The following is a 57671-nucleotide window of genomic DNA, read 5'->3' as shown; positions in this document are numbered from 1 at the left end:
TTGAAAATATTGAGCAGAGAACCATTGATATAAAATACATCAGCAAGGACAATATAGTGGACACCCGACAAATGAGGCTCTATATTCCGAAGGATGCGGAGCAGCCGATCCCCGTCATCTATATTCCTCACTATGAAATGACCGAGGCTGCTGTGGAATTGCGCAAGTATCTAGCTGAAGGGTGGATGGTTGCTTCACCGACGAAATTTGATAATAAATACAACGGTCAGCTGACCGATGATGATCTGGTTTTCAATAATGCCGCCTTATATACGCTTCGTCATATGGAAGAAGTCGATCATCAAAGAATCGCCCTCGTTGGGGGCAGCGCAGGTGGATACACGACACTGATGCTTAACGCTTTGCAAATGGGGATTAATGCTTCGATCGCGAATTCACCGATTGCTAATGTGTACTTTAATTTTTATCAGTATTTTCCCGAAGGAAACCAATGGAACAACAACAAGATGGGCTGGGTTATGCTTAAAGGATTGTTTAAAATGATCACTGCGGAGATAACGGCGAAAGAAATGCTGAAAACGATGATGGACTTACCGATTCCGTTTCTAGGTATGGTATCCGGCATGTTTGAGCCGATCTTAGATAATTTTCCGGATAAAGAAGACATCGCAAGATGGGAAGCATTCTCCCCGGTTGCACTGGCAAATCATTTTAGTAGTCCTCTGGTCATCAATCATGTTACGTCTGATGTTTTGGTTCCAGTCGATCAGATTTCAAGACGATTCACCTATGAAGAAGACGGAAGTTCAATGCCGGAGGGGTTTTCGACAAGACTGAATAGCAGCTATCCGGGAGTTCTCGGACATACTTTGGAAGAAGAACTGCCTTCAGACCTCACAAGAACAGTGCACATTATTATTACTGACCCGGATAAAGACAGCATACTTCCTTATGACAGTAAGAAACCGTTCAACCTGAACATTTACGACGATGGAACTGTAGAATCTTACGGGAGCCACCGAGCGACATCCGGAACAGGTGTAACCGATGATATTCCGTATCTCAGAGATATGCTCTCCCGTAGCTTGGCAGAAACAGAAATGCTGCTACCTGGAAAGCTTCTTCTGCTTTTGGATCGTTATCAGGGAGAGAGTATACAATTACCTGCTCATCAAGGAATTGATGATACTGTTTATGGCTCCCTTGTCATTTATCAGCAGGAAGTCGTAGAGGAATTAAATCAGTGGGCAGAAAACCATTCTATGAATGAATTGAATCATTTTATTCAGGGATCAATCACAGATATCGATGATACCATATTAAAGAACCAGTACACAGCCACATGGAAAGAGATAAAGGAAAAATTATCACGAATGTAAATTAGTTACTGCAGCATCTTGTTAAAAATTTAACAGGATGCTGCAAACTTGATTTATTTAGCTGGCTCTAAATGAAGGATGAGATGTGGATACACAGAAAAGGGCAGCAGAAACAATACATTAGCTATCCTGCCAATATGTGATTTTATTATTTGTAATCTGCGTTTATCGTTGTTTCTTTCCATTGTTCTATGCTGGCAAGCATGTTGTTAAATTTATAGGTTGCCGCATCATAGGCTTGTTGACCAAGCAACAAACGAAGTGGAGGTTCCGTTGTTTCCACGACTTTAATAACCGCTTCAGCAGCCTTTACAGGATCTCCAGCTTCTTGACCAGCACCAAGTTGAATACCTTGCAGCATATGGCCGACAATAGATTCTTTAAGCTCAGGTATGCTTGTCTCAGTCTTGGCAGAAGAACGGCCACCCCAATCTGTACGAAAACTGCTTGGCTCCATTAAAGTCACATAAATATTAAAAGGAGCCAGTTCTTGCGCAAGACTTTCGGAAATACCTTCAACGGCGTATTTTGTTGCGTGATAATACCCGAGAGTTGGGAAGGAAGTTAGACCGCCAATGGACGAGAAGTTTATAATGTGACCACTTTTTTGTGAGCGCATGTAGGGAAGTACAGTATTCGTAATATGCATGAGTCCCCAGAAGTTAATTTCGAACATCTTACGCGTTTCTTCTTCTACGCTTTCCTCAACAGAGCTAAAATATCCGATACCTGCATTGTTCACGAGCACATCAATACGTTTAAACTTCTCAATCGTATGGTCAACCGCATTTCGGATCTGTTCCGGATTAGTGACGTCGAGTGGGAGAGCGAGCACATGATCTTCATGCCCGGCTGGAAGAAAAGGAGGCACACGAAGACTTACTCAAAGATCCATAGAAAAGTTAATTCAAAAATATGCTAATCTTTATGGTAAACCGTCTTTAAATGTGCATGCTTTGAGACTTGCAACTAGATATCATAAGGCTAACAATGATGTTCCAAAACTGAAGGATCAACTAGGTCATTTATCAGTACAGACAACGATGATATATACACATTTATCAGATGACGATCTGAAGACAGCGGTTAATAAAATGGATTTAGATTTTTTTATGCATTAACTCTAAGTTCAATTGTAATTCAGTAGATGATTATTGAAGATAAAGTTATTGCATAAAGGATGGATGATATGATTTATGCCACAACTTTATCTTCATTTTTACTTATGCAATAATCTTAAGTTCACTAATGCAATAAAGTTAACTTCAACGGACAACTGTACATCGACACAAAGTTACCTACCAAAGAAACCCTTATTTTATAAGGATTTTTCTGTTTTTAGTAGGCAACTTTGTGTCATTATTTCGTGACACAAAGTTGCCTACTTGACTGGGAAATGACACTAAGTTACCTACTTGACTGGAGAAGTAAAAGTTTTATGCAATAGCATTACTGATACAGCTATGCTTATCTGTTCAGAAACAAACTTTAGAAGATGAATAACGCTTTTCCAACAAACGTTTACATGAAAAAATCCGTTCGATACTTTTTTAGAATTCGACAGAAAAGGTGTTTTTTCAACAAAGGAGTGTTTAATCAAAGATCGAATATATAGAACTATGTCAAACTCTACAAAATATTGGAGGAAATGCATATTATGTACTCACCAGTCCGAAAGATAGAGAATGAGATGGGGAGAAATAGATTTTATGTTTTTAGTAAGAGGCTTGGTAGGGAGGTCAGACTTTATAATTCCCTTCAATATGATCATTGGGTATTAACTGAAACTGACCTTTCTGTCTTGGATTACTGTGAGAGGCCACATAAAATCACAGTTTCTGTGGCTGGTAAAGTTGATTATCAGACAAGCTATTCAAGAGAATATAAATAAAGTATTGGAGGTCGAAAGTTATGGATAAAATCGCCATTATAGGAATAGGATGCCGTTTGCCAGGAGGAATAAGGGGGCCTGAGGAGTTCTGGGAAGCATTGACTGCGGGAAAAGATATGACTTCCGATTTACCCGAAGGCCGCTGGGATTTAGAAAAGTTTTATGATCCTGACAAATCAAAGCCAGGCAAGCATTACACCTGTCATGGTGGATTTTTAGATAAAATAGATGAGTTTGACCCTTTGTTTTTTGGTATTTCTCCAAGGGAAGCGGCCTTTCTTGATCCACAGCAAAGACTGATGCTGGAGACATCATGGGAAGCAATGGAAGATGGAGGCTTGGATCCGGCCAAGCTAGCAGGAACCAATACCGGTGTCTTTGTAGCGGGCTTCACCCTTGACTATCAAGCAATACAATTTAAAAACGAATCGGTTGAAAGTTTAGATACACATTCGGCAACGGGTATGATGATGACAATGTTGTCCAACAGGATTTCATATATATATGATTTCAGAGGTCCAAGTTTGTCTGTAGATACAGCGTGTTCGGGCTCTTTGGTTGCAACACACCTTGCATGCGGGAGTTTATTGAATAATGAATGTAATCTCGCAATAGCAGGCGGAGTAAGTGTTATAGCTACACCTGAGTATACCATAGCGGAAAGTAAGGGTGGTTTTTTATCTCCCGATGGACGGTGCAAAACTTTCGATTCCAGTGCAAACGGTTATGCAAGAGGGGAAGGAGCCGGCGTTGTGGTTTTAAAACGCCTGTCAGATGCTATCGAAGACGGAGATAGGATTTATGCCGTAATAAGTGGATCGGGTGTAAACCAGGACGGCCACACAGACGGGATTACTGTTCCAAACGGGCAGGCTCAGGAAAACTTAATGAAGGAGGTATACAAAAAGGCAGGAATATCACCTTCAGATATAACATATATTGAAGCTCACGGCACCGGCACTCCGGTTGGAGACCCTATTGAGGCTAATGCAATAGCACGAGTGGTTTCAACAGACAGGCCAAAAGATAAAAAGTGTATTGTCGGATCTGTTAAGACAAACATTGCCCACCTTGAGGCCGCTGCAGGAGTTGCCGCACTGATAAAAGCTTCACTAATCATAAAGCATAAGCAAATACCTCCACATCTGCACTTTAAGAATCCAAACCCTAAAATTCCCTTTGACGATTTATGTATACGAATTCCTCAGACCCTGGAGCCTTTGCCGCAACCCGCATTGGTTGGCATAAATTCATTCGGTTTTGGAGGAACAAATGCCCATATCCTCTTGGAGGAAGCTACAGATCTCCAAAAAGAGGGTACTCATGAAGTTAATGTAAATACCGGATGGCCATATATGATTCCCATATCTGCGCGCTCAGAAAAGGCGCTAAAAAACTATGCGCAAAAGTATGTTGATTTTATTAATGGAAGTGGAGAAAGTATTTCTTTATATGATATTGGAAGCATGATGAGCAAAAAGCGCACCCATCATGACTATAGACTAGCGGTTTCGGCATCTTCAAAGGAAGAACTTGCAGGAAACCTGGAAGCGTATATTAAAGGACAAGCACGCCAGGGGATGTCTGCGGGAAATGTTGAGGCAGGAAAGTACAATAAAGCTGTTTTTGTATATACAGGTATGGGGCCCATATGGTGGGCTATGGGCAGACAGCTCCTTGAAAAAGACCCTGTGTTTAGAAATATGATAGAAAAATGCGATAAACTTACACGTCAGTATGCTGGATGGTCTCTACTGGAGGAACTTCTCGCCGATGAGGAGAATTCACGTCTGGACCAGCCCCAGTTTGCTCAACCTGCCAATTTTGCTGTTCAGGTGGGTTTGACTGAAGTATGGAAATCCTTGGGTATTATACCCCATGCGGTGGTAGGACACAGTGTTGGAGAAGTGGCTTCTACATATGTTGCAGGAATTTACAGCCTTGAAGATGCCATGTTGGTAAGTATTCACAGAAGCCGTGCACAGCAAAAAGCAGTAAACAAGGGCACAATGCTGGCGGTAGGTTTACCAGAAAAAGAAGTTGTGGCCCTGCTGGATGAGAACATAAAAGGTGTTTCAATGGCAGCAGTCAATAGCCCAAATTCGGTAACTTTGTCAGGTGATCCTGATGCCCTTGAGCAGATCCAAAAACAGTTGCAGGATAAGGGGGTTTTTGCGCGGCTTTTAAAGGTCAATGTAGCGTATCACAGTTACCAAATGGAACCATATGAGCAGGAGCTATTGGAGGCATTAAAAGGAATAAAGTCCCAGCCTGCCGGGATACCGATATATTCCACGGTTACAGGGAAAATGCTGACGGGTACAGAGTGTGATGGACATTACTGGTATAAAAATGTAAGAGAGCCGGTACGTTTTGAAGCAGCAATGTATGAAATGATTTCGTTGAATTATAACTTATTTATTGAGGTGGGCCCTCACCCTGTTTTAGCAGCTTCTATTTCTGATTGTCTGTCAGCTAAAAACGTTGAAGGTAAGAAGTTGTTCTCTATAAAAAGAAATGAAAACGAACAGGTTTCAATACTGGAGAACTTAGGGAATCTATATGCACTGGGATACCCTATAGATTGGAACAAGATTTACCGGTACCAAGGTGAGTTTGTAAGTCTCCCTCTTTATCCATGGCAATGGGATAAATACTGGATGGAAACGCAGGAATCAAGTGAATTTAGGCAGGGAAAAAATAAGCACAAGTTTTTAGGACGCCGTTTGAAAACTTCCAGCCCTATATGGGAGATTGAACTTAATACTACCTATATGACGTATCTTTCTGATCATAAAATACAAGGTATAGAAGTTTTCCCCGGAGCAGGGTATGTAGAGCTGGGAATGGCTTGTGCCAGAAGCTATTTTGGAGAGGGTTTTTATACAGTTGAAGATATAAAGTTTGAAAATGCTTTATTTTTAAATCAAGGAGTATCACCTGTGGTGCAGGTGGTTTTGGATCCAAAAACCGCAAAATTCGAGATTTCAAGCAGGATACCGGGACAAGATAAGACTTGGACATGCAATGCATCCGGCACAATAAGAAAACGGCAAAACATAAAGATCACTGCTAAAGATGAGTTGATTCAAATACTTGGCAATTGTACCAAAGAATACGGAAAAGAAGTATGTTATAAAACCTTCTATCAAATGGGTTTCCATTATGGTCCTTATTTCCAAGGTATAGACAAGATATGGAAAGGTGATAACGAAGCTCTTGGCAGGATCGAGATCCCTAAAATACTGGAGATTGATAGCTCTATCTACGGTCTTCACCCGGCGGTATTGGACGCCTGTTTCCAGGTTACCATTGCGGCAGTTGCACCACTTAATGAAGATGAAAATAACGAAGGCCAATCATTCCTACCTGTAGGAATAGACAGGGTGCAGCTTTATGGAAGGCCGGAGCCTGTCATGCTTTGTCATACGCAGATGGTAGATAGGAAAGATAATAATTTGAACGCCAACATCCGTCTATATAGTGAGGACGGAAATCTAATCGCCGAAATACTGGGCATAAGAACTAAGGAACTTGGAAATAGTGGAGGGTCTGATGCTGGAAGAGTTAAGGATTATCTTTATGAGATAAACTGGGAGCTTCTAAAAAGTGAAGAAGTTGATACCCGCACAGCTGCTGCTAACTCTGGAGCATGGCTTATTTTTGTGGATCATAAAGCAGCAGGAAAAGAACTGGCAAATCTCCTTGAAAAAAGGGGAGAAGAATGCTTTATGGTATATCCTGGTGAGAATTTTGGTTGGCAGTATGAAGAGCGTGAGATATATATAAACCCTCGAAGCATTGAGGATCTTAGAGCGTTGTTTGATGAATTCTCAAAAATTAAAACGAAGCTAACAGGTATTGTATATATGTGGAGCCTCAATATCCTTGAGATCCAGGAAGTTAGCAATACAGCTATAGAAAAAGCTTGTTTTGAAAACCTGTTTGTATTAAAACACCTGGTACAAGCAACCACAAATCTGGGATTAAATTTTAAGCTGTGGGTTATTACAAGAGGAGCCCAAATGATCAACAGGGCTACTCCAAATTCTGCATTCTTACAGTCGTTGGTATGGGGCCTTGGCACCGTCATAGGTTACCATGAGTTGCCTTCAAATTGGGGAGGCCTTGTAGACCTTGACATAGAGGCCAATGCGGATGAAATGGAAATGCTGTTAAAAGAAGTCTTAGGTAATGGAGAGAACCAAATTGCTTTCCGTAATGGGAATAGACTTGCAGCAAGAATCGATAAACTGCGGATTGATATGCAGCATCAAGTACCCGTACATCTTCGCCCCGATGGAAGTTATGTTATTACAGGTGCTTTTGGTGGCATAGGTATGATTACAGCCCAGTGGATGGTTGCCAAGGGAGCAAGACATCTGGTACTGCTTGGACGCGGAGAATTTCCAAAACGTTCTGAATGGAACAATGTAGAGCCAGGCAGCAGCCTTGCAGAGAGGATTGAGTTTGTTCGTAAGCTGGAGTCCCAGGGGGCAACAGTATATATTGGATCAGTGGATGTAACTGATGAGGAAAAGCTTGCTGGATTTTTTAAAGATTTTGATAAGGAAGAAAGGCCTCCTATTCGAGGTGTTGTACATTCTGCTGGTATTACGGATGATCAATTTCTTGAGGTTAGTAAAGATGAGACTTTTTATAGGGTCCTTTCGCCTAAGGTAAATGGTGCATGGAACCTTCACCGTATGACAGAGGGGCGGCCTATTGACTTCTTTATTTTATTTTCTTCAGTTGCTTCTGTATTTGGTTCACCAGGCCAGGGAGCATATGCAACTGGGAATGCCTTTTTGGACTCACTTGCACATTACCGTTTATCGAGAGGACTTCCTGCACTGAGTATCAATTGGGGACCATGGTCAGAGGTTGGAATGGCTGCAAGGTTTATGGAACGTGATCCGGAGTATTATATACAAAAATCCATAGAATCTGTAACGGTAGAAAAGGGAATTAGGGCTATGGAGCACCTTGTTGGAGAAGCTGTTGCACAGTCTGTGGTTCTACCTATACTCTCGTGGCAAACGTTTGGGGAAAAATGGTTCTCACCCATGAGTTCTCCACATGTGCTTAAAACTCTTTTGCAAGATGAGTCAGGACAACAAGAGAATATAAATAAATCAAAGGTGGATGTTGATATCCTGGAGGATATTATTTCATCTCCAATACAGAGCAGGCAGAATATCGTTGAAATGCATATTAAAACAATAGTAGCGAAGGTTTTGCGTTATAATCCTGAGGATCTAAGTACCAAACAACCACTAACTGTTTTTGGGATGGATTCATTAATGGCCACCGAAATAAAAAACAGGATGGAGGTTGCCTTTAAAACACCTGTTTCCATAGTAGAACTTCTTAAGGGTTCCAGCATATACGATCTTTCCGAGCAAATGATATCAAAGCTATACGGATCGGGAAAGATTTCAGAACAGGATTCCCTAAATATGGGTAAGGCTGAGCTTGAAAGAATACCTAAAGTTTCTGAAAAAGAGTACTATGAAACCTCATCTGCACAAAAGATGATGTATATCATTAATAATCTTGAGGGTAACAACATTGGGTATAACATACCTGTGGGAATTTTATTTGAAGGTGGGATTGAAAGGGTTGCCCTTGGGGAAGCATTAAAAACATTGATACAAAGGCATGAAGCATTTAGGACATCCTTTGAGATGATTGATGGGGAGCTTGTGCAAAGGATACAAGATGAAGTTGATTTTACTATAGAATATTTTGAGTCTGAGGAAGACGGAGTAGAGAAAATAATCGATGAATTTGTAAGACCGTTCGATTTAAGCAAAGCACCCTTAATAAGAGTAGGTCTTATAGAAATCCATGCTAGCAGGCAAATACTTTTGCTTGATGTACATCATATAGTCTCGGATGGAACTTCAATAATCAGGACTTTTGATGAAATAGTTTCTATATTAAGTGGTGAAAGCCTTCCGGCAATGGAGGTGCAATATAAGGATTTTGCCCAGTGGCAGAATGGCTTGTTTAGCACTGAGGTTTACAAAAAGCAGGAAGAATACTGGCTTAATAGGTTCAAGGGTGAAATTCCTATCCTTGATATGCCTACAGATTATCCTAGGCCTGTCCTTCAAAGCTTTGAAGGAAATAGGTTGCTATTTGATTTAGACAGTCATTTGATGGATAAATTAAATGTACTTTCCTCCCAAACAGGAGCCACCGTGTATATGATACTTCTTGCGGCATTAAATACACTAATGTATAAATACTCAGGACAGGAAGACATAATTATTGGTACTCCTATAGCGGCAAGAACTCATTTTGATACTGAAAGAATACTGGGGATGTTTATAAATACCCTGGCATTAAGGAATTTCCCAGAGGGAAATAAGGCCTTTACTGAGTTCTTGGAAGAAGTAAAAGAAAGCTCCTTAGAAGCATATGAAAATCAGGAATACAGGTTTGATCAGTTTGTGACAAAACTTAACGTAAAGAGAGATTCAAGCAGAAATCCTTTATTTACTGTTATGTTTAATATTGTTCCTTCTGATGAGCATATTATGGAACATCGTGGTGAATTAAAGTATTCCAAATATCCGGTTGAAAGTAAAACATCAAAATTTGACTTAACATTCCAGTTGATACCAGATGGTCATAATATAATATTATGGATGGAATATGCTACACGTCTGTTTAAGAAGGAGACGGTAGAAAGGCTTGTTCAGCATTACTTTAATATCCTTGAAGAGATAACCTCAAACCCTGAAAAAAAACTATCAGAAATCAATATGTTATCCCAAGAAGAAAAGGAGCGAATAATATACGGCTTTAACGATACGAAGGTTGAATTTGAACATCACCTGACGGTACACCACCTGTTTGAGCAGCAGACGAAAGTACGTCCAGACAATATAGCAGTAGCGTATGAAGGCCGTAGATTTACATATGGCCAGATCAACCAAAGGGCAAACAGGATAGCAAGGTACATGCTAAAGGCTGGCACTGGTAGAGAAGAAGCCGTAGTTGTCATGCTGGAGAGGGGACCCTTATTTGTAGAATCGGTACTTGGTATATGGAAAGCAGGGGGGGCTTACATACCTGTAAATCCAAAATACCCTACACAAAGGGTGCTTGATATATTTAAGGAATCTAAAGCTGCCTATGTGTTGACCTTATCAGATTATGTGACCCAGCAGCTTAGTGAGAACTATAAAGGCCGAATTATATACCTTGACCAGTGTGAAAAAGAGATTGAGGCTGAAAGTGGCGAAAACCTAGATCTAGATATAGACATAAATAGTTTGGCCTATGTTATATATACATCTGGTTCAACTGGTGTACCAAAGGGAGCTATGATAGAGCATCTTGGCATGATAAACCACATCCATGCGGAAATAAAGGAACTTTGTATAACTAACAACAGCATAATATCCCAGAACTCGCCTCAATACTTTGATGTATCTGTATGGCAGTTCTTTGCAGCCCTAACCATAGGAGCTCAAATTATCATCTATCCAGATGAAATAGTAAAGGATGTTGCAAGGTTTACGAATCGGATCATAGAAGATGGCATAACGGTCCTTGAGGTGGTACCTTCATACCTTGCTTTAATGCTTGAGTATGTGGAAAATACAGGGAATAAACCAGAAAAACTTCATTACTTGCTGATAACGGGAGAAACCGTAAAATCCGGCATAGTAAGGAAATGGTTTGACCTATGTCCAAATACTAAAGTAGTTAATGCCTACGGACCTGCAGAGGCAGCGGACGATATTACTCTATATACTATGGAAGCTGCTCATGAAGGAGAGAACATTCCTGTAGGCAAGCCTATACAAAATATGAATCTATATATAACAGATAAAAACATGAACCTGTGCCCTATCGGAGTAAAAGGAGAGATCTGCGTCTCTGGAACAGGTGTAGGAAGGGGTTATTTAAATGACCCTGAAAAAACAGCCCATGTATTCCTTGAAGATCCTTTCAGAGAAGAAAAGGGGATAAGGCTGTACAAAACAGGAGACCTGGGAAGATGGCTGCCTGACGGGAATATCGAATTCCTGGGCAGAATAGACCATCAGGTTAAGATCCGCGGATACCGAATAGAGCTTGGAGAAATAGAAGCTCAGCTTCTAAAACATTCTTCAATAAAAGAAGTTGTGGCAGCAACAAGGGAAGACCCCCAAGGGAACAAGTACATCTGTGCATATATAGTTGGAGAAAGTGAATTGACAATACCGGAATTAAGGGAGTATCTCTCCAAAGATCTGCCAGACTACATGATCCCTTCATATTTTGTACAGTTGGAAAAACTGCCTTTATCAGCGAATGGCAAGGTAGATAGAAATGCCCTGCCTGCCCCTGATGGAAATATTAATACAGGGGTAGACTATGCTGCACCATTCGGTGAAATTGAGGAGAAGCTTGTACTGATATGGAGCCAAATCCTTGGAGTCCAGAAGATTGGAGTAAATGATAACTTCTTTGAATTAGGAGGAGACTCATTAAAGGCAACCAATCTTGTATCAAGGGTTCATAAAGAATTTGACATAGAATTTGCATTAAAAGAAGTGTTTATGGGTCCTACAATTTCGGCAATAGCAAAAAGTATTAAAAATAGACTTAACGATACAGTGGAAATCGAAGAAATTTTAAGCATGATTGAAAATCTATAAATAGGAATTAAAAGAGATGAAATAGAGAAGAGGGACGAAGTTATGGATAATTTGATGAAAAGAATAGAATCTCTTTCTCCAGAAAAAAGAAAGCTATTTGAGACGATGCTAAAAGAAAAAGGAAAAGATGTTTCAAAATATACGCCAAATGCCTTTTCTGGAATACCTTCTGCCAGAGAGCAGGAATTTTACCCTATGTCATCTGCCCAGAAAAGGCTGTATATACTAAACGAGCTTGAAGGAGCAGGTACTGCATATAACATGCCAGGCGTCGTACTGCTGGAAGGAAACATTGATGCAGTACGCTTCGAACAGGCATTCAAGGAGCTAGTAAAAAGACATGAGGCTCTGCGCACATCATTTCATATGGTTGAGGGTGAACCAGTACAAAAGGTTCATGATTACGTGGATTTCAGTATTACGTACCTGGAACTGGATGAAGAAAAAGCAGCAGAAATAGTCAAAGAATTCATAACGCCCTTTGATCTTAGCCAAGTTCCATTACTGAGAGTAGGACTTGTAAAAACGAACGAAGACAGGCGTGTTATGATGTTTGACATGCACCACATAGTATCAGATGGTATATCAGTCAATATACTTATGAGTGAGTTTTTGGATTTGTACCAAGGGAAGACCCTTTTGCCACTACGGATACAGTACAAGGATTTTTCTGTATGGCAGAAGGAGATGTTTGCCGGAGACTCAATAAAGAAGCAGGAAGAATACTGGCTCCAGACATTTAAGGGTGATATACCGGTACTGGATATGCCTACTGACTATCCAAGACCGGCGGTACAAAGTTTTGAAGGAGATGCTGTAAGCTTTGAAATAAACCCTGAACTTTCAGTCAAACTAAATAAGCTTGCAACAGATAATGGAGCTACCTTATACATGGTACTGATGGCTGCATATAACGTACTCCTGTCCAGATACACTGGACAGGAAGACATCATAGTTGGAAGTCCTGTAGCCGGAAGGCCCCATGCTGACCTGCAGGGTATCATTGGTATGTTTATAAATACCTTGGCCATAAGGAACTATCCTGAGGGAGAAAAGACCTTCGTCCAATTCTTGCAGGAAGTAAGGGAAAATGCGTTTTTGGCTTTTGAAAATCAGAACTACCAGTTTGAAGAACTTGTAGAAAAACTTAATCTCATGAGGGACATGAGCAGGAATCCTCTTTTTGACACTATGTTTGCACTGCGCACTTCAAACAAGACAGAATTTGCAGCATCGGGTATAAACTTCAAACAATACAACAACTGGCTGGAAGGCAGAAAGGCAAAATTTGACCTTATGCTTGAAGTGGTAGAGGGTCAAGAAGGTATAACATTTAACCTTGAATATTGTACCAGGCTGTTTAAGAAGGAGACAATAAAAAGGTTTGGAACCCATTACATTACCGTTCTTGAAGAGATAACGGCATGCCCTGAAAAAAGGTTGTGGGAAATTGATGTACTGTTACAGGAAGAAAAACAGCAAATCCTATATACCTTTAACGCTACAGAGGCACAGTATCCTAAAAACAAGACTATCCATCAGCTTTTTGAAGAGCAGGCAGAGAAGAACCCTGATCATGTAGCTGTGGTATTTGAGGGTAAAAAGCTTACATTTAGTGAACTCAATAAAAAATCAAATGGGTTGGCCCATGTATTAAGGGCTAAAGGAGTCAAACCGGACAGTATCGTAGGTATTCTGGCAGAACGCTCACTTGAGATGATAGTAGCAATCCTAGGGGTATTAAAAGCAGGAGGGGCATATCTTCCCATAGATCCAGATTATCCTGAGGAAAGAATAAGTCATATGCTGGAAGACAGCCGGGCAGTGATCCTGTTGACCCAATCACATTTTATAGACAAATATACATCAATAGGTACAGTAATAAATTTAGAAGATGAGCAGGAATATTCAGATGAACAATATAACTTATCGGAGGTAAATAAACCTTCCGATCTAGCTTACTTAATATATACCTCAGGCTCTACAGGTAAACCCAAAGGGGCAATGATAGAGCATAGAAACATAGTAAGGCTGTTATTTAACAGTAAAATGCAGTTTGATTTTAACGAAAATGATGTATGGACTATGTTTCATTCTATGAGTTTCGATTTTTCCGTATGGGAGATGTACGGGGCCTTGTTATATGGGGGCAGATTGGTGGTAGTTCCTAAAATGACAGCACGCAGCAATGTAGAGTATCTGAGACTTCTAAGGAATGAGAAGGTGACCGTATTAAATCAGACACCTTCAGCCTTCTATAATATAGCCAATGAAGAAGTATCATATGAAGAAAAAGAACTTAAGATAAGATATGTCATATTCGGAGGGGAAGCATTAAAGCCTGCATTGTTGAAGGAATGGAGAAAGAAGTACCCGCAGACTAGACTCATCAATATGTATGGAATAACCGAGACAACAGTGCATGTCACATATAAAGAGATAGAAGAGGAAGAAATTAGATCTAATGTGAGCAGCATAGGAAGGCCTATACCAACCCTTACAACATATGTAATGGATAAGAACATGAAAGTTGTTCCCATTGGAGTAGCCGGAGAGCTTTGTGTAGGAGGAGACGGAGTTTGCAGAGGATATCTTGGAAGACCGGAGCTTACAAAGGAAAAGTTCGTTCAAAATCCGTACAAGCCGGAAGAGAGGTTATATAGATCTGGAGACCTGGTCCGGTTATTATCTGATGGAGAAATGGAATACCTGGGTAGAATAGACCACCAGGTAAAGATAAGAGGCTTTAGGATAGAGCTTGGTGAAATAGAAGCACAACTGCTAAAGCATCCTTCAATTGAGGAATCTTTGGTGATTGCAAAGGAAGACCATCAGGGCAGTAAATACCTGTGTGCATATATAGCGGGAGAAAATGAGCTGACAATATCAGAACTAAGGGAGCATCTCTTAAAAGAACTGCCCGAATACATGGTACCATCATACTTTGTGCAGCTTGAAAAAATGCCATTGACAGCTAATGGCAAGATAGACAGGAAGGCATTGCCTGAACCCGAAGGTAATATAAATACGGGAATAGAGTATGAAGCGCCTATAGGCGAATTTGAAGAGAAGCTTGCACTGATTTGGCAAGACATCCTTGGAATTAAGAAGATAGGAAGAAATGACAACTTCTTTATGTTAGGTGGACACTCTTTAAAGGCTACAAGCCTTGTAGCGAGAATTCACAAAGAGTTCAATATAGACATGCCTCTTAAGGAAATATTTAAGGCTCCAATTATAGCGGAAATAGCAAGGTATATGAAGGAAGCAAAGGAGAGTATATATCAATCCATCCAAACTGCTAAAGAGATGGAATACTATCCTATGTCATCAGCCCAAAGAAGGCTGTATATATTAAATCAGTTTGAAGGAGCAGGGACAGCATACAATATGCCAGGCAGCTTGCTGGTTGAAGGCAGTATTGATCTGGAGCTTTTTCAGAAGACCTTCCAACAGCTTATAAATAGGCATGAGACCCTTCGAACATCTTTCCATTTCATAGAGGGTGAACCCGTCCAGAAGATCAATGATCCTGTGGGTTTTAGTGTAGTGTATCTAGAATCTGACGAAGAAAAAGTGAGGGAAATCGTAAAAGAATTTATAAAGCCGTTTGATCTTGGAATTGCTCCGCTGCTAAGAGTAGGCCTTGTGAAAACGGGAAAAGACAAGCATGTCATGATGTTTGACATGCACCATATCATATCTGACGGTACGTCCATGGATATACTGGTACATGAGTTCATGGATATGTATGGAGGAAATAACCCTTCTTCCCTCCGTATACAGTACAAGGACTATTCTGTTTGGCAGAAGGAACTATTTGCTGGGGACAAAATAAAGAAGCAGGAGGAATACTGGCTCCAGGAATTTAATGGAGAAATTCCTGTGCTGAATATGCCAGTAGATTACCAAAGGCCTGCGGTTCAAAGCTTTGACGGAGGTTTTATCCGTTTTGAAGCAGGCAGTGAGCTTACGGGAAAACTTATTAAGCTTGCAAGGGATAATGGGGCTACTCTTTACATGACATTGCTTGCTTCATACAACATACTGCTGTCTAAGTATACGGGGCAGGAAGATATTATAGTGGGAAGCCCTATAGCTGGAAGACCTCATACAGATTTACAAGACATAATAGGTATGTTTGTAAATACTTTAGCCATGAGGAACTATCCCCAGGGAGAAAAGACCTTTGCTGAGTTTCTAAAGGAAGTAAGGGAAAACTCTATAAGGGCTTATGAAAATCAGGACTACCAGTTTGAAGAACTGGTGGAAAAGCTTAATGTAAAGAGGGATATGAGCAGGAATCCTCTTTTTGATACTATGTTTGTATTGCAAAATACCGGCTCATCAGAATTGAAGATAGATAGGCTTAAGTTTATACCCTATACAAATGAATTTAGAATATCCAAATTTGACTTGACATTAAATGCTCGGGAAACCCAGGAAGGTATTGCATTTGATTTGGAATATGCCACAAGGCTGTTCAAGAAAGAGACTGTAGAAAGGTTTGCAGCCCATTACCTTAATGTTCTGGAAGAGATAACGGTTTATCCTGGAAAAAGGTTGTCAGAAATTGATATGCTTTCACAGGAAGAAAAGCAGAAAATACTATATGACTTTAACGATACAAAGGTCCGGTATCCTAAGGATAAGACTATACATCAACTGTTTGAAGAGCAGGTAGAAAAGACACCCAATAATATTGCTGTAGTGTTTGAAGATAAACAGCTGACTTATAAGGAAGTAAACGAAAAGGCAAACCAACTGGCCAGAAAATTAAGAGAAAAGGGAATAAAACCTGATAGTGTAGTGGGAATTATGGTAGAACGTTCCCCGGAAATGATCATAGGGATCATGGCTGTCCTAAAAGCTGGGGGGGCTTATTTACCCATAGCTCCTGAATACCCTGAAGACAGGATCCAGTTTATGCTTGATGACAGTGGCAGCCAAATTATTCTGATACAGGATAAATTTATAAATGCTAAAGGTAGTTACAGAAATGCTGAATTTATTAGCATAGAAAATCAGGAACTATTTACTGGGGATGTATCAAATCCAAAGTTAATTAGTAAACCTGAAAACTTGGCTTATGTAATATATACATCCGGTTCTACCGGCAAACCCAAAGGGGTAATGATAGAGAACTACTCCGTAATCAACCGGATCAACTGGATGCAGAAGCAATACCCGATAGCTGAAGGTGATGTGATCCTGCAGAAAACTCCCTATACCTTTGACGTATCGGTATGGGAATTATTGTGGTGGAGCTTTACGGGGGCCAAAGTCTGCCTGCTGATACCGGGAGGAGAAAAAAATCCGGAAGAAATCGTGAAGGCAATCGAAAAAAATAAAGTTACCACAATGCACTTTGTACCATCCATGTTGAGTGTATTTTTAGAGTATGTAGAGGAAAAGGGGATAATAGAGGAAATAGCAAGCTTAAAGCAGGTATTTGCCAGTGGAGAAGCACTGAACCTGAAGCAAGTAGAAAAGTTCAACAAGCTGCTGTACAAAGAAAAAGGAACAAGCCTGCATAACCTGTACGGACCAACAGAAGCAACAGTAGATGTATCCTACTTTGGCTGCTCTACGGAAGAAGAATTGGAGCTTGTACCAATAGGAAAGCCCATAGATAACATTAAGTTATATGTTGTGAGTAAGGAAAAGGGCCTGCAGCCGATAGGAGTAGCGGGAGAACTATGTATAGCAGGGGATGGACTGGCAAGAGGGTACTTGAACAGACCGGAACTTACAGAAGAAAAATTCGCAGCAAACCCATTCGCACCGGGTGAAAGGATGTACAGGACAGGTGACCTGGCAAGGTGGCTGCCTGACGGCAACCTAGAATATCTGGGCAGGATCGACCATCAGGTAAAGATAAGAGGCTACAGGATAGAACTGGGTGAAATAGAGAACCGGTTATTAAAGCATGAAGCAATAAAAGAAGCGGTGGTATTGGACAAAGAAGGAGCTGACGGAAATAAGTATCTTTGTGGATACGTCGTACCGGATCAAGAAATAACCGTACAGGGGATGAGGGAACACTTGTCAAAAGAGCTCCCGGACTACATGATCCCTTCCTACTTTGTGCGGATGGAAAAGCTGCCATTGACCCCTAATGGAAAAATAGACAGGAAAGCATTGCCTGTGCTCGATAGCAATGTTAATACCGGCGTAGAATACGTAGTACCTTCGGGAGAAATAGAGGAGAAACTTGCGCTGTTGTGGCGGGATATCCTTGGAATAGAGAAGGTAGGAAGAAATGATAACTTTTTTATGCTTGGGGGACACTCGTTAAAGGCAACAAGCCTTGTAGCAAGAATTCACAAAGAGTTCAATATAGACATACCTCTTAAGGAAATATTCAAGACACCAACCATCTTAGAAATTGCCAGATATATTAAAGACTCAAAGGAGAGCCTATATCAGTCAATCCAACCGGCAGGAGAAATGGAATACTACCCTATGTCATCTGCACAAAGAAGGCTGTATATACTAAACCAGCTTGAAGGGGCAGGGACAGCATACAACATGCCTGGTATTATGCTGCTGGAAGGAAGCATTGATACAGCGCGTTTCCAGGAAGTCTTCAGGCAGTTGGTAAAAAGGCATGAGACTCTTAGAACATCGTTCCACATGATCGATGGTAACCCGGTCCAGAAGGTTCATGACCATGTGGAATTCAGCGTGATGTACTTTGAAACTAACGAAGAAAAAGCCGCAGAGTATGCTGGGGAATTTGCCAGACCTTTTGATCTTGGCAAGGCTCCTCTGCTAAGGGTAGAGCTTGTAAAAACGGGAGAAGACAGGCATCTTATGATGTTTGATATGCATCACATTATATCCGATGGTGTCTCCATGGACATACTGATTCGTGAGTTTATGGATCTTTATGAAGGAAACAACCCTCCAGCACTTCGGATACAGTACAAGGACTACGCTGTATGGCAGAATAAACTGTTTGATGAGGGCGGAATTAGCAGCCAGGAGGAATACTGGCTCCAAGCATTCCAGGGAGAAATACCTGTACTGAATATGCCGCTAGACTATCCAAGGCCTGTAATACAAAGCTTTGAAGGGGATTTTTTTAGCTTTGAAGCAGGCAGTGAGCTTACGAATAAATTAAACAAGCTTGCAAGGGATAATGGGGCTACGCTTTACATGACACTGCTCGCGGCATACAACATATTGCTGTCTAAGCACACCGGACAGGAAGACATAATCGTTGGAAGCCCTATAGCCGGAAGGCCACATTCAGACCTGCAGGATATCCTTGGTATGTTTGTAAATACCTTGGCTATGAGAAATTACCCCAAGGGAGATAGTACCTTTGTAGAATTCTTGAATGAAGTAAGAGAAAACGCTCTAAGGGCTTATGACAATCAGGATTACCAATTTGAAGAACTGGTTGAGAAGCTTAACTTGAAGAGGGACATGAGCAGAAACCCACTGTTTGATACTATGTTTACCATGCAAAATGCCTCTAAGGTAGAATTTGCAGTACCTGGTATAAGCTTCAGACCTTTTAATAACGGGCTAGAGTATAGAATATCAAAATTTGACCTATCCATTGATGCAATAGAGCGTGAAGATGGTATGGCTTTTAGCTTTGAATATTGTACTCGGCTTTTCAAAAAAGAGACTATAAAAAGGTTGGCGGCTCATTACCTTAACGTGTTGGAAGAGATAACCGCAAATCCGTTTAAAAGGTTGTCGGAAATAAATATGTTGCCCCAGGAGGAAAAACAGCAAATAATCTATGGCTTCAATGATACAAAAGTAGAATACCCTAAGGATAAGACCATACAAGAGCTATTTGAAGAACAAGTGGAAAAGACGCCTGATAACATAGCAGTAGTACTTGAAGATAAATACTTGACTTACGGAGAACTTAATGAAAAGGCCAATCAACTGGCTTGGATCTTAAGGGACAAGGGATTAAAACCTGACAGTGTAGTAGCTATAATGGTAGACCGGTCCATAGAAATGATAATAGGTGTAATTGCTGTATTTAAAGCAGGAGGCGCGTATTTACCCATAGACACCGAACATCCTGAAGAACGAATCAGATATATGATCGATGACAGCTTGGCTGGAATTATTCTTACGCAAGAACATCATAAAGAAAAAATTAAATTTGATCTTGATATTATAAGCTTTGATGACTGTGTGAATTACAACGGGAGAACAGAAAATCTTCCTGTCATTAATAAATCTTGTAATTTAGCATATGTCATTTATACATCAGGAACCACAGGAAAGCCAAAGGGGATCATGATAGAGCATAGAAGTCTTGTCAACATATCTTACGCATGGAAAAAGGAATATAGGCTTGCGGATATGGATGTAAAGCTGTTGCAAATCGCAAGTTTTTCTTTTGATGTATTTGTGGGAGATGTTTCGAGAACGCTGCTCAACGGAGGCCAAATGGTTATTTGTTCATCCGAGGAGAGATACGATCCTGCACGATTATATTCACTTATTAAAACCCATAAAATAACCATCTTTGAATCCACACCGGCACTGATTATTCCTCTTATGGATTATATCCATGATAATGCTTTGATTATTGATAGCCTCAAGTTGCTTATACTTGGATCAGATACTCTCTCTGTGGAAGATTATGAAAGATTACAATCCTGGTATGGAGAGAAACTGCGGGTTGTTAATAGCTATGGGGTTACTGAGTCCACCATAGATTCCAGTTATTACGAAAAGAGACTGGGAAGCTATTTGGAATCCGGGAGTGTACCTATCGGAAAGCCAATGCAAAATATAAAATACTACGTTGTTGACAAACACTTGAGACCTCAGCCTACAGGGGTTTTGGGTGAGTTGTGCATAGGGGGAGAAGGGCTTGCAAGGGGATATCTAAACCGGCCCGAACTGACAGCTGAAAAATTTGTACCTAACCCGTTTATACCAGGGGAAAGGATGTATCGTACAGGGGATCTGGCCAGATGGCTGTCTGATGGGAATATGGAATTTTTAGGAAGAGTAGATCATCAGGTAAAGATAAGGGGATTTAGAATAGAGCTGGGGGAAATAGAAGCACAACTGCTAAAGCACGTTTCAATAAAGGAAGCAGTGGTTATTGCAAGGGAAGATCAGAAGGGAAACAAGTATCTGTGTGCCTATGTGGCAGGGGAAAATGAATTAACAATAGCAGAACTAAGGGGACATCTCTTAAAGGACCTTCCAGACTATATGATACCATCCTATTTTATACAGTTAAAAAAGCTGCCGCTGACTCCCAATGGCAAAATAGATAGGAAGGCATTGCCCAAACCTGACGGCAATATCGATGCTGGAATAGAGTATGTCGCACCCTTGGGTGAAGTGGAGGAGAAACTTGCGGGGTTGTGGCAGGATATCCTTAGTATAGAGAAAGTGGGAAGAAACGACAATTTCTTTGAGCTGGGGGGACATTCCTTAAGGGCAGCAAATCTTATTGCCAGGATTCACAAAGAGTTCAATGTAAACATACCGCTTAAAGAAATATTTAAGAGCCCAAATATGTCTGAAGTTGCCGAGTGCATCAAGATTGCAAAGGAGAGTGTATTTCATTCTATTGGGCCGGCTGGGGAGATGGAGTACTATCCAATTTCATCCGCCCAGAAAAGGCTGTATATTCTAAACCAGCTTGACGCAGTTGGGATGGCATACAACATGCCTGGTATTATGCTAATTGAAGGCAAACTCGATAAACTGCGCTTTGAACAGGCTTTTAGGGAGCTTGTTGACAGACATGAGTCTTTCCGTACCTCATTCCATATGATAGATGGTAAACCGGTACAAAAGGTCCATAGCAATGTGGATTTTAGTGTTATGTATATGGAAACCGATGAGGAGAGAGCTGCGAAAATAGCCAGTGAATTTATTAGGACCTTTGACCTTGATGAGGCTCCTTTACTTAGGGTTGGGCTTATAAAAGTTGGAGAAGACAGATATATTATGATGTTTGATAAGCACCATATTATATCTGACGGGGTGTCTGACGACATACTGGTAAGAGAATTTATGAGCCTGTATGAAGGTAAGGAACTTCCGGAACTTAAGATTCAGTACAAGGATTTTTCCGTATGGCAGAACAGGCTGTTTGCTGATGGGACAATTAGTAAGCAGGAAGAATACTGGCTCCAAGTATTCAAAGGAGAAATTCCTTTGCTTAATATGCCGCTAGACTACCCTAGGCCAGCTATACAGAGCTTTGAGGGAGATGTGATCAGTTTCAAAGCAGGCAAGGAGCTTGCTGTTAAACTGAACAAACTTGCAGTGAATAATGGTGCCACGCTCTACATGGTACTTTTAGCTTCATACAATGTCCTTTTATCCAAGTACACCGGACAGGAAGATATTATAGTTGGAAGTCCCGTTGCAGGAAGGCCGCATACTGATCTTCAGGACGTTATTGGTATGTTTGTAAACACGCTAGCCATGAGGAATCACCCTCAAGGTGGAAAGACTTTTGTGGACTTCCTTAATGAAGTAAGAGAAAACTCCTTAAGGGCTTACGAAAACCAAGATTACCAATTTGAAGAACTGGTAGATAAGCTTAACCTGGAAAGGGATCTGGGCAGAAATCCACTTTTCGATACTATGTTTGTACTGCAAAATATCGAGGCATCAGAAGTGAAGATGGATGGGCTAAGGTTTATGCCCTATGACAGTGAAGTAAGAATATCCAAGTTTGACTTGACTTTAAACGCTGAGGAAACAGAGGACGGTATTGCATTTGAATTGGAGTATGCTACCAGGTTGTTTAAGAAAGAGTCAGTTATAAGGCTTATTGCCCATTACCTTAATGTATTGGAAGAGGCAGCAGCCTTTCCTGAAAAAAGGCTATTAGAAATTGATATGCTGTCACAAGACGAAAAAGATCAAATATTATATGAATTTAATAATACAAAAGCAGGATACCCTCGGGAAAAGACCATCCATCAGATTTTTGAGGAACAGGTGGAACGGACACCCAATAATATTGCTGTAGTGTTTGAAGATAAACAGCTGACTTATAGGGAGCTAAACGAAAAGGCAAACCAACTGGCCAGAAAATTAAGAGAAAAGGGAATAAAACCTGATAGTGTAGTGGGAATTATGGTAGAACGTTCCCCGGAAATGATCATAGGGATCATGGCTGTCCTAAAAGCTGGGGGGGCTTATTTACCCATAGCTCCTGAATACCCTGAAGACAGGATCCAGTTTATGCTTGATGACAGTGGCAGCCAAATTATTCTGATACAGGATAAATTTATAAATGCTAAAGGTAGTTACAGAAATGCTGAATTTATTAGCATAGAAAATCAGGAACTATTTACTGGGGATGTATCAAATCCAAAGTTAATTAGTAAACCTGAAAACTTGGCTTATGTAATATATACATCCGGTTCTACCGGCAAACCCAAAGGGGTAATGATAGAGAACTACTCCGTAATCAACCGGATCAACTGGATGCAGAAGCAATACCCGATAGCTGAAGGTGATGTGATCCTGCAGAAAACTCCCTATACCTTTGACGTATCGGTATGGGAATTATTGTGGTGGAGCTTTACGGGGGCCAAAGTCTGCCTGCTGATACCGGGAGGAGAAAAAAATCCGGAAGAAATCGTGAAGGCAATCGAAAAAAATAAAGTTACCACAATGCACTTTGTACCATCCATGTTGAGTGTATTTTTAGAGTATGTAGAGGAAAAGGGGATAATAGAGGAAATAGCAAGCTTAAAGCAGGTATTTGCCAGTGGAGAAGCACTGAACCTGAAGCAAGTAGAAAAGTTCAACAAGCTGCTGTACAAAGAAAAAGGAACAAGCCTGCATAACCTGTACGGACCAACAGAAGCAACAGTAGATGTATCCTACTTTGGCTGCTCCACGGAAGAAGAATTGGAGCTTGTACCAATAGGAAAGCCCATAGATAACATTAAGTTATATGTTGTGAGTAAGGAAAAGGGCCTGCAGCCGATAGGAGTAGCGGGAGAACTATGTATAGCAGGGGATGGACTGGCAAGAGGGTACTTGAACAGACCGGAACTTACAGAAGAAAAATTCGCAGCAAACCCATTCGCACCGGGTGAAAGGATGTACAGGACAGGTGACCTGGCAAGGTGGCTGCCTGACGGCAACCTAGAATATCTGGGCAGGATCGACCATCAGGTAAAGATAAGAGGCTACAGGATAGAACTGGGTGAAATAGAGAACCGGTTATTAAAGCATGAAACAATAAAAGAAGCAGTGGTATTGGACAAAGAAGGAGCTGACGGAAATAAGTATCTTTGTGCGTACGTCGTACCGGATCAAGAAATAACCGTACAGGGGATGAGGGAACACTTGTCAAAAGAGCTCCCGGACTACATGATCCCTTCTTACTTTATGCAGATGGAAAAGCTGCCATTGACCCCTAATGGAAAAATAGACAGGAAAGCATTGCCCGAGCCTGACGGAAGTATGAGTACGGGAACAGAATATGTAGCGCCGCGGAATGAAGTGGAAGAGAAACTGGTTGAAATATGGCAGGAAGTGCTTGGAGCAAAACAGGTAGGAATAAGGGACAACTTCTTTAAAATAGGCGGAGATTCTATACGTGCAATATCATTAGTCAGCACAATATGCAAAAAGTTGGATATAAACATCCAAATCAGGGATATATACATGAATCCTGATATTGAGAGATTGTCTGCATTCTTAAAAGTAAAAGATACGGAAGCTTTTAACAGTAAGATGGGTAAAGCAAGGGAAGAACTGGAGTTATTTAAACAGCGAATATTGATGAATGAAACTCTCTCAGAAAAGTTACCTTCGGACATGGAAGATATATATCCGATGAGTCACATAGAGCTGGGTATGATTTATCATTCCAAAAAAGACTATGAAAATGCAGTTTATCATGACCAATTTGCATTTCATCTGAATGACAAAGACTTTGATTTCCCAGCATTTAAAGAAGCGATGCTTCTAATGACGTCAAAACATGATATTTTAAGGACGGTTTTTAATTTAGAGGATTTTGAAACTCCTGTGCAAATTGTTTACAAGGGCAGTAGTCTTGATATTGAGCAGATAGATATCATGAATTTTAGCAGGACAGGGCAGGTTGAGTATATAAACAAATATTTGGAAAATGACAGAGCGAAGCCGTTTGATATATCAAAGCCCCTTTGGAGGATAAGAATATTCAAACTTGACGCAAACCATATTTGTCTGGTTCTGATATTCCACCATGCTATCCTGGATGGCTGGAGTGTTGCTTCATTGATTACGGAAGTTTCAAACCTATACTCTAAGCTTAAGCAAGAAAAAGATTATATACCAACACGGCTTAAATGCAGCTATAAAGATTATATAGCAGACCAAATGACAATTAAGGACAACCAGGAAGTAATTAATTATTGGAGAGAGGAATTAAGTGAATATAAAAGGTTGAATATGCCTGCAAATATTCATGGAAAAACAAAAAAATCTTATAAAGTAGACCATGTAACACGCCATTTAAGTCAGGAATTTTTAGGTGATTTAAGAAGTACTGCCAGAAGATATGATGTAAGCTTAAAGACACTTTGCTTTGCTGCATACACTTATATGCTCAATATGCTTTCATACGAGGATGACTTTGTCGTAGGTTTGGTAGAAAATAACAGACCTGTATGCGAAGATGGAGATAAGATGCTGGGGTGCTTCTTAAATACGGTTCCCGTAAAAATGTGTTTTGATAAAATCGATATATGGGAGGAATTGATAAAAGTTGCAGAAAAGAAATTAATAAACTTAAAGCTTTATGGAAGACTGCCTTTATTTGAGATCATAAATATCCTGGGCGGAAAAGAAAACAAAGAGGAAAATCCTTTATTTGATACCATATTCAATTATGTGGATTTTCATGTATATAACGAGATAATAAACAAAGAAATCGCTGATGTTAAAGATAGAATTTCAGTTGATGAATATGAAGCAACCAATACAAGTCTTGACTTTACAGTAAGTAATACATTCGATGATCTTAATATAAGCTTGATCTACTCGGACAAAGTATTGGAAAGAAAACAGGCAGAAGAGTGTATAGACTATTTTATTAATATTTTAAATATGTTTATCCATAACCCCAAAGGGTCAGTTGACAAGCTTATTATATTAAGTCATGAAGAAAGAAAGCAGTTGCTGATAGACTTTAATGATACTAAGAAAGACTATCCGCAGGACAAAACCATACATGAGCTGTTTGCTGAGCAGGTGGAAAGGACACCTGACAACATAGCTGTGGTATATGAAGACAAGCACTTGACTTACAGGGAATTGAACGGAAAGGCAAATCATTTGGCCAGAGTATTGAGGAACAAAGGGGTAAAGCCTGACCGTATTGTAGGAATTATGGCCGAACGTTCATTTGAGATGATTGTGGGGATATTTGCCATATTGAAAGCTGGAGGGGCGTATCTGCCGATAGATCCTAATTATCCTGATACAAGGATAAAGTATTTGTTGGACGATAGTGGTTCCCAGATCCTTTTGACCTCCAGGACCTTTATGGAAAATAAGCAGATTGATGCGGATATTATATATCTGGAGGAAGAATATTTAAATGAAGAGAACTCAAAGCTTGAAAATGTAAACAAACCCTCGGACCTTGCGTACGTCATTTATACATCAGGTTCGACAGGGAAGCCCAAAGGTGGAATGATTGAGCATACTAGCGTTGTAAACATAATTACAGCCCTCCAGGCCATGTATCCGCTTAAAGCGGAAGACTCTTTTCTATTTAAAACAACTTATACCTTTGACGTATCCGTAGCTGAGATATTTGGCTGGTTCCTCAACGGAGGAAAGCTTGTAATATCACGCCAAGGTGTGGAAAAGGAAGCTATGGAGTTAGTAGAGGTAATAAACAAGCATAAGATAACCCATGTAAACTTTGTACCATCAATGCTGAATATAATGGTACAGACTTTAAAAGATAATGGTATAAAACTGCCATCAACTCTCAGGTATATTTTTGCTGCTGGAGAAGCGCTGCCCAAAAAGCTTGTCCATGAGCTTTTCGATGTCTCAGAGAACACATCTCTGGAAAATATCTATGGGCCTACAGAGTCCACGATATATGCAGCGGGTTACAGTATAACAAAGAAAATAGCAGAAGAACTTATAACAGTACCTATAGGGAAAGCTTTACAGAATGTATACCTTTATATACTGGACAAGCACAACCAATTAACTCCTGTAGGAGTGGCCGGTGAACTTGTGATAGGTGGAAGCGGTCTTGCAAGGGGCTATTTGAATAGACCTGAACTGACAGCAGAAAAATTTGTACCTAACCCGTTTATTCCCGGCGAAAAAGTGTACCGCACAGGGGACTTAGTAAGGCGGCTTCCTGATGGGAACATCGAATTCATGGGCAGGATCGACCACCAGGTAAAGATAAGAGGCTTTAGAATAGAGCTTGGAGAAATTGAAGCACATCTGGTGAAGCACACTGCTATTAAGGAAGCAGTGGTTATTGCAAAGGAAGAGCAGCAAGGGAAGAAGTACCTGTGTGCATATATTGTAGGGGAAAATGAATTGACCATTTCCGAGCTAAGGGAGCATCTCTTAAACGAACTACCTGACTACATGGTACCAGCGTATTTCATGAAGCTGGAACAGATGCCATTTAATGCCAACGGTAAAATTGATCGGAAAGCATTGCCTGAACCACAGGGGAATATTAATACCGGAGTAGAGCATGTAGTTCCTAGAAACGAAAGAGAAGAAATACTGGCCAAAGTATGGGAAGACGTACTAAAAACTGAAAACATCGGGGTAAAAGATAATTTCTTCAGCCTTGGAGGAGACTCAATAAAAGCCATACAGGTAATGTCGCGTCTTAACGTCCATGGGCTAAAGCTTGAAATGCGGGACTTATTCAAACATCCTGTAATTGAGGAACTCGTCGAATATATACAATCTACAAGCCGAAGAATTCATCAAGGCCCGGTAGAAGGCATAGTACCGATAACACCTATACAAAGATGGTTGTATAAACAAGACAGCAAGGATATTCATCATTTTAATCAGGAAATAATGATATATGGGCGTAACGGATTTGAAGAAGCTATTATTCGAAAAGTATTGTCAAAGCTTGTAGAGCACCACGATATTTTTAGAACAGTGGTAAAAATAGAGGATCAAAATATACTCCAATACAACAAAAACCTTGAAGGTGAACATTTTTCATTGGAAATTGTAGACCTTAGGGACAGCTATAATTACCGGGAAAAAATAGAGCTGGAAGCGTCGAGGATTCAGAGGAGCATGGACTTGTATAACGGTCCTTTAGTTAAGGTTGGTCTGTTTAAGACTAAAGAAGGGGACCACCTGCTAATAGCTATTCACCACCTTGTAGTTGATGGGGTATCGTGGAGAATCATACTGGAAGATTTGGACATAGGATACAGACAGGCGCTAAACAATGATGAAATAAAATTCAGCAACAAGACCGACTCTTTCAAAGATTGGGCACAGAGGCTTGATGAGTATGCCAATAGCCCTGAACTATTAAAAGAAATAAATTACTGGACCAATTTGGAAAAAACTGAAACAATACCGCTTCCAAAAGACCGAGAGATTGAAGAAAGAAGGTATATGAATAACAATAGCGTCAAGATCGAGCTGAGTATTGAAGAGACTGAGAAGATGCTAAAGCGGGTAAACCATGCTTATAACACAGAAGTAAACGACATATTGCTTACCGCCTTGGGATTAGCAGTGAGGGAATGGACCGGAAATGATAAGGTTCTGATCAGTCTGGAGGGGCACGGCAGGGAGGAAATCATTAAAGACATTGACATAAGCAGGACCGTGGGATGGTTCACCACCCAGTATCCCGTGGTGTTAGATGTCAGCGGACAACTCGATATTTCCCGCATGATCAAATCGGTAAAAGAAAACATCAGGCAGATACCTAACAAAGGGATAGGTTACGGCATACTAAAATATCTTACCTTGCCGGAAAACAAAGCCGATTTAAACTTTAATCTAAACCCTGAAATAAGCTTCAATTACCTCGGTCAATTCAACCAGGATAATGTAGACAATTTATTTGGAGTGTCTGATATTCCTGCCGGAGAGTCTACAGGACCAAACTATAAAAGTGAGTATTGTATTGATATTAACGGCGGAACTGTAGAAGGCGGGAAGCTGGAATTAAACTTTAGCTACAACCAGGGAGAGTATGAGAAGAGTACTATTGAAGGGGTAGCGGTGAGTTTTAAAAAGCATTTAGTAAACATAATAACCCATTGTGCAGAAATGGACTATTCAGAAGCTACACTCAGTGATTTTACAGTAGACGATCTGAATATGGATGAGTTTGAAGACGTATTGAATAACTTCGAATAAAAAGAGTTTGTATTTAAGGAGGAGTACTTATGAGTGATTTGAAGAAACAAAATATAAAAGATATGTACCGGCTCACTCCTATGCAGCAAGGGATATTGTACCACTATATGATGGATAAAAATTCAGACGCCTACTTTGAGCAGATATCACTTTCTATAAAAGGTATCCTGGACATTGATTGTGTTGAAAAGAGCGTTAATATCATTATTGAAAAGTATGACGCTTTGAGAACAATTTTTTTGTATGAAAATGTAGCCAAGCCCTTACAAGTAGTCATGAAGGAAAGAAAGCTGTCTGTCAGCTATGAGGATATTACCTCCCTTGCCGAAGAACTAAGGGATAGGTATATAGAAGAATACAGGGTTAAAGACAGAAAAAAGGGCTTTGACTTATCAAGGGATATTTTAACAAGATTAAGTGTAATTAAAACAGGCTACCAATCTTATAACATGGTATGGAGCTTTCATCACATCATTATTGATGGGTGGAGTCTCGCAAATATATTTAGAGAATTTATGGAAAACTATGAAGCCCTGATGAATAGCCGGGAGCCGGAGTCAGGAAAGGTATATCCTTACAGCCGCTATATCAAATGGTTGGAAGGCAGAAATCAGAACGAGGCCGCAGATTACTGGGAAACCTATCTTAAAGGTTACGAGCATCAGACAGTCCTTCCCCAAAACGGCAGGTCTGCAAGTGATGATTTCAGGATTGAAGAAACGGAGTTTAAAATATCTGAACAAATAACTAGCGATCTTGAGAAGTTTGCAGCCAAAAACAATACAACCATGAGTACCATTATAAAGACCATATGGGGGATATTATTACAGCGGTATAACAATACCGATGATGTGGTGTTTGGTGAGGTGGTATCGGGAAGGCCTCATGAAATACAGGGAATTGAGAGCATGGTGGGTTTATTTATAAATACCGTTGCAGTAAGGGTGAGTTGTGATGAGGATAAAACTTTTACCGAACTGATCAAAGAGATGCAGCAATCGGTGCTTGAATCTGACCGGTACAGTTTCTATCCTCTGGCGGATGTGCAGTCAAAAACATGCTTGAAAGATGCCTTGATACATCATGTCATGGCTTTTGAAAATTACCCTATGGATGAAGCGGTTAATGCTTCATCCAGTAATGGCATTTTAAATGTAGTTGGAATGGAAATATTCGAGCAGACGAATTATGATTTTGGGATACTCGTTGATGGCGGTAAGGAATTATCTATTAAATTCAGTTACAACTCACTGGTATATGATGGTAATTTCATAGAAAAAATCAAGGGACATTTTCAGTCGGTAATAGAAATTGTAACCGATAATCCCGATATGCATATTAGGAATATTGATATACTCACCGAAGTGGAAAAGAAAGAAATAGTACACTGCTTCAATAATACAACGGAGGAATACCACAGGGAAAAGACCATTCACCAACTATTTGAGGAACAAGCGGTGAAGACACCTGACAATGCGGCAGTGGTGTTTGAGGGTAAGCAGCTAACCTATAGGGAACTCAATGAGAAGTCAAATCAGCTTGCAAGAGTGTTGAGGGATAAGGGAGTTAAACCAGACAGCATAGTGGGTATTATGGTAGAACGCTCACTGGAGATGGTCATAGGTATATTTGGCATACTTAAAGCCGGAGGGGCATATATGCCTATAGATCCTGACTACCCTAAGGCAAGAATCGAATATTTACTCGAGGACAGCGAGATAGGGGTGCTGATTTCCCAAAAGCAATTCCTGGAGAAAGTGGAGTTTTACGGGAAGTATATAGACATAGAAGATGAAAGCCTTTATGCCGGAAACCCTATGAACCTGGAAGTGGTATGTTCACCGCAAAATTTGGCATATATCATTTATACATCTGGGTCTACAGGAAAACCTAAAGGGGTTATGGTAGAACATAAAGGGGTAGCAAATCTGGAGGCGTTTTTCAAGACCCGCTTAAATGTAAGTGAAAGCGATAGGATTATTCAATTTGCATCAATTTCATTCGACGCTGCAGTTTGGGAAATATTTATGGGACTATTGGCAGGAGCAACACTATATATATCTTCAGGCGATATTATCAATGACTACCGAAGATTTGAAGAATACCTAAATGAAAATGAGATAACTATTGCTACTTTACCACCTCCGTATCTGGCAAATCTGGACCCGGAAAAAGTAACTTCCTTAAAGAAGGTAATTGCAGCAGGTTCGGCTTCCACTCTCGAACTTTTAAAGAAATGGAGCAACAGGATTTCATATATAAATGCTTATGGACCTACTGAGACAACCGTATGTGCAACGGTATGGAAAGCAGATGATTGTGAGACGGCCGATAAGTCGGTACCTATTGGTAAACCTATTACCAATACCCGGGTGTTTATAGTTGATGAAAACAATAATCTTAAGCCCATAGGTGTTGAGGGTGAACTCTGTGTTTCCGGGGCAGGATTGGCGAGAGGATACTTGAAAAAACCGGAACTTACCAGGGAAAAGTTTGTACCGAACCCATTTATGCCTGGAGAACTGATGTATAAAACAGGAGATCTTGCAAAGTGGCTTCCTGACGGGAATATTGCATTTGCCGGCAGAAAAGACCACCAGGTTAAAATAAGAGGGTATAGAATCGAGCTTGAGGAAATAGAAGCAGCCCTTTTGAAGCATGCTGATATAAATGAGGCGGTGGTCATTGACCGGGAGGATTCAAGTGTAGGCAGGTATCTTTGCGCTTATATAGTGTCTGACCGAGAAGTGACAGTGACCGAAATAAGGGAGCTTATATCTAAAGAGCTGCCCGATTATATGATTCCATCCTATTTTATGAGGATAGCAAAAGTACCGTTAACCATAAATGGAAAATTGGACAGAAAGGCGCTGCCGCTGCCTGATGGAAGAATAAATACAGGAACAGAGTATGCAGCGCCTTCAGGTGAAGTGGAGGAAAGGCTTGCGCTGCTGTGGCAGGACATCCTTGGAATAGAGAAGGTAGGAAGAAATGATAACTTCTTTATGCTCGGAGGACACTCGTTAAAGGCAACAAGCCTTGTAGCAAGAATTCACAAAGAGTTCAATGTAGACATACCTCTTAAGGAAATATTCAAGACACCAACCATCTTAGAAATTGCCAGCTACATTGAAGACTCAAAGGAGAGCCTATATCAGTCCATTCAACGTGCTGGGGATATGGAATATTATCCCATGTCATCCGCCCAGAAAAGACTATATATATTAAACCAGCTTGAAGGAGCTGGAATCGCCTACAATATACCTGGCATAATATTGCTGGAAGGTACTGTTGATAAAGCACGTTTTGAGCAGGCTTTTCATAGTCTGATAGAAAGGCATGAGAGCTTTCGAACCTCCTTCCATATGATCGAGGAAGAGCTGTCTCAGAAAGTCCATGACAAGGCGGACCTAAGTATCATGTACCTGGAAACCAGTGAAGCGAAGGTTCCCGAAATAGTGGAGAAATTCATAAGGCCCTTTGACCTTGGAAAGGCTCCACTATTAAGAGTTGGACTTGTAAAGATTGGAGAAGCCAGACATATTATGGTGTTTGACATGCATCATATCATATCGGATGGAGTGTCCAACGACATACTGGTAAGAGAGTTTATAAGCTTATATGAAGGGAAAATACTTCCTCCACTGCGTATACAGTACAAGGACTACTCAGTTTGGCAGAGGGAATTGTTTGCAGGAGCTGCCATAAGTAAGCAGGAGGAATTCTGGCTCCAGACCTTTCAGGGAGAGATCCCTGTGCTGGATTTATCCACCGACTACCCAAGACCCGCAGTACAAAGCTTTGAAGGAGACTACATCAGCTTTGAAGCTGATAGCGAGCTTGCGGTTAGACTTAACAAGCTTGGATCAGACAATGGAGCTACATTATATATGACGCTTCTTGCTGCATACAATGTGCTGTTATCTAGATACACTGGACAGGAAGATATTATTGTGGGAAGTCCTATAGCTGGAAGGCCTCATGCTGACCTTCAAGACATCATAGGTATGTTTGTAAACACTCTGGCCATGAGAAACCACCCGCAAGGAGAAAAGACTTTTATTGAATTCTTGAAAGAAGTTAAAGAAAATGCTTTGAAAGCATACGACAATCAGGACTATCAGTTTGAAGAATTAGTGGATAAGCTGGACATAAGGAGGGATATGAGCAGGAATCCCCTCTTTGATACCATGTTTGCCATATACAATGTTGGAAAAGCAGAGCTCATAACGTCTGATCTAAGCTTCAAGCCGTACAACAAAGGGATAGAAGGCAGAATATCAAAATTTAACATCACCTTAAATGCATTTGAGACTGAGGATGGTATAGCCTTTGAACTCGAATACTGTACAAGACTGTTTAAGAAAGAAACAGTTGAAAGACTTGGGGCTCATTACATCAATTTGCTGGAAGAAATTGCAGCATACCCCGAAAAAAGGCTTTATGAAATCGAAATGTTATCACAGGAAGAAAAACAGCAAGTATTATACAGCTTTAACGATACTGCTCTCGAATATCCCCTGGATAAAACCATACACCAAATGTTTGAGGAGCAAGTGAAAAAGACTCCTGATCATATTGCAGTGGTTTTTGAAGGTAAACAATTAACCTACCGAGAACTGAATCAAAAGGCAAACCAATTGGCCAGGGCATTAAGAGAAAAGGGAGTAAAGCCTGATGATATTGTAGGCATAATGGTGGACCGCTCGCCTGAAATGGTTATAGGTATAATGTCAGTAATCAAGGCTGGGGGGGCGTACCTTCCTGTAGATCTTAATTATCCATTGGAAAGAAAAAGGTATATGATGGAGGACAGCAAGGCCAAAATTTTACTCACCCAAAATCATCTTATGGATCGTGATGATTTCGATGGTGAGATTATTGATTTATCTGATTATGATTATAATTTTATAAACGATGTGAATATAAAATGTATAAATAAGCCTGGTGATACAGCGTACATCATCTATACCTCTGGCTCAACGGGAAACCCTAAAGGTGTTTGCATTGATAATAAGAGTGTATTAAACCTGGTAGAGGGTCTGTTCCAGAGAATATATAGCAAATATGAATCACCGTTGAATGTTTGCCTCATTGCCCCTTATGTTTTTGATGCTTCGGTGCAGCAGATTTTCGCAGCACTGCTAATGGGGCATGCATTGTACATTGTACCGGAGGAAGCAAGGAAAGACGGTAAAAAGCTGCTGGACTTCTATAGTGAAAATAGGATTGATATTTCGGATGGAACGCCCATACACGTAAATATGATGTTAAATTCTCCTCCTATAGATAATAACCTAAAAGTGAGACATTTTATTATAGGCGGAGATGTTCTTCCATTTGATGCAGTAAAAGACTTCCTAAGCAGATTTGAGGATGTGCAACCTTGCATCACAAATGTTTATGGTCCTACCGAATGCTGTGTGGATTCTACGGAATATTTGATTACTGCGGCGGGGCTTAGTAGATTGGATAATATCCCCATAGGCCGTCCTTTGCCAAACACCAGAGCATATATACTTGGTAAGAAATTAGAAGTAAATCCTATAGGTATCGCTGGGGAATTATATATATCTGGGGATGGTCTTGCCAAAGGCTATTTAAACAAGACGGGGCTTACTGCAGAAAGATTTGTATCTAACCCGTTTATAAAGGGAGAAAGAATGTATCGTACTGGGGACTTGGCAAGATGGCTGCCTGACGGGAATATAGAATTTTTAGGCAGGATGGACCACCAGGTAAAGATAAGGGGATTTAGAATAGAACTTGGAGAAATAGAGGCTCAGCTATTAAGACATGCTTCAATAAAAGAAGCTGTGGTTATTGTAAAGGAAGACCAACAGAAGAACAATGATCTGTGTGCATATTTCGTTGGGGAAAATGAACTGACAATAACTGAACTAAGGGAATGCCTTTCAAAAGAATTGCCCGAGTATATGATTCCGGCATACTTCATGCAGCTGGATGAAATGCCTTTGACAGCCAATGGTAAGATAGACCGGAAGAACTTGCCCCACCCTGCTGCTCATTTAAATACTGGAGTAGAGTATGAAGCACCTTCAGGTGAAGTGGAAGAGAAGCTTGTACAATTGTGGCAGGATATCCTGGGGGTTGAGAAAATAGGGAGAAATGATAATTTCTTTGTGCTTGGGGGGCACTCATTAAAAGCAATAAACTTTGCAGCCAAAATTCACAAAGAGTTCAATGTAAATATATCTCTTAAGGAGATATTCAAGCTGCCGACAATTGCAGAAATTGCCAAGTACATCCAGGAAGCCCAAGAGAGTATTTATCAATCTATCCAGCCCACTGGAGAAATGGAATACTATCCTATGTCGTCTTCCCAAAGAAGGCTGTATATATTAAATCAGCTTGAAGGAGCAAGGGTGGCATACAATATGCCAGAGTTTATGTTGTTAGAAGGCAGTATTGATATAGAACGTTTTGAGAAAGCCTTAGATCAGCTGGTAAAAAGGCATGAGGCTTTCCGGACCTCCTTCCATATGGTAGATGGTGAACCGGTGCAGAAGGTCCATGATGAGGTGGAATTTAGTATCATGTACATGGAAACCGGCGAAGAAAAAGCCTCAGAAGCAGCAAATGAATTCATAAGGCCATTTGACCTTGGCAAGGCTCCTTTACTAAGAGCAGGGCTCGTAAAAATTAGAGAAGACAGGCATGTCATGATGCTTGATAAACACCATATCATATCTGACGGGGTGTCGGATGAAATACTGGTAAGAGAATTCATAAGCTTGTATGAAGGAATGAATCTTCCAGCACTTCAGATTCAGTACAAGGACTATTCCGTATGGCAGAATAAATTGTTTGCTGACGGCACAATCAGTAAACAAGAAGAATACTGGCTCCAGGCATTTAGGGGAGAAATACCAGTACTTGATATGCCGGTAGACTACCCAAGGCCGGCTATACAGAGTTTTGAAGGCGATATGGTCAGTTTTGAAACAGGCCGGGAACTTGCACATAAACTGAACAAGCTTGCCGTGGATCATGGAGCAACACTGTATATGGTGCTTCTAGCTTCATACAATGTGCTTCTTTTCAAATACACCGGACAGGAAGATGTCGTAATTGGAAGCCCTATAGCAGGAAGGCCACATACAGATTTGCAGGACATCATAGGCATGTTTGTCAATACCCTAGCTATGAGGAATTACCCTCAAGGTAAAAAGAATTTCAGCGAGTTTTTGAGGGTAGTAAAAGAAAACGCTCTAAGGGCTTATGAAAACCAGGATTACCCATTTGAGGAACTTGTGGAGAAGCTTAGCATTAAGCGGGATTTGAGCAGAAATCCGCTGTTTGATACTATGTTTGTCTTGCAAAATAAAGAAGCATCAGAATTTAAGATGAATGGGCTAAGGTTCATGCCCTATGATAATGAGTTCAGGGCGTCCAAATTTGATTTGACCCTAAACGCCCAAGAGACCCAGAATAATATTGTATTTGGGTTAAAGTATGCTACTCGTCTGTTTAAGAAAGAGACAATAGAAAAACTTGGGGTCCATTTCATCAATGTACTGGAAGAGATCACAGCTTACCCCGAAAAGATGCTGTCCGAAATAAATATACTATCTCAGGATGAAAAACAGCAAATACTAAATAGTTTTAATGATACAAAGGCAGAATACCCTAGGGATAAGACTCTACATGAGCTGTTCCAAGACCAAGTGGAAAGGACACCTGATAATGTAGCTGTAGTGTTTGAGGACAAGCAATTAACCTACAGGCAGCTCAATGAAAAGGCAAATCAGCTTGCCAGAGCACTAAGAAGTAATGGTGTAAAGCAAAACAGCATAGTTGGAATAATGGTAGAAAGATCCGTAGATATGCAGGTTGGAATACTGGGAATTTTAAAAGCAGGAGGTGTATATTTACCAATTTCAACCAAACTTCCTGAACTAAGAATAAAAAAATTACTGGAAGATAGTAATGCAACTATGCTGTTGACGCAATCACATTTAGCGGATAAAGCAGAGTTTTACGGTAATATATTACTGCTTGATTCCCCTGAAATATACATTGGAAGTGCTGAAAACCTTGATAAAATAAATAAACCAGAGGACTTAGCTTATATCATTTATACATCGGGATCTACTGGAGTTCCGAAGGGTTCAATGATAGAGCATCGAAGTGTAGTTAACTTGGTTTATGGACTAAGAAAGTTTGTCTATGAAAATTATGATAATTATTTAAATGTTGCCCTTGTGTCCCCTTACTTTTTTGACGCATCTGTAAAACAAATATTTGCGGCTTCTCTCCTTGGCCATACGCTGTTTATAGTTCCTGAGGATACAAGGCTAGATGGTGAGGGCCTTCTAAAGTACTATAACAGGAATTCAATTGCTGTTTCAGACGGAACACCAGCACATATAAAGCTTTTAACAGATACTGACAGGCCTGGCGAAAGTCTTTCAGTTATGCAGTTTATTATCGGAGGGGAAGAACTTTCATGTAAAGGTATACAAGGTTTCTATGATCGGTTTAAAGATAATAACCCTACTATAACAAACGTTTATGGTCCAACAGAATGCTGCGTAGATTCAACTTATTACCATTTAAGCCGTGAGAAGGTGAGAAATCTAACAAGTATACCTATAGGTATGCCATTGCAGAATTATAAGATATATATACTTAATGAAGACATGAATATCTTACCGGTTAATACAACTGGTGAAATATATATATCTGGAGATGGGCTGGCAAAAGGCTATTTGAACAAACTTGAATTGACTACGGAAAAATTTGTAGCTAATCCTTTCAGCTCTGGAGAAAGAATGTATCGTACCGGTGATCTTGGAAGGTGGCTTCCTGACGGAAACATCGAATTTATAGGCAGAGTAGACCATCAGGTAAAGATTAGGGGCTTTAGGATAGAGCTTGGGGAAATAGAAGTGCAGCTATTAAAGCATCCTTCAATAAAAGAAGCTGCGGTAATTGCAAAGACAGACCAGGAGGGCAACAAGTATTTGTGTGCTTATATAGCAGGGGAAAGTGAATTTACAATATCAGATTTAAGGGCGCTTCTCTTAAAAGAACTTCCCGATTACATGATACCACAATACTTTGTTCAGCTGGAAAAGCTGCCTTTGACAGCCAATGGCAAAATAGATCGGAATAATTTACCCCAAAATGACGGTACTTTAGCTACATCAGTAGAGTATGTAGAGCCTTGCGGTGAAGTTGAGGAGAAGCTTGCACTGCTGTGGCATGATGCCCTTGGAGTACAAAAAATTGGTGTGAATGATAACTTCTTTGAACTGGGAGGATACTCACTGAAGGCAATATCCCTTATAAGCAGAATTTATGAACAGTTAAATGTTGAGGTACCACTAAAAGACTTTTATATGGCCCCAACCATAAAGGAAATTGCCCGTTTTATACACAATACGTACGCCAATGATTATATTACACCAAGTCCGGCAATTCATTTTAATTCAGCAATGGAGAGTCTTATGTTTGCATTCCCTCCAGGAGGAGGAAATGGAATAGCTTATGGTAGTTTATCAAAACAAATGAATGCTTATTCCATATATTCCTTTGACTTTATAGAAAATGAGAGCAGGATGGAGGAGTATGTGAAGGCAATTACTTCTGTCAAACCCGAGGGCCCATATATTCTATTTGGTTACTCGGCAGGAGGTAATCTGGCATTTGAAGTTGCTAAAGTATTAATTGAAACTGGACATCATGTATCCGATATAATCTTTCTGGATTCGGCTAAATCATTTGTCCTTATTGAGGAAGAAAGCGAAGATGCTAAGAAACTTGCTGAGCAACAGGATAAAGAATTTATAGAAGAAAATGAGAAACTTATAAAAGGCATGTTTGGAGATAACCAGGCAGTTATTGAAAAGGCCATTGAAAGAATGAGAAATTATCATAAATACACTAGAAGTGTTATAAACTCGGGACAGATAAACTCCAATATCCATCTTATTATATCACAGCAGCAAGACAATGAAGGTGAAGCTGATTTATGTGAAGGATGGAGAGAGGCAACAACGGGAGAGTTCAAAGTATATAACGGATTTGGCAGTCATTTTGATATGTTAAGTACAGGATATATAGATAAAAATGCGGCTATTATTAAAGAAATATTGGAAGAGATCAACCAATAGTTCAGATATAAGGGGTAGATATAATGGATAAGATTAAATTGTTTTGTCTGCCGTATGCAGGAGGTTCTGCAGCAGTATATAAATATTGGGAACAATACTTGCATGATAGGATTGAGCTTTTCCCGATTGAGCTTGCGGGAAGAGGCAGCAGGATTGGTGAACCGTTTTACGGAAGTGTTGAGGAAGCGCTTGAAGATATACACCGTATTATCATAAGCAACCTTGAAGAACAACCTTATGCGTTGTTTGGCCACAGTATGGGCAGTGTACTTGTATATGAACTTGCCTATAGAATAAAGGAGCTCGGACATCCATATCCTGTCCATATGTTTATTTCCGGCAGATATCCTCCGGGTTTTGTAAGTAAGAAGAAGGTACTCTATGATTTGCCGGATAAGGAGTTTGTGGATGAGGTATTTAAGCTGGGAGGCACGCCCAAAGAGGTTCTGAAAAGCAATGAATTAATGGAGTTGTTTTTACCGATACTCAGAGCGGATTTTAGAATTACTGACACATACAGGCACATTGAAAAAAACGCTAAGCTTGACTGCGATATAAGTGTATTGTGGGGAAAAAGAGAAAAGGGAGCCACTATTTTTGACGTTGCAAAATGGCATGATTATACGTCCAAAAGTTGTAAAATTCATATGTTTGACGGGGATCATTTTTTTATACACGATTACAAAAGGGATGTAGCAGCAATAATAAATAGTAGTCTCATCGACTTTGCAGACAATGTTATGTGAAGACTGAAGTTTATTTAAAATTCAATATGAAATCAAGAGGCTAAGTTTTTAGGTTGACTTTAATGACCTGTAGACTTAGCCTCTTTCCAGTCTAATCAAGAATTTCAAGAAAGTAGAACCTACGTCCTATTGGAATTATTTTCATGTTTCTGTATTACGACGAAAGCAGCGCTCCATTCCTATACGCTATCCCAACGGTACATGCTTAAAGACACATCGGTGAAAATCCTGGAAATTGCGCCGCCAGGGGTTCAAACGTATTTCAATAACGATCCGAGCTCTATGCTACTAGCATCATTCATTGATGAAACGATGAAGGTACTTGGTACGGATGCGGACGAGGTTCTAGTGGAAGAAGCGAAAGTATTTCGAAACAACCCGGGCCCGAACGAAGGTATTTTTGTGAACCAGTTAAACAATATGATGTTTGAGCCGCCAAAGGGTCATTAATCCGTTTAATACTTAGCGTATATTTTCGTTAATTATCTCAACTCGCTTTTAGAAAATCCTTGATTATCAAGGGCGTGTACATCGAAGACATGTAAACAACTTATTCGCCTTGACAATGAGCCTCGCGGCATCGGAGTCTAAACACGTGCGCCGATGCCCATAGGACACGGTTTACCTAGGGCTTGCTGAACGAATCAAAACTCCAACAGGCACAAGGGTTTAGGGCCTCTTATGTCGAAGGAAAACGGGGCAGCCCCGTGAAAAACCGTGCACTTGGAGGCGTCAGGATTGTATCAGCGAACCGAGAACCAGATGAACCTGCCCGTCGACTTTTTTCTGCCGTTCGGCGGAAAGCTCGCAGAAGATAACCGCTGGGTGCTGCTGGCCCAGATGATTCCGTGGTGGATGCTCGAAGAGAAGTATGCGAAAAACTTCAAGAAAAGCCTCAAGGGCCAAAAAGCCGTTTCGATCCGTATCGCGCTCGGCGCACTCATCATCCAGGAGCGGCTTGGCACCGATGATCGGGAGACACTTCGTCAGATTCTGGAGAACCCGTATCTGCAGTACTTCCTCGGTCTGCCGGAATATCGGTACCGCCGTCCGTTTCATCATTCTCTCATGACGCATTTCCGCAAGCGATTGGGTGGCGAAATTCTGGATGAAGTGAATGAATGGATCGCTCTGGAAGAAGCGCGCAAGTGTCGGATGATTCATCGGACGACGATGAACCTGGCAGCGGAACTGACGCAGCGTCCGGTAAGCATTCAGAAACGCAGCCACAGCAGATGGAACTGACGAACGAGGGCGAACTGCTGCTGGACGCTACCTGCGCGCCGGCGGATATCGCCTACCCGATGGATTTGTCGTTACTGAATCAGGCCAGAGAAAAGCTGGAGAAGATCATCGACATCCTGCACGAACCGGAACGTGGAAAGACCCGCAAGCCCAGAACATACCGAGAGCGTGCCCGCAAAGCCTATCTGGCGGTTGCCAAGCAGCGGCGCGTGAAGCCGCGCGCGATACGAAAAGCGATCGGCAAGCAGCTCAGGTTCGTTTCCCGTGATCTGCGCATGATCGCCGAACTCGCCGATATGACGAGCGGCCTGCCGCGGCGTTTGTACAAGGAACTGCTGGTCATTCAAGAGCTTTATCGTCAGCAGCAAACGATGTATGACAAGCGGACACACAGCATATCGGATCGGATTGTCAGTATCGCACAGCCACATGTCAGACCGATCGTGCGCGGCAAAGCCAGGGCAAACGTCGAGTTCGGAGAGAAGCTGGCGATTAGCGTGGTGAACGGCTACGCTTTCCGCGAGCATCTGTCGTGGGATATCTACAACGAAGGGCAGACATTGCAGGACGCCGTAGAGCGTTACCGCGCCAGATTTGGTTATTATCCCAAAGCGGTGCTGGCCGACCAGATCTATCGAACCCGCGACAACTTGCGCTTCTGCAAAGAGGGAATTCGCTTAAGCGGACCGCAGTTGGGTCGTATTAATAATGGTTTCGCATTTTCAATAACCTTAGATATAGTCGAGCTATTTCATAACTACACTCACCTAAAATCACTTTGCGATGATTCGCTGCTCTCATCAGTTGGAGTAACTACAGACAATCTCTTTGTATTCTACTAAAGTAGGGAACTTTGTGTCATTTTAGTAGGGGATTTTGTGTCAATGTACAACAACAGTTGCAGCAGAAAACTACATCTATAAGGTTCTCTTCAGACATATTCACAAAACCAGTATTTTGTACATATGTATAGCATGATCTTCGGAGATAAAAATGCCTTAACATAAACTGTTGATTGACACAAAACTCCCCTTGTTTTCGATACCAAAGCACCCTCTTTAACTTTATTCCTTGTGCTATCATTGAAAAATCATTATGTAATTTTATGTTGGATGTAAAATTGCATAGTTCTCACTTATTATAGTGGGATTTTGTGTCACTGATTTTTCATGTTTCCTTACGTTGGAAATTGCTCACTTATCCATATTATTAACTGCAGTTCTCATTTCTTCATCAGACAAATGTGTATAGATCATGGTTGTTTGTATAGACGAATGCCCTAACTGATTCTTCAACCTAGGTACGTTATTGTTCTCCAGGTGATAACGAGTTGCGAATGAATGTCTCAAAAAATGCACTGTCAATGCGGGTTTGCCAAATGCCTTCGCATATTTCTCAACGAGCTTTTCATCCAGCAGTCAATAATGTCAGCAGACTCGCCAGACGTTCTTCCATCTGTTCCAATGTCAATATGCTCATTCTGGAAGCCGCAAGCTCAATGGCTAACGGAATCCCTTCTATTTTTTTGCATATGGCACCTACAAGCTGCAAGTTTTCCAGCGTGGGCTGAAGCTTAGGAGCAACCAAAAACGCACGTTCCATAAACAGTTGCACGGCTTCAAATTCCTTGATTTCTTCTTGCGAAAGCATCTCCAGCGAATACTCCTCCCCTGGAAAGGATAACTGGGGAATCCGATAGACGTATTCCCCAGTTTACTTTATGACGTCCTGGCAATCACTTAGGACGAGGTGCAGCTGGTCCAAGCCCAATTGAGCAGAGCCAATTCAGCGCTACCTCATGTAGCACGTTGATGTTGTCTACCTGACAGTGTTCTAATCCCCCAAGTCTTCTATCCTCTATCGGGAAGAATGTCTTGTTTTTCGAACCCGCTTGCTCATAATTTTTCAAGGCTTGTGTCAGCGGATTTGGCTGAACCAATATCTCTTCCGCTCCGTGCATTACAAGAAGCGGACATTCTATCTGGTGAAGCACCCCCTCAAGATCATAGGCAAAACGCGGATTACCCGCAAAGTCCTCCATGCTTTTTGCCCCCAGAATTCTCATGCCATGTGCGGCCAGACTCGGTGGCATCCATTTAAGCATTGCATCCCAATCAAAGGCATGCGTACCGCCGTCGGAGATGACGGCAGCAATTCTGTGATCGAACGAAGCGAATCGCAAAGAGTCGTAAGCCGCAAAACTCTCACCGTGCACGATAATCTTATCGGGATCGACTTCTGGCCGCGTTAGAAGAAAGTCGATTGCTCGGGAATGGAAAGCCTCACTGTCCGCTCGTCTTCCTTTTCCCTTTTCGTACAGCGAGAGGCCGGTGCCAGGCTGGTCATAAACCAGAAAGTTATATCCACACGAAATAAAAGCGGGACCTAGCCAGAAATAGTTTTCAATTGACCACTCGTCGCCACCGTTGAGAGCAAAAAGGGTCGGCTTCGGACCTTTTATCCAGGAAGGGGAGAAGAAGTAACCATCCAGCTTGACATCTTCGTAATCGACTTGGATCTTCTCCGGTTGGACATCGAAGTACTTCCCGGCAGCTTCGAAGAGTTCATTTACTTTTTTAAATACACGGATTTTCTCGGTGTCATCATCCATCACCGTATATTCTGCAATTCTGTAGTAATTGCAGGCACGAATGTAGCAGTTTCGTGCTGTATACCAGTTTCCAGCTGTTTCGGCCTCCTTGCCGTGTCTTTCCAATGCCTGAGCCGTTATGAGCCATTCCCTGTGCCACGTGTCCTTGTCTTCGGGGTCGATTTTTTTGCAGGCCTCGTAGATCTCGGTGACGTCCGTAGCACCGAGGCTTGCCATACCTAAAGCTTTGGTGACTTGGTATGACATCATGTAGTGATTGGGCCAACGGCTGAACTCAATTGACATTGTAACATCCCCCTTTTCCAGTTCTAGTTCTTGTAGTTTTTTTACTACAAGTAATTTTTACAACACAAAGATAAAGCTTCTTTAAAAGAAAAATAAATGTTTGTAAAGAGAATATAAAAAATTATAAAACACTAAAAAAATAAAAAATGGCTGCTGCCTGGGTGTTCATAGCTGGCAGCAGCCTTTAACTCCTGTAGTAAAAGAAAATGTGCAAAAAATAAAATCAGTGTTGTGCGGCCAAGGGAAGGCTGAATCTTATCCCCAAACCGCCATATTCGGAAGGGTAGGCGTCAATTTCGCCCCTATGATGTTCAATAATGGATTTACAGCTTGCAAGACCCAGCCCCAGCCCGCCCTTTTGGATTTGTCGCGATTTATTCACAGTGAAAAATTTGAGGAACAGAGAAGATATATCCTTATCCGGCACTCCAATTCCATTATCCTCGATTTGAAAAAAGGCATACTGTCCTAGCGGGTAACCGGTCATATACACTTTCAGCTTATTTTTCCCTCCATATCTTACAGCATTGCTAAAGAGGTTGCCGAAAACCCGACGTATCATCGGTTCATTGATCATCAGCCATATATTTTCCGTGAATGAATGGCGGCAAGTAAGCTCATTGTCAAGTCCCGCCAACTCATATTCATATTCAAGGGCAATGTTTTCAAATAATTTTGATGCTTTTACAGGTTTAGCTACCATAGATTCCAACTCCAGTTTTTCTTTGGTGAAGCTGGAGAAATCATTGATGAGTTCGACCATATATCCTGACTTCTTTTGAATCAAATCATAATATTCCTGCTTTTCAGTTTCTGGTAAATCCTTGTGCATAGCCAGCAGTTCAGTAAAGCCATTAATAGATGTCAAGGGAGTTTTCAAGTCGTGGGCAATTGCCGCGATCATATCGGTCTGCTCTTTGTGCGCGAGTTGAAGCCGATGCTCCATCTTATTGAAGTGTTTATAAAGTTCTCCGATCTCGTCATTACTTCTTAGAGCTAGCGGAGGCAGTGGATGTACAATATTTACTTCTTCAAGCCTGGTATTCAGAAGCTGAATGGGTTTCTCTATGCAAAAATGAATATAGATAATTAGAATAATAAATATGATGCAGGCAATTGCAAATATGGGCAGGAGCAATGCTATATATCGCGAGTCCAGTAATGAACTGCGTATAGGAGAATATACTGCAAAGACAAGCTTCAGGTACATTCCAATCGAAAACATGAATATTATAAACATCAGCAGGAATAAAAGAGGAAGCTTTATTTTCAGTTTCATACTATTGCTCTCTTTCCGTGTATTTATATCCTATGCCCCATATTGTTTTAATAAAGTCATATTCAGGACCAAGTTTCTTACGGATATTTTTTATATGAACCGTTACGGTATTTATTTCTCCGTATTCGTCTCCCCAGACGTTTTCATATATCTGCTCACGAGTCAATACATTATTGGGGTGGCGCATGAGGATAGACAGAATCTGAAATTCCTTCGTTGACAAGTCGAGCTTCCTGCTATTCAGGAATGCTTCAAACGTCTTATCGTTCAGAACGAGCGGAGAATGCGCCTTTTCGTTACTGGGACTAAGTTCATCCCACTCTTTAAAAAGTCTGTCCACTTTTCTGAAATGAGCCTTTATCCTGGAGACAAGCTCCTGAATACTAAAAGGTTTGGTCATGTAATCGTCTGCTCCTATTTCGAGCCCGACGATTTTATCAATGTCCTTATCACGCGCACTTAAAAACAGAATTGGAACATTATAAGAATTTCGGATACTTCTGCAGACATCAAGTCCATCCATATCAGGCATCACTATATCAAGAACGATGAAATCAATATGATTTTCTTCTAATGTGGATAAGGCTTCTTTCCCAGAATATGCCGAAAGTGTTGCAAATTGCTCGTACCTTAAACTCTTTGTGATGAGTTTTACGATTTCTTCATCGTCGTCTACAACTAATATCGTTTTTAGCATATTTATACCTCCCAGCCGCTTTAAATGGACTGAATTTATAAAACAAAAGCCGCATGGACTTCTCGCTTTGAAAAAAGTCGCGCTCAAAGCGTCTCTCCAGTCCCGGATAAGCTGGAAAAAGAGCTTGAGCAACGACCTGGGCAATGCTGGCTTTAACAAACTGGTATGCTCTTCAATAGCGTTCGAGCTATGTACATATTCCAGCTTGAAGGCCTGCACATAGCTTTTGACGTAATGTCCGGGAGTGTGTCTAATCAAAAGACAGTGTGAAAAGGAGCAAGAAAACTATCACAAGTTTTGGTTTTCAGCCTTTTCCGATAAAGTCCATCCGAGCTACGCACTCCACATGACTTGAGTGTCGGTCACTTTGCAGTTATTAATAACTTCTTGCAAGTTTATCATACAGGAGAATTGAACACTAATTCATGCAGGAAATCACTTTTGGATGATACTACCGCTAGTTAGCGGAATCATGGTATTGCCCTGTGGGTTAGGTGAAACGAATGCTAGGCCTGTATGTGTTTGAATTAAATGCAGCGGCAAGCTTAAATGACCGCCACTGCCCATAATTACCCCCCCTTAATTATTCATTACAAAAATTCGATATACCCTTCTGTTCCATGCACGCGAATTCGTTGGCCATCTTTTATCAGTTTGGTTGCATTCTCCACTCCGACAACGGCTGGCAAGCCATATTCACGTGCGATAACGGCTCCATGCGTCATCAGTCCGCCCACCTCCGTAACTAAGCCTTTTATGGATAAAAACAATGGAGTCCAGCTGGGGTCAGTAAAGGAGGTGACTAGTATGTCGCCATCTTCCAGATCAGCCCCTTCTATATTCAGGATCACACGAGCTCGTCCCTCTACAACGCCCGAAGAAACAGCCAGGCCTACAATAGCTTCAGCGGGGATATTTTCTCGTTTGTATTGACCTGTAATGATTTCGCCATCAGATGTGATAACACGTGGGGGAGTTAATTTTTCATATAATCTGTACTCATTTTTTCGTTTGTCGATGACCTGGTAATCCAGTTTATTGGTGCGTATAGTTTCCTGCAATTCTTCAAAAGAGAGATAGTAAATATCTTCTTTTTCATGAAGAATGTTGGCTTGTACGAGTCGTTCCGCTTCCTTTAGTAAAGCCTGTTTATAAATGAAGTAGCGACTAACAATGTCGTATTTCGGATATTCACGATAACCGATGAAATTCCGGATCTGGTCGATAATTTGTTTTGTCTCTTCGGCTTTTTGTTCACCACCTGGTAATTGTTTCAATCGGGCTAATAAGTCCTGTTCTTTTTTCAAAGCCTCCTGTCGCCCTTGCTCAAATTTTCGTTTACTGGCGCCAGGCTCAAGGTTTTTGATGTTACTGAGGATCATAGGCACCAGTATACTTGGTTTTTCACTCCAGCGTGTTCTTGTAATATCGATCTCCCCGGCACATCGCATGCCATATTTGTCGAGATAAGTAGCGATAGCATCACGCACCTGCTGCCCACCTTCAAATTGAACCAGTTCATCTAAAAAATTATCATCCTTTACCTGTTGTAAATACTCAACTATTTTCGGATAGGGACGAATCACATCTGCAACATCCAGTAGCTCCATGCCCATTTCAGAAGTGACGTTATTAGGTACAGATAGGGAAAGTGTGTCTGCTACATTTTTTTCTCCTAACCATTCATTCATTTTTTCATTGATCCATGCTGAAGCATGGATGGCGGACATAATTACACTCAAATTTTTCAGATCTGATGCACGCTGCCTCCGTTGCTGCATATCTTCCAGGATACAATCAAATACATCCAATCCTGATTTCGTTTGGATGTTACGTTTTAACGCTGATAACGATGTCTTACTACTCTTAATCAAATCAGCAACAATTGCCGGGTCATTTCCTGCCTCTTCCAGAATATCCGCAGACGACATACCCTTATGGCTTTTAACAGGCCCCGGTTCGCTTTTGTCAGATGGGTCCAATTTTATAAAACCTCCCCGCTCTATGATGGTAATAAGCGCGTCTTTTATGAGCGGATCGGAGTGTCCTAAAACATCCAATAAATTCTGCCTCCCATCCAGTGAAGATAGGCCCATCGTGATATCCACAAACAGCCTTCCACCACCAGTTTTAAACATGGGTGTAGCACCTGTTAACATCCAAACAGATATCCCCAGTGGTTTAATAGGATCAGTCATCATTTGCTGATGGCCGACAGATACATACACGTGATTCTCCTGGTCATTTGCTTCAGGAATGGGATATAAAGTGGTGATCGGCCGACTCTGAACAATATAAAATGTATCATCAGCCAAACACCATTCAATGTCTTGTGGGCAGCCGAAATGTTCTTCGATCTGTCTTCCAATGCGTGCCAGTTGTAAAATTTGTTGATCCGTAAGGGTTTGCGTCTTTTGCTGATCAGGACTGAGCTGCTTGGTCTCTGTTCCGCCTTCTTTTCGTCCATAAATAGCCATTTTCTTGGTTTCCACCCTCTTGTTGACGATTACCCCATCCTGTACTTGATAATAATCGGCAGATACCAAGCCGGAGACCAGCGCTTCTCCAAGTCCGAAACTAGCATCGATAGAGAGCAGCTTTCGGTTGCCATTGATGGGATCAGCGGTAAATAAAATCCCTGAAGCCTGTGGAAACACCATCCTTTGAACGATAACAGATAAATAAACTTGGCTGTGATCAAATCCATTCTGCATTCGGTAAATTACCGCGCGTTCTGTAAATAAAGAAGCCCAACATTTGCGGATATGCTCCAAGATGGATTCTTTGCCGATAATATTTAAATAGGTGTCTTGTTGACCAGCAAAAGAAGCATGCGGCAAATCCTCAGCAGTCGCACTAGAACGCACGGCATAAGCATATTCATTACCAAACTGGGAGAGATAGTGGGCAACTGCTTTCACAACATCGGAAGGAATGGCTACTTCCATAATGGCCTGTCGAATCTTTTTGCTGACTTCGTCAATTTGTTCTCGATCTTCTACTTTAAGCGTAGTTAGCTGATCCAACAAAGCATGAACCATTTCGTTTTGTTCGATGGCTTTTTGATATCCCACTGTTGTAACACAAAACCCTTCTGGCACTTGTATTCCTTCCATTTTGGCTAATGCCCCTAAGTGCAGCCCTTTTCCACCAACAAGCAAAAGCTGAGTGTTATCCATTTCTTGAAAATCGAGAACCAGTGAATTCATTCAACATCTCTCCTAACCATTAATATAGAGAAAAAAGCGAACAATCATGATTATGTCTAGTCACCACTGAAGTAAGTCGCCGCGTACTTCTTCTCAAAACCGCTTGAGGATGTACGCAGCCTGATCGCACATTCCACCATCCTTTTCTATTTTTTGGGGGCAAAAAAAGCATTGACAAATCAAAGTTCTAGATGTATTATGAAAATAGGGATAATAAAATTATTGGAATTTATATGATTTGTCAGTAGCGTTATCGATTATATCATAGCGTTTATTCGTGTTCAATTGTTTTATATAAAAAGAGATGATCCTTGAATTTATTAGGGTTATCTCTCTTTGTGTTCAGTTGAACCATCATGTTAGTTTAGTTAGTCATTCTTGATGATTTATCGTCCCGCTGCCTCTTAGATCTATTATTGGCTTGTTAGTGATGATGCTTCCTTCTTGGGAACTGTTTCATTTCCTTTATTGACATGGAAGTTATAAGTTCGTTCTCAATCTCTTGTGTCAATCCGCTTGTCTGTTGCACCATCTCATTCTCTATATCTGTTAAATAAATTCCTTATTAGACTGAGCCTAGAAATTGAAACAGCGACAATCAAGGACGAGAAAATAAAGTCCTAGACTGTCGCTGTTCCATATCTGTAAACAACTGATTTCCACTCACCCGCCGCTTCCAAGCACCAAGATGTTTCTTCCGGGTTGCTCTTTTTTGATTCAAGGGATACCCAATCTATTCACGTATGGTTCTTACCTGTGACAAAAACGTCAGATGCTATTAGCTAGTTATAATGGGTGAATTCTTGCGAATATGCAAATCCCGTTAATGAAAGGGCAATCACCACTAGCCACTTAAACATAAATGGATATGATAACGCAAACTCAGTCACCACTTGCCCACCGATGGAATGTCCGACAATATACATTTGTGGGATATTCATTTTCATTTATTGAGTGTATCGATAAGGTACATTCTCGCTTCATAAGGGCGCATTTCTACATCAGACATGTTATTCGGATAATTGGATATTAGCAGCTGTTTAGTCTCTGCCAGCTCTTTCTGAAGTGGGAGATCGGTTGTGTATTTTTGAAAATTACATACTACAAGTAGTTTAGCCCCTTTCAGCGTTCGAGTGTACGCGAACAAATCTTTATTCTCGGGATACATCAGCTCATAATCCCCATATATGATCACTTCATGATCTTTCCTTAATCGGATTAGTTTCTGATAATAATGGAATATGGACTCAGGGTTATTTAAACTTTCTTGTGCATGGATATCCTTATAATTCGGGTTTACTTTAATCCAAGGATTCCCTAATGTAAAACCAGCGTTGTCTGAAGCGTCCCACTGCATTGGTGTTCGAGCGTTATCACGACCCTTTGCAAAGATTGACTCCATAACTTTGTCTTCGGGGTATCCTTTCTCAATTCTATCTTTATAGAAATTTAGTAACTCAATATCCCGATAGTCTTCAATTGGATATTGAACATTCGTCATTCCTAATTCTTCCCCCTGATAAATGTATGGTGTGCCTCGCATGCCATGAAGAAGGGTTGCCAACATTTTAGCCGATTCCATCCTGTATTCTCCGTCATTTCCCCAACGAGAAACGATTCGGGGTAAGTCGTGATTATTCCAAAACAAACTGTTCCAGGCATCCCCCTTCAGCTCTGTCTGCCATTTGGACAACACTTTTTTTAATTCTAGAAAATCTAGAGGCTTAAGATCCCACTTCCCTTTTCCCTCTTGTTCATCCAAACTAATATGTTCAAATTGAAATACCATTGAAAACTCACTGCCGTCCGGGTTGCTATACAATTTGGCGATCTCTGGCGTAGCGCCCCATGTTTCTCCAACCGTCAGCAGGTCTCCAGCTTTTTGAAACGTCTCCTTGCTGAGTTCCCTGATATACTTATGCAGATTTGGCCCGTTGCTGGTAATTTTCAAATCTGGTTCTTTTCCGATTAAGTCAATTACGTCAAGCCGAAAACCGCCTACACCCTTGCTTATCCACCAATTGATCATTTCGTAAATCTCTTGTCGGACTTTTGGGTTTTCCCAGTTGAGATCCGGCTGTTTTACAGAAAAAAGATGTAAATAATATTGTCCTATTTCGGGTACCCATTCCCAAGCTGAACCACCAAAGGTGGAACCCAAGTCGTTTGGTGGCATTCCTTCAACGCCATCTCTCCAGACATAATAGTCATGGTACGGATTTTCTTTACTTTTTTTTGCTTCTTGAAACCAGGGATGCTCATCGGAAGTATGGTTCAATACCAAATCCATTATGATCCGAATGTCACGTTTCCCAGCTTCATGAATTAACATCTCCATATCATCCAAAGACCCGAACATCGGATCAATATCCCGATAGTCCGAAATATCATAACCATAATCATCCTGAGGGGATTTACAAACTGGTGATAGCCAAATTGCACCGACACCGAGTTGCTGCAAATAGTCCAGACGGGAAACAATTCCTTTCAAATCGCCGATTCCATCACCATTACTATCTTGAAAGCTCAGTGGATATATCTGGTATACAACAATTTCTTTCCACCAATTTTTATTTTCCATTGTTCATTACAACCTTTCCAATAGACGAATAGTGTTTTTATCTTAATCAAGTCACATCATACAATTACTCTTTTACCGATCCTACAACAATTCCAGTCACAAAATATTTTTGAAGCAGCGGATAAATCAGCAGCAGCGGGATGACAGCGACTACGATTTTGGCCGCATTTAGATTTTTGTTTGAAATTTCAGTCAAGTTGCTGAGTTGTGCTGAGTTGGTCCCGGATTGAAGAAGTTCCGCAATATTCACGTTAAGGGACTGAATATAAGTCATTAGTGGATAATTGCTGACTTGAGTCATATAGATCAAACCGCTGAAGAAATCATTCCACGTTCCCACGATACTGAATAGTGCTACCGTCGCCAGCGCAGGGATGGACACGGGAACATACACTTTGAACAGGACCTGCAGCGGACTCGCCCCATCGATGAATGCTGCTTCTTCTAGGGCCTTAGGTACAGCAGAGAAGAAGTTCATGACAAGGATGACACTGAATATAGGGACAGCTCCTGGTAGAACAAGCGACCAAATTGTATTGAGCATATTGAGGTTTTTGATCAATAGATAACTTGGAATCATCCCACCGCTGAACAGCATGGCAAAAATCATGACGTTCATATAAATGTTTCTGCCCCTGAATTCTCTTTTCGACTTGGAGAGCGGGTATGCCATTAGAACAATAAGAATCATGTTGAGAAGAAGTGTGAGCACAACACGTAGAACGGATATGCCAAAGGAACGCCAGAACTGAGCATCATCGATAATTTTCGTATACGCTGCGGTTGTAAAATTGACCGGTACGAGACCTACAGCATTAGCTGACACGGCCTCACTGCTGCTAAATGAAATCGCAACGATATTCCATAATGGAAGAAGGCAAATCAATGCCAGCAAAATGACGATGGCATAGATGATTAACCCGCCAATTCGACCTTTTTGGTTTACAAAATAGGACACAGGCTTGACCTCCTTAAAATATTTTTCGGTCAGTGTATTTTTTGGCCAATTGGTTGGCGGACAATAGCAAAACAATACCGATCACTGACTTGAACAGACCAACAGCCGTACCAAAGCTATACTGTCGCCCGACAAGTCCAATCCGATATACATAAGTATCCAGAATATCTCCCGACTCATAGACAACGGGGTTATACAGATTATAAATTTGATCGAAGCCGGCACTCAAAATATTGGTCAGACTCATCACTCCCATGAGCAGGATAATAGGCAGCATGCCTGGCAACGTAATATGCCATACTTTTCTCCACCAGCTGGCTCCATCCATTCCTGCCGCTTCATACAGGCCCGGATCAATCGAAGTAATTGCAGCCAAATAGACGATGGAACTGTAGCCGAACTCCTTCCACACGTCTGTCCCAATAATCAGCGGCTGGAACCAGGTGTTGCTGCCGAGAAAATTAATATTCTGCAGACCGAAAAAAGCCAAAATTTGATTCACAATTCCATCCAAACTGAACATGTTAACAACCACGGATGCTAGAACTACCCAGGATAGAAAGTGTGGCAGATAAACAATGGTCTGTACGGATTTTTTAACGAATTTGATGCGGATCTCATTTAACAAAATGGAAAAAATGATAGCCATGATTGTTCCCAATAGAATCTTGGCAATGGCAATCACCAACGTATTACTAAAAACCTGTGCGATGTCCGGCAACTTAAACATATAAATAAAGTGCTTCAGCCCTACAAATTTGGAGCCTAACATTCCTTTGGCTGGTATATAATCCTGAAACGCCGTAATGACACCGACCATCGGAACATAGCTGAATACCAGCAAAAATAAAATACCCGGAAGCATCATCAGATGATATATGGCACCCGTACCGAACGGGCTCTTTGCTTTATCATTTCCCTGTTTCATGGATGGACCCCTTTCCTAAAAGCAGGGCTGCGTATCGCAGCCCTATAAACAGTTCAAGATTGTTTATTTTTTGGATGCAACCTCGTCTTTAATTTCCTGAATTACCTGATCACCGCCTTGCTTCTTCCAATTGCTAACGAATGTATCGAAGTAATTCAGAGGTTCAGCACCAGTCACAATTTTGATGAAAGATTCCTGCTCCATCTTGGTCAGATTAGCCCAGGTCTGTTTCATGCTTGGTGTAGTTCCAGAGTAAGCAGGTGTCATCCAAACGAATTTGTTTTCCCTTGTCAGTTTGTCAATAAGCCCCACTCCGTTGATACGCGAGTGATATTTCGACCAGGCTGTTACGTTATCCGTATCCATATCACTCAAGTAAGTTTGGATACTCTTAATATTGTTTTTTGATTCTGTTGTCCGGACCTGATCCAGACTAATCTCTCCTTTAATCCCGCGAACGATGTCAGAGTAGTCATCCAGTAACGAGGTCGCCGAGTTGACTTCAATATTAAACGGTCTGGTAGAACCGTCTACGCCGTTCTCTTGATACTTGGCAGCTTCTGGCATAGATGTTCCCACATTTTTATCATTTGCTAGTTTATCGTAGAAAAGGTTTACTATTTTAACAGCGAGTTCCGGGTGTTCGTATCCTTTTCTTACAACGATAAACTGATTAGCTGGATTGGCGTGTGCCACGTTTACCTTTCCATCTGCATCCTCCAAAGTGTAAGCCGTGAATTTCGCATTCTTATCCTTCTGCTTCACGTTGCCCAGACCCCAGTCGGGAATATGCCATGGTCCAAAAGCAATGCCGCATTGGCCGTTGGTGTACAGTGCCGTGATGTCATCAAATGTGCGTGTTCCAAATTGCGGATCGATGATGCCTCTCTTGAACCAATCTGCCATGACGCCTAGCATCTGCTTGGTTTCCTTTGTTGTCGAGCCATAAACAATGCTGCCGTCTTGACCCTTCATCCAGTACTGAGGGAATGAACCCTTTGTTGAGGCAACTCCGAGCATGGTATAGGCAGAACCATTATAGTCAGTTGTATTCAGGGTGTTCACAAAGGGAATACCTACCGGTTTCCCGGTTTGACCCGGATCTCTTTTCAAGAATTCCTCGGCCGTTTTCTCCACATCGTCCAGCTTGATGGCACCATCTCCGTCTGCGTCAAGTTGGATTCCCAGTAGATCCAGCCAATCCTGACGAACCCAGACCATGGTTGGTGCGGAATCTAGGGAAGTAGCCGGAAGCCCCATTAAACGTCCATCTATCGTCGCATTGTCTAATGCACGGCCTTCATAAGAGTCGTAAATATTCTTGATATTATCTGTGGCATACTGTTTGTAAATTTCCGTCATATCTTCAATCAGATCATTATCAACCAGTTCTTTGAGTTCATCCTTGGAATCGACACGCATCATGTCAGGCAGTTCTCCAGAGGCGATGGCGAGAGAAACCTGACGGCTGTAATCTTCTCCGTTGGCTTCAAATTGGTCTTTAATCTGAGCGTTAAACGCTTTTTTGACCAGTCGAGTATACGCATTGTTCTCATACGAATCTCCAGCCGGCAGTTTTGGGTTGGCTGTAGTCACACGCCCCATCGTGACGGTTATTTCGTCTTTATAGGCACTGAATGGGTCTCCCGGTGTTACCTCATATTTCCCCGCTTCCTTCGCAGTGGGAGGGTTGGATGAACCCCCACAGGCCGCAAGAGTTGAAATCATCAGGGCAGATATCGACAGTACGGCCAGACGTCTCGTTAACAGTTTGCTTTTTATGGACCATTTAGTTCTCATCACATTTCGATTCCCCTTCGTTCTGAATATTTCTCTATCATTGTTGTTTACGCTTTCATTATAAAACTCGATGAAGACAAATCGAGATAGGGATTTAACGTCTGTTTGGATAGAAAAATGTATGCGGTTTCATTATGAGCCAGAAAGCCATATTTAGCATGTAATCATTTATCCTACCTCACGACATACATCTGTCTATCCATACTTACTAATCAAAGTGAAGAACAAAAAACCGGCAGCTCCTAAAACAGAAAACTGTCGGCTTGATTAATGGAATTATAAAAGAGTACGCTTTTTATCCCCCCTGCCCAGCTGTCGATATTCACTTGGCAGCAGACCTGTCAATTCGCGAAAAATTCGGCTGAAATATTTTTCATCCGTATAACCCACTCGCTCCGCAATCCAGAAAATCGTGTTGTTTGTATTCAATAAATACTCTTTAGACTTCTCTACTCGTATAAAACGGGAGTATTCATTAAAGGTCTTCCCCATCAGATCTTTGAAGCATTGACTGAAATAGCTTCGGCTGATGTTCAGTTGCTGGGACAAACTTGAAGCAGTAAAAGGCTGATCCAAATCATTTTGCATGATCATGATCGATTTTTTGACGGCGTCTACAATTTCCTGTGAATATGAAGTCTGTTCATCTGCCTTACGAATACCCACAGACGTCTGCTTGATCCAAGCTTCTACCTCGTACCAGGATAGAAAAGAATGGATCATTGAGATTCTACCCAGCTTAGTCTGGGCAAAAAGGTGATTCCATTCCATAACTATCGAGTATAGCAATCCCATCAGCTGGCTTTTATGCAGTCTTAGTGATTTAAACTGTTCAATCAGTTGGTTGTAGTAACTGTCGTTATGGGTCCATGGTGTTAGAAACCAACTTTGCTTAATTCGATCCATGTCTTCATCCTGCGGTTCTATTGGAAATGAGTCCTCCACATTCATCGAAACAGTAATAACAGGATTATAAGGGTTGTATGCATAGAATAAGGACGTTTCTGTATAATTCATAATCCAGTTTTGGATTTGCGACCATGTTCGGCCTTGTACATCGGACATAACCAGCAAGGCGCCTTGGAGAACTTGATCCAGGGATTCCTTCAGTTTATGGAACAGCTGATCCTCTACGTCCATGGGTGCCGCCCACATCCAGCAGTTCCGTTCAACCTCCCATCGGATCTCGTCTACATTGAATGTCAGTTCAATCGGCCCGCTCTGTCCTGACTTGCGATCCAGTGATACAAGTGCATACACATGGCGATAATGGACATTGGTCTCACTTAGCAGTGGCAGCTTTGGTCTTGTATTCGCCAGTTCGTCAATCCGGGTATGTATTCGATGCAGCACATGTTCGAATTGCTCCTTCTCGAGCTGAACTTTGGCTATATAGTCGATGACCCCAAGCCTGAGCGCTTCCTGGATATAATCGAAATCTTGATGCAGTGTTAATACGACAATATGTAGTTCTGGATAGAGCTGCCTTGCAGCTCGCATCAGTTCAATACCTGACATCACCGGCATCGCGAGATCCGTCAACATCAGATCGACCGGTTGGGCTTTCAGAAAATCCAGTGCTTTCAACCCGTTACTTGCTTCTCCTACAACCTCCATATTGAACTCGTTCCACGGCATCGCGGAGCTTATTCCTTTTCGTACTAATTTATCGTCATCCACTATCAATACCTTAATCATCCTCAGACATCTTCTCCTTTGATCGGAAGTATGAGCAGTATACTTGTCCCTGTACCCAATTCACTTTCGATCACCAGTTGTGCTTGATCTCCGTACTGTGCCCTCAACATGCGGTGGACATAATTGAGTCCGATGCCCATCCCTACTTTTTTATGTTCAGTTATACGATTGTTCAGAAGTCTTTGAATCGCTTCCTCGGTCATGCCTGCTCCATTATCCTGTATTAAAATATTCAGCGTTTTG

Annotated in this window: 18 protein-coding genes and 3 pseudogenes (2 of these 21 running past the window's edge); 8 read left to right on the top strand and 13 right to left on the bottom strand. The window is 41.2% G+C overall.

The annotated features are described in order from the left end of the window. On the top strand, positions 1-1340 hold the 3' portion of the coding sequence (locus ACXHJ1_RS19530) for an alpha/beta hydrolase family protein (protein ID WP_457905074.1). It extends 169 nt beyond the left edge of the window; only the last 1340 of its 1509 coding nucleotides appear in the window; its start codon lies beyond the left edge, outside the window; it ends in the stop codon at positions 1338-1340. 148 nt (positions 1341-1488) lie between these two features. Here ACXHJ1_RS19530 and ACXHJ1_RS19525 read toward each other — a convergent pair whose 3' ends face one another. Next, positions 1489-2211, bottom strand: coding sequence for an oxidoreductase (locus ACXHJ1_RS19525; protein WP_457905073.1), 723 nt, complete (start codon positions 2209-2211; stop codon positions 1489-1491). Between ACXHJ1_RS19525 and ACXHJ1_RS19520 the strand changes: the two are divergent. From ACXHJ1_RS19520 to ACXHJ1_RS19490, 7 genes and pseudogenes are all read left to right on the top strand, one after another. Next, positions 2183-2461 (top strand): annotated as a pseudogene (locus ACXHJ1_RS19520) (tyrosine-type recombinase/integrase); the annotation flags it as partial. The gene ACXHJ1_RS19525 and the pseudogene ACXHJ1_RS19520 overlap by 29 nt on opposite strands. A 790-nt stretch (positions 2462-3251) precedes the next feature. After that, positions 3252-11891: an amino acid adenylation domain-containing protein gene (locus ACXHJ1_RS19515; RefSeq protein WP_457905072.1), complete on the top strand. Its 8640-nt coding sequence runs from the start codon at positions 3252-3254 to the stop codon at positions 11889-11891. Positions 11892-11933: 42 nt separating this feature from the next. Beyond that, complete coding sequence (locus tag ACXHJ1_RS19510; RefSeq protein WP_457905071.1) at positions 11934-29252, top strand: non-ribosomal peptide synthase/polyketide synthase; 17319 nt, start codon at positions 11934-11936, stop codon at positions 29250-29252. 29 nt (positions 29253-29281) lie between these two features. Further along, the gene (locus ACXHJ1_RS19505; protein WP_457905070.1) at positions 29282-39391 is read left to right on the top strand and encodes an amino acid adenylation domain-containing protein; all 10110 of its coding nucleotides are present in this window, start codon (positions 29282-29284) and stop codon (positions 39389-39391) included. A gap of 23 nt (positions 39392-39414) precedes the next feature. After that, positions 39415-40137 carry a thioesterase II family protein gene (locus tag ACXHJ1_RS19500; RefSeq protein WP_052679226.1) on the top strand — a complete coding sequence of 241 codons (723 nt, stop codon included), beginning with the start codon at positions 39415-39417 and terminating at the stop codon, positions 40135-40137. 129 nt (positions 40138-40266) lie between these two features. After that, positions 40267-40587 carry a short-chain dehydrogenase gene (locus ACXHJ1_RS19495; RefSeq protein ID WP_023988770.1) on the top strand — a complete coding sequence of 107 codons (321 nt, stop codon included), beginning with the start codon at positions 40267-40269 and terminating at the stop codon, positions 40585-40587. A gap of 288 nt (positions 40588-40875) precedes the next feature. Next, a pseudogene (locus ACXHJ1_RS19490) lies at positions 40876-42083 on the top strand (IS5 family transposase); the annotation flags it as partial. A 492-nt stretch (positions 42084-42575) separates the two neighbouring features. Here ACXHJ1_RS19490 and ACXHJ1_RS19485 read toward each other — a convergent pair. The 12 genes and pseudogenes from ACXHJ1_RS19485 to ACXHJ1_RS19430 form a co-directional block, all read right to left on the bottom strand. Continuing rightward, positions 42576-42791: pseudogene (locus tag ACXHJ1_RS19485) on the bottom strand (tyrosine-type recombinase/integrase); the annotation flags it as partial. Continuing rightward, complete coding sequence (locus ACXHJ1_RS19480) at positions 42790-43032, bottom strand: hypothetical protein (protein WP_019687305.1); 243 nt, start codon at positions 43030-43032, stop codon at positions 42790-42792. The gene ACXHJ1_RS19480 and the pseudogene ACXHJ1_RS19485, both read right to left, overlap by 2 nt. 85 nt (positions 43033-43117) lie before the next feature. Further along, a complete protein-coding gene (locus ACXHJ1_RS19475; protein WP_016820873.1) occupies positions 43118-44278 on the bottom strand; it encodes an alpha/beta hydrolase family protein in 1161 nt (386 codons plus the stop codon). 223 nt (positions 44279-44501) lie between these two features. After that, entirely contained in the window at positions 44502-45557 is a 1056-nt protein-coding gene (locus ACXHJ1_RS19470) for a HAMP domain-containing sensor histidine kinase (protein ID WP_290403011.1), read from the bottom strand. A gap of 1 nt (position 45558) precedes the next feature. After that, positions 45559-46254 carry a response regulator transcription factor gene (locus ACXHJ1_RS19465; protein WP_457905069.1) on the bottom strand — a complete coding sequence of 232 codons (696 nt, stop codon included), beginning with the start codon at positions 46252-46254 and terminating at the stop codon, positions 45559-45561. A 590-nt stretch (positions 46255-46844) separates the two neighbouring features. Continuing rightward, complete coding sequence (gene ppsA / locus ACXHJ1_RS19460; RefSeq protein WP_457905068.1) at positions 46845-49463, bottom strand: phosphoenolpyruvate synthase; 2619 nt, start codon at positions 49461-49463, stop codon at positions 46845-46847. A 943-nt stretch (positions 49464-50406) separates the two neighbouring features. Beyond that, positions 50407-52044, bottom strand: a complete 1638-nt coding sequence (locus ACXHJ1_RS19455) for a glycoside hydrolase family 13 protein (protein WP_457905067.1) — start codon at positions 52042-52044, stop codon at positions 50407-50409. 64 nt (positions 52045-52108) lie between these two features. Continuing rightward, the gene (locus ACXHJ1_RS19450) at positions 52109-53002 is read right to left on the bottom strand and encodes a carbohydrate ABC transporter permease (protein ID WP_016820867.1); all 894 of its coding nucleotides are present in this window, start codon (positions 53000-53002) and stop codon (positions 52109-52111) included. A gap of 13 nt (positions 53003-53015) precedes the next feature. Next, positions 53016-53930, bottom strand: coding sequence for an ABC transporter permease (locus ACXHJ1_RS19445; RefSeq protein ID WP_016820866.1), 915 nt, complete (start codon positions 53928-53930; stop codon positions 53016-53018). A 63-nt stretch (positions 53931-53993) separates the two neighbouring features. Continuing rightward, positions 53994-55730: a sugar ABC transporter substrate-binding protein gene (locus ACXHJ1_RS19440; protein ID WP_457906187.1), complete on the bottom strand. Its 1737-nt coding sequence runs from the start codon at positions 55728-55730 to the stop codon at positions 53994-53996. Between the two features lie 276 nt (positions 55731-56006). Further along, complete coding sequence (locus ACXHJ1_RS19435; protein ID WP_457905066.1) at positions 56007-57428, bottom strand: response regulator transcription factor; 1422 nt, start codon at positions 57426-57428, stop codon at positions 56007-56009. 2 nt (positions 57429-57430) lie between these two features. Continuing rightward, a protein-coding gene (locus ACXHJ1_RS19430; RefSeq protein ID WP_457905065.1) for a histidine kinase crosses the window boundary here: on the bottom strand, positions 57431-57671 show its end. The gene runs 1466 nt beyond the window's last position; 241 of the gene's 1707 nt are visible here — the last part of the coding sequence; its start codon lies off the right edge, out of view; the stop codon is at positions 57431-57433.

The sequence above is a fragment of the Paenibacillus sp. ALE2 genome (genome assembly GCF_054113385.1).
Note: the sequence above shows the minus strand (reverse complement) of the source record. Positions and strands in the feature narration are given on the sequence as shown.

Excerpts from the sequence above, each read along its gene's own strand:
- ACXHJ1_RS19445 (WP_016820866.1), bottom strand. The coding sequence starts at position 53,930 with ATGAAACAGGGAAATGATAAAGCAAAGAGCCCGTTCGGTACGGGTGCC.
- ACXHJ1_RS19435 (WP_457905066.1), bottom strand. The coding sequence starts at position 57,428 with ATGATTAAGGTATTGATAGTGGATGACGATAAATTAGTACGAAAAGGA.
- ACXHJ1_RS19470 (WP_290403011.1), bottom strand. The coding sequence starts at position 45,557 with ATGAAACTGAAAATAAAGCTTCCTCTTTTATTCCTGCTGATGTTTATA.
- ACXHJ1_RS19455 (WP_457905067.1), bottom strand. The coding sequence starts at position 52,044 with ATGGAAAATAAAAATTGGTGGAAAGAAATTGTTGTATACCAGATATAT.
- ppsA (WP_457905068.1), bottom strand. The coding sequence starts at position 49,463 with ATGAATTCACTGGTTCTCGATTTTCAAGAAATGGATAACACTCAGCTT.
- ACXHJ1_RS19440 (WP_457906187.1), bottom strand. The coding sequence starts at position 55,730 with ATGAGAACTAAATGGTCCATAAAAAGCAAACTGTTAACGAGACGTCTG.
- ACXHJ1_RS19505 (WP_457905070.1), top strand. The coding sequence starts at position 29,282 with ATGAGTGATTTGAAGAAACAAAATATAAAAGATATGTACCGGCTCACT.
- ACXHJ1_RS19510 (WP_457905071.1), top strand. The coding sequence starts at position 11,934 with ATGGATAATTTGATGAAAAGAATAGAATCTCTTTCTCCAGAAAAAAGA.
- ACXHJ1_RS19500 (WP_052679226.1), top strand. The coding sequence starts at position 39,415 with ATGGATAAGATTAAATTGTTTTGTCTGCCGTATGCAGGAGGTTCTGCA.
- ACXHJ1_RS19465 (WP_457905069.1), bottom strand. The coding sequence starts at position 46,254 with ATGCTAAAAACGATATTAGTTGTAGACGACGATGAAGAAATCGTAAAA.
- ACXHJ1_RS19515 (WP_457905072.1), top strand. The coding sequence starts at position 3,252 with ATGGATAAAATCGCCATTATAGGAATAGGATGCCGTTTGCCAGGAGGA.
- ACXHJ1_RS19480 (WP_019687305.1), bottom strand. The coding sequence starts at position 43,032 with ATGCTTTCGCAAGAAGAAATCAAGGAATTTGAAGCCGTGCAACTGTTT.
- ACXHJ1_RS19475 (WP_016820873.1), bottom strand. The coding sequence starts at position 44,278 with ATGTCAATTGAGTTCAGCCGTTGGCCCAATCACTACATGATGTCATAC.